39 protein-coding genes (2 of these 39 running past the window's edge) are annotated in these 57,671 nt (G+C 71.3%); 21 read left to right on the plus strand and 18 right to left on the minus strand.

What is annotated here, in order from left to right; genetic code table 11:
- On the plus strand, positions 1 to 1,001 hold the end of the coding sequence (gene lanKC, locus ACLJPL_RS13945) for a class III lanthionine synthetase LanKC (RefSeq protein WP_411081119.1). 1,696 nt of this gene lie to the left of the window's left edge; 1,001 of the gene's 2,697 nt are visible here — the last part of the coding sequence; the start codon falls outside the window, past its left edge; the stop codon is at positions 999 to 1,001.
- Positions 998 to 2,614 (plus strand): ATP-binding cassette domain-containing protein, encoded by a 1,617-nt coding sequence (locus ACLJPL_RS13950; RefSeq protein WP_411081120.1) that lies wholly within the window; start codon positions 998 to 1,000, stop codon positions 2,612 to 2,614. The genes lanKC and ACLJPL_RS13950 overlap by 4 nt, the downstream gene beginning before the upstream one ends.
- 146 nt (positions 2,615 to 2,760) lie before the next feature.
- Here the strand turns inward: ACLJPL_RS13950 and ACLJPL_RS13955 are convergent, their stop codons facing one another.
- From ACLJPL_RS13955 to ACLJPL_RS13965, 3 genes are all read right to left on the minus strand, one after another.
- The gene (locus ACLJPL_RS13955; protein ID WP_411081121.1) at positions 2,761 to 6,006 is read right to left on the minus strand and encodes an AAA family ATPase; all 3,246 of its coding nucleotides are present in this window, start codon (positions 6,004 to 6,006) and stop codon (positions 2,761 to 2,763) included.
- Between the two features lie 477 nt (positions 6,007 to 6,483).
- Positions 6,484 to 7,137, minus strand: a complete 654-nt coding sequence (locus ACLJPL_RS13960; RefSeq protein ID WP_411081122.1) for a response regulator — start codon at positions 7,135 to 7,137, stop codon at positions 6,484 to 6,486.
- Positions 7,125 to 8,240 (minus strand): sensor histidine kinase, encoded by a 1,116-nt coding sequence (locus tag ACLJPL_RS13965; RefSeq protein ID WP_411081123.1) that lies wholly within the window; start codon positions 8,238 to 8,240, stop codon positions 7,125 to 7,127. Before ACLJPL_RS13965 ends, ACLJPL_RS13960 begins: the two co-directional genes overlap by 13 nt.
- 342 nt (positions 8,241 to 8,582) lie before the next feature.
- Between ACLJPL_RS13965 and ACLJPL_RS13970 the strand changes: the two genes are divergently transcribed.
- On the plus strand, positions 8,583 to 9,320 hold the full coding sequence (locus tag ACLJPL_RS13970; RefSeq protein WP_411081124.1) for a TetR/AcrR family transcriptional regulator: 738 nt from the start codon (positions 8,583 to 8,585) through the stop codon (positions 9,318 to 9,320).
- A gap of 220 nt (positions 9,321 to 9,540) precedes the next feature.
- Here ACLJPL_RS13970 and ACLJPL_RS13975 read toward each other — a convergent pair whose 3' ends face one another.
- From ACLJPL_RS13975 to ACLJPL_RS13985, 3 genes are all read right to left on the minus strand, one after another.
- On the minus strand, positions 9,541 to 11,070 hold the full coding sequence (locus tag ACLJPL_RS13975; RefSeq protein ID WP_411081125.1) for a helix-turn-helix domain-containing protein: 1,530 nt from the start codon (positions 11,068 to 11,070) through the stop codon (positions 9,541 to 9,543).
- A gap of 196 nt (positions 11,071 to 11,266) precedes the next feature.
- Positions 11,267 to 11,464, minus strand: coding sequence for a DUF4236 domain-containing protein (locus tag ACLJPL_RS13980; RefSeq protein ID WP_411081126.1), 198 nt, complete (start codon positions 11,462 to 11,464; stop codon positions 11,267 to 11,269).
- 241 nt (positions 11,465 to 11,705) lie between these two features.
- The gene (locus tag ACLJPL_RS13985) at positions 11,706 to 12,560 is read right to left on the minus strand and encodes an alpha/beta fold hydrolase (protein ID WP_411081127.1); all 855 of its coding nucleotides are present in this window, start codon (positions 12,558 to 12,560) and stop codon (positions 11,706 to 11,708) included.
- 79 nt (positions 12,561 to 12,639) lie between these two features.
- Here ACLJPL_RS13985 and ACLJPL_RS13990 point away from each other — a divergent pair, with 79 nt between their 5' ends.
- Positions 12,640 to 13,713 (plus strand): protein kinase family protein, encoded by a 1,074-nt coding sequence (locus ACLJPL_RS13990; RefSeq protein ID WP_411081128.1) that lies wholly within the window; start codon positions 12,640 to 12,642, stop codon positions 13,711 to 13,713.
- A 226-nt stretch (positions 13,714 to 13,939) separates the two neighbouring features.
- Positions 13,940 to 16,726, plus strand: a complete 2,787-nt coding sequence (locus ACLJPL_RS13995) for a hypothetical protein (protein ID WP_411081129.1) — start codon at positions 13,940 to 13,942, stop codon at positions 16,724 to 16,726.
- A 235-nt stretch (positions 16,727 to 16,961) separates the two neighbouring features.
- On the opposite strand, the gene ACLJPL_RS14000 is transcribed toward ACLJPL_RS13995, so the two are convergent.
- On the minus strand, positions 16,962 to 17,549 hold the full coding sequence (locus tag ACLJPL_RS14000) for a hypothetical protein (protein ID WP_411081130.1): 588 nt from the start codon (positions 17,547 to 17,549) through the stop codon (positions 16,962 to 16,964).
- 133 nt (positions 17,550 to 17,682) lie between these two features.
- Between ACLJPL_RS14000 and ACLJPL_RS14005 the strand changes: the two genes are divergently transcribed.
- Together ACLJPL_RS14005 and acnA are read left to right on the plus strand one after the other, a co-directional pair.
- The gene (locus ACLJPL_RS14005) at positions 17,683 to 18,366 is read left to right on the plus strand and encodes a hypothetical protein (protein ID WP_411081131.1); all 684 of its coding nucleotides are present in this window, start codon (positions 17,683 to 17,685) and stop codon (positions 18,364 to 18,366) included.
- Positions 18,367 to 18,742: 376 nt separating this feature from the next.
- Positions 18,743 to 21,460 (plus strand): aconitate hydratase AcnA, encoded by a 2,718-nt coding sequence (acnA, locus tag ACLJPL_RS14010; RefSeq protein ID WP_411081132.1) that lies wholly within the window; start codon positions 18,743 to 18,745, stop codon positions 21,458 to 21,460.
- 82 nt (positions 21,461 to 21,542) lie between these two features.
- Here the strand turns inward: acnA and ACLJPL_RS14015 are convergent, their stop codons facing one another.
- Positions 21,543 to 22,139, minus strand: coding sequence for a hypothetical protein (locus ACLJPL_RS14015; RefSeq protein WP_411081133.1), 597 nt, complete (start codon positions 22,137 to 22,139; stop codon positions 21,543 to 21,545).
- A 127-nt stretch (positions 22,140 to 22,266) separates the two neighbouring features.
- Here ACLJPL_RS14015 and ACLJPL_RS14020 point away from each other — a divergent pair, with 127 nt between their 5' ends.
- Complete coding sequence (locus ACLJPL_RS14020) at positions 22,267 to 22,884, plus strand: histidine phosphatase family protein (RefSeq protein ID WP_411081134.1); 618 nt, start codon at positions 22,267 to 22,269, stop codon at positions 22,882 to 22,884.
- A 62-nt stretch (positions 22,885 to 22,946) separates the two neighbouring features.
- Here ACLJPL_RS14020 and ACLJPL_RS14025 read toward each other — a convergent pair whose 3' ends face one another.
- From ACLJPL_RS14025 to ACLJPL_RS14035, 3 genes are all read right to left on the minus strand, one after another.
- Positions 22,947 to 23,717, minus strand: coding sequence for a class F sortase (locus tag ACLJPL_RS14025; RefSeq protein ID WP_411081135.1), 771 nt, complete (start codon positions 23,715 to 23,717; stop codon positions 22,947 to 22,949).
- Positions 23,704 to 24,297 (minus strand): hypothetical protein, encoded by a 594-nt coding sequence (locus ACLJPL_RS14030; protein WP_411081136.1) that lies wholly within the window; start codon positions 24,295 to 24,297, stop codon positions 23,704 to 23,706. Before ACLJPL_RS14030 ends, ACLJPL_RS14025 begins: the two co-directional genes overlap by 14 nt.
- A 246-nt stretch (positions 24,298 to 24,543) precedes the next feature.
- A complete protein-coding gene (locus ACLJPL_RS14035) occupies positions 24,544 to 28,416 on the minus strand; it encodes a GH92 family glycosyl hydrolase (RefSeq protein WP_411081137.1) in 3,873 nt (1,290 codons plus the stop codon).
- Positions 28,417 to 28,932: 516 nt separating this feature from the next.
- On the opposite strand from ACLJPL_RS14035, the gene ngcE reads away from it, so the two are divergent.
- From ngcE to ACLJPL_RS14080, 9 genes are all read left to right on the plus strand, one after another.
- Positions 28,933 to 30,375, plus strand: a complete 1,443-nt coding sequence (gene ngcE, locus ACLJPL_RS14040; RefSeq protein WP_411081138.1) for an N-acetylglucosamine/diacetylchitobiose ABC transporter substrate-binding protein — start codon at positions 28,933 to 28,935, stop codon at positions 30,373 to 30,375.
- Positions 30,376 to 30,423: 48 nt separating this feature from the next.
- Positions 30,424 to 31,344 (plus strand): carbohydrate ABC transporter permease, encoded by a 921-nt coding sequence (locus ACLJPL_RS14045; protein ID WP_411081139.1) that lies wholly within the window; start codon positions 30,424 to 30,426, stop codon positions 31,342 to 31,344.
- Positions 31,344 to 32,282 carry a carbohydrate ABC transporter permease gene (locus ACLJPL_RS14050; RefSeq protein WP_411081140.1) on the plus strand — a complete coding sequence of 313 codons (939 nt, stop codon included), beginning with the start codon at positions 31,344 to 31,346 and terminating at the stop codon, positions 32,280 to 32,282. The genes ACLJPL_RS14045 and ACLJPL_RS14050 overlap by 1 nt, the downstream gene beginning before the upstream one ends.
- Before the next feature lie 320 nt (positions 32,283 to 32,602).
- Positions 32,603 to 33,802, plus strand: coding sequence for an ROK family protein (locus ACLJPL_RS14055; RefSeq protein ID WP_411081141.1), 1,200 nt, complete (start codon positions 32,603 to 32,605; stop codon positions 33,800 to 33,802).
- A gap of 120 nt (positions 33,803 to 33,922) precedes the next feature.
- Positions 33,923 to 35,035, plus strand: coding sequence for a sugar ABC transporter substrate-binding protein (locus tag ACLJPL_RS14060; protein WP_411081142.1), 1,113 nt, complete (start codon positions 33,923 to 33,925; stop codon positions 35,033 to 35,035).
- A gap of 285 nt (positions 35,036 to 35,320) precedes the next feature.
- A complete protein-coding gene (locus ACLJPL_RS14065; protein ID WP_355868765.1) occupies positions 35,321 to 36,109 on the plus strand; it encodes an ATP-binding cassette domain-containing protein in 789 nt (262 codons plus the stop codon).
- Complete coding sequence (locus tag ACLJPL_RS14070) at positions 36,106 to 37,419, plus strand: sugar ABC transporter permease (protein WP_411081143.1); 1,314 nt, start codon at positions 36,106 to 36,108, stop codon at positions 37,417 to 37,419. The genes ACLJPL_RS14065 and ACLJPL_RS14070 overlap by 4 nt, the downstream gene beginning before the upstream one ends.
- Before the next feature lie 210 nt (positions 37,420 to 37,629).
- Positions 37,630 to 39,543, plus strand: a complete 1,914-nt coding sequence (dxs, locus tag ACLJPL_RS14075) for a 1-deoxy-D-xylulose-5-phosphate synthase (protein ID WP_411081144.1) — start codon at positions 37,630 to 37,632, stop codon at positions 39,541 to 39,543.
- 189 nt (positions 39,544 to 39,732) lie between these two features.
- Positions 39,733 to 41,199, plus strand: coding sequence for an amino acid permease (locus ACLJPL_RS14080; RefSeq protein WP_411081145.1), 1,467 nt, complete (start codon positions 39,733 to 39,735; stop codon positions 41,197 to 41,199).
- A gap of 39 nt (positions 41,200 to 41,238) precedes the next feature.
- On the opposite strand, the gene ACLJPL_RS14085 is transcribed toward ACLJPL_RS14080, so the two are convergent.
- Both ACLJPL_RS14085 and ACLJPL_RS14090 read right to left on the minus strand, forming a co-directional pair.
- A complete protein-coding gene (locus tag ACLJPL_RS14085; RefSeq protein ID WP_411081146.1) occupies positions 41,239 to 41,655 on the minus strand; it encodes an NTP pyrophosphohydrolase in 417 nt (138 codons plus the stop codon).
- An 80-nt stretch (positions 41,656 to 41,735) separates the two neighbouring features.
- The gene (locus ACLJPL_RS14090; protein ID WP_411081147.1) at positions 41,736 to 42,815 is read right to left on the minus strand and encodes an LCP family protein; all 1,080 of its coding nucleotides are present in this window, start codon (positions 42,813 to 42,815) and stop codon (positions 41,736 to 41,738) included.
- A 323-nt stretch (positions 42,816 to 43,138) separates the two neighbouring features.
- Here ACLJPL_RS14090 and ACLJPL_RS14095 point away from each other — a divergent pair, with 323 nt between their 5' ends.
- The 4 genes from ACLJPL_RS14095 to ACLJPL_RS14110 all read left to right on the plus strand — a co-directional run bounded on the left by ACLJPL_RS14095 (position 43,139) and on the right by ACLJPL_RS14110 (position 51,461).
- Positions 43,139 to 44,221, plus strand: coding sequence for a hypothetical protein (locus tag ACLJPL_RS14095; RefSeq protein WP_411081148.1), 1,083 nt, complete (start codon positions 43,139 to 43,141; stop codon positions 44,219 to 44,221).
- Between the two features lie 343 nt (positions 44,222 to 44,564).
- Entirely contained in the window at positions 44,565 to 48,377 is a 3,813-nt protein-coding gene (locus tag ACLJPL_RS14100) for a CDP-glycerol glycerophosphotransferase family protein (protein WP_411081149.1), read from the plus strand.
- Positions 48,370 to 49,845 carry a hypothetical protein gene (locus ACLJPL_RS14105; protein WP_411081150.1) on the plus strand — a complete coding sequence of 492 codons (1,476 nt, stop codon included), beginning with the start codon at positions 48,370 to 48,372 and terminating at the stop codon, positions 49,843 to 49,845. The genes ACLJPL_RS14100 and ACLJPL_RS14105 overlap by 8 nt, the downstream gene beginning before the upstream one ends.
- A gap of 134 nt (positions 49,846 to 49,979) precedes the next feature.
- On the plus strand, positions 49,980 to 51,461 hold the full coding sequence (locus ACLJPL_RS14110) for a hypothetical protein (protein ID WP_411081151.1): 1,482 nt from the start codon (positions 49,980 to 49,982) through the stop codon (positions 51,459 to 51,461).
- Positions 51,462 to 51,465: 4 nt separating this feature from the next.
- Here the strand turns inward: ACLJPL_RS14110 and ACLJPL_RS14115 are convergent, their stop codons facing one another.
- The 5 genes from ACLJPL_RS14115 to ACLJPL_RS14135 all read right to left on the minus strand — a co-directional run.
- Complete coding sequence (locus ACLJPL_RS14115; protein ID WP_411081152.1) at positions 51,466 to 52,332, minus strand: endonuclease/exonuclease/phosphatase family protein; 867 nt, start codon at positions 52,330 to 52,332, stop codon at positions 51,466 to 51,468.
- Between the two features lie 59 nt (positions 52,333 to 52,391).
- Complete coding sequence (locus tag ACLJPL_RS14120) at positions 52,392 to 53,960, minus strand: glycosyltransferase (RefSeq protein ID WP_411081153.1); 1,569 nt, start codon at positions 53,958 to 53,960, stop codon at positions 52,392 to 52,394.
- Positions 53,961 to 53,964: 4 nt separating this feature from the next.
- Positions 53,965 to 54,777, minus strand: a complete 813-nt coding sequence (locus ACLJPL_RS14125; protein ID WP_411081154.1) for an Ig-like domain-containing protein — start codon at positions 54,775 to 54,777, stop codon at positions 53,965 to 53,967.
- The gene (locus ACLJPL_RS14130) at positions 54,774 to 55,589 is read right to left on the minus strand and encodes a rhamnogalacturonan acetylesterase (protein ID WP_411081155.1); all 816 of its coding nucleotides are present in this window, start codon (positions 55,587 to 55,589) and stop codon (positions 54,774 to 54,776) included. The genes ACLJPL_RS14125 and ACLJPL_RS14130 overlap by 4 nt, the downstream gene beginning before the upstream one ends.
- 66 nt (positions 55,590 to 55,655) lie before the next feature.
- On the minus strand, positions 55,656 to 57,671 hold the 3' portion of the coding sequence (locus tag ACLJPL_RS14135) for a hypothetical protein (protein ID WP_411081156.1). 15 nt of this gene lie beyond the right edge of the window; the window shows 2,016 of its 2,031 coding nt (coding positions 16-2,031); the start codon falls outside the window, past its right edge — the gene reads right to left on this strand; the stop codon is at positions 55,656 to 55,658.

The raw sequence follows: 57,671 nt of genomic DNA on the forward strand, positions 1-57,671 counted from the left end.
GAGTGCTCTGGGCGCTGCACGCCTCGGGTGTGCCGGTACGGCCGCGGTGGCGCGACTGGCTGGCCGAGCGGATCGCCGACCTGGACGTACGCGACTACCCGGACGGGCTGATGGCCGGTCTCGCGGGCATCGCCTGGACGGCCGACGAACTCGGACTGGGAGCGCGGGCACGGGAGTTGCTCGGCCACGCAAACCGGCGGGCGCTCGCGGTCGGCGACCACACCTTCTACTACGGCCTCAGCGGCCTGGGCGTGACCAACCTCCGGTTCTTCCACCACGGCCGGGACCCGGGCGACCTGGCCGCCGCCCGGGAGTGCGCGCGGGCGTTGCGCGAGCGCGCGGTGCGCTCGGACGGACTGGCCCACTGGCGCAACGAGTTCACCGGGGAGGAGCCGCTGACCGGGCTGGGCTTCGGCCAGGCCGGGGTGGCGCTCTTCCTGCTGCGGATGCACCAGGTGACCGGCGAGGAGGAGTGGCTGCGGCTCGGACGGGAGGCGCTGGCCTGGGAGATGAGCCGGCTCAAGGAGCTGGACGACGAGGGCCGGAAGATGTTCGAGCACGAGGGCACGATGGAGCCGTACGTGGAGGTGGGGTCGGCGGGCGTGGCGCAGGTGCTGCTGCGCTACGGCGACCTGGACGCCGCCCGGGAGGTGCTGCGCGGTCTGGAGGTGCGCTTCTCGGTGCTGCCGGCGTACTGCTTCGGGCTCACCGGGGTGGCCGACGCGCTGCTGGACGCGGCCGAGTTCACCGGCGACCGCGCCTACCGGGACACCGCACTGCGCCAACTCGACTACGTGCGCTCGGTCTTCCTCTTCGAGCCGGCCGAGCGCTTCGGGGTGCCGCGCGGGAACGACGGGCCGGTGCCGCTGGGCGTCCCCGGCGAAGGACTGCTGCGTTGCTCCACCGACTACCTGACCGGCTCGGCCGGGGTGCTGCGGGTGCTGCACCGGGTCAACCACGGCGGCCGGCCCGACTTCCTGCTGGACGAGGTGGCGCCGTGAAGGAGCTGTGGGAGACCCTGCGCGGGCACCGCCCCCGGTTCGTGGCGATCCTGATCGCCGAGGCGAGCACCGGCGGGATCGAGGCGCTGCTGCACCCGCTGTTGCTCAAGGCGCTGTTCGACCAGGCGATCATGACCGCCGACCTGCACCGCTTCGTCTTCCTCGGCGGCTGCTACCTGGTGCTCGGCATCAGCCTCAACCTGGCGGCGTTCTGGATCTCCTCGTGGCGCAGGCGCTTCGAGAACGCGTTCATGCTGACGCTGGAGACCGAGCTGCTGGACCGTACGCTCGGCCTGGACAGCCGCAAGCTGACCGGGCCCGGGAACGCCTCGTACGTCAGCCGGATCCACAACGACGTCAGCGAGGGCGTACTGCCCGCGATGGACGTCTGCATCCGGATCGGCCGGACGCTGGTCTCCTCGGTGGTCTTCGTCGGTGTGCTGCTCTACTTGTCCTGGCAGGCCAGCCTGATCCTGCTGGTGATCGTGCCGCCGCTGGTGGTCGTGAGCAACCGGCTGGCCAAGCGGATCGAGGACAACACCGAGCCCGAGCGGGAGGCCGAGGCCGGCTACGTCAGCCGGCTCACCCGCACCCTGGAGTCCTTCCACGCGCTGCGCGGCCTGCCCGCGCTGCTGCCGGGCACCCGGGCGGTCAACCGGCGGGCGCTGGGCGGTTTCCTGGACCTCACCTACGTCAACTACCGGCTGTCGCTGAAGCAACGGACCCTCAGCGACCTGGTGATGAACCTGTCGGACACCGCGTCGATGGTGGTCGGGGCGTTCTTCGTGTTCACCGGCCGGATGTCCTTCGGCAGCTTCCTCGCCTTCGTGAACTCGCTGTGGCGGGCGGTCTCCGGGATCTTCGACCTGATCAACATGATTCCGCAGGCCCGGCGGAGCAACGCGGTGCTGCGGCGGATCCGGTCGCTGCGCGACTCCCCCCGGTCCCGCTACGCCGACGAGGGCCCCGCCGTACGGCTGCGCGAGGTACGGGTCCGCTACGACGACACCGCGGAGGCGCCGGACACCAAGGAAGTGCCGGTCGCCGACTTCGACCTGGGCACCGGAGAGCGCGTCCTGCTCCGCGGCCCCAACGGCTGCGGGAAGACCACCCTGCTGCACGTCGTCGCCGGGACCCTCGCCCCGGACGCCGGTACGGTCGTCCTCCCTCCGAGGGTGGCGAGCCTGACCGCGCCGGTGAACCTCCCGCCGCTGCCGGTGGGTGAGTTGGTGCCGGACGAGGAGCTGCGCGCCGCGCTCGGCCTGGACGGGCTGACCGACCAGCTCCCCTCGCACCTCTCCTCCGGACAGCGGCAACGGGTCGGGGTGGGCGCGCTGTTGAGCGAGGACGCGGACGTCTACCTCGCCGACGAGCCGTTCGCCAACCTCGACGAGCTCGGCCGGGACGTGGTGTTCCGGGAGCTGAGCGGGCGGACCGAGGGGCGGGCCCTGCTGGTGGTGCACCACGGCGACGAGGTCCTGGACAGCCGTTTCGACCGCGTGGTCACCCTGACCCCACCGCCGAAGCCGGGCCCGGCGCCGGGCCCGGGGGCGGCGGAGCGGCCCACCCCGCGCCGGCTGACCTCCGCCCACCCACCGGTCTCCTCCCCGTGAACCGGCCGGCACCACAGCACCCCGAAACCTCCGGCCGCCGGCAGGACCGGCGGAGAGGGCCGGACGGGCGGGGTGAGCGAGCCCGTACCAGCGCCCGCGGAGCCGGTGTCCGGGCTCCCCGGGGGCCTGGGGCCGGGCGTGGGGTGTCAACAGCCGTCGGCGGTGCCGACCGCCGGGAGGGCGGGCGGGGTGAGCCGGGCCGTACCGGTCCCCGTACCCGTACCGCTACCGGTCCTGATATCGATGCCCATACCCGTCGCCGTGAAGAGGGTGGTGCTGGTGGCGGCGGCGAAGGCAGTGCGGTCGGGGTGGCCGGTCTTCTGGAGCAGGCTCGCCACGTGCTTCTCCACGGTGCGCGGGGAGATGTGCAGCAGAGCGGCGATGTCCTTGTTGGCGACCCGCTCGGCGAGCAGCCGGGCGACCTCGAACTCCCGGGCGGTGATCCCGCACCGGCGCAGCGCCGGCGGCACCTGCTCGGTGCCGGTGCGCCGCTGCCGGACCGTGGCGCCCATGCCGCGCAGCAGAGCGCGGCAGGCGCCGGCCGGGGCCCGCAGCTCGGCGCCGTGGAAGTACTCCTCGGCCTCGCGCAGCCACTCCACCGGGTAGCCCCAGCCGTCCCGATGCGCGGCCGGGGCGACCAGGCGCACCGCCAGGTGGCGGGCGACGGGGTGAGCGGCGGCGGCCTCCAGCGCGGCCGCCGCCGCGGCGGTCGCCTCTCCGGCGCGGCCGTCGCGGCCCAGCAGTACGGCGTGCGCCAGCCCGGCGAACTGGCGGTTCCAGCGGGTGCCGCCGGCGCTGGCGGTGCCAGGCAGGTGTTGCATGCCCAACCGCCCGGCCAACACGCCCAGCAGCACCGCCAGTCCGTGGCGGCCGAAGTCGGCGGTCGCGGGGTTCTCCGCGTCGAGGGCGAGCGCCTGGGCGAGTTCCCGCTCGGCGTCGCGCGGCCGTTCCTCCAGCAGCGAGCAGAAGGCGCGCGCCAGTCCGTACGCCACCGGGCGCAGGCCGGGGGCGGCGTCGGGGGCCAACTCCAGCCGCCCCAGGGCGTCGTCCAGCTCCGCGCGGCGGCCCTGGTGGGCCAGACGCACCGCCTCGGCCACCCGCAGCTCGGCCAATGCCCCCTCCAAGCCCAGCCGTTCGGCCTCGGCGGTCGCCGCGCGGATCCTCTCCCCGGCGGCCGTGAACTCGCCGCGCCGGATCTGCTCCAGGGCCAGCGCCACACCGAGGCGCTGTGCCAACGGGGGTACGCCCCGGCGGACCGCCTCCCGGTGGGCGTGTTCGAGCGGGGACAGGTGGCCGTCGCGGTCCGCGGCGAGCCGGGCCAACTCGGCCTCCGCGGCCAGCCGGAGCACCGGGAGGCGGTGGACTCTGGCCAGCGTACGGGCTTCCTCCAGCCGCGCCCGGGCTGCCGACTCCGCTTGTTCCTCGGCGAGTCGGGCGAGGAGGAGCAGCGCCCGGCAGGCGAGGGCGGGCAGTTCGGCGCGCCGGGCGGCGGCCCGGGCGCGTTCGGCGAGTTCGGCGGCGGTGCGCAGTCGCCCGGGCGTCAGCCGGTGGAGCTGCGTGTGCGCGGCGGCAAGGTCTACCACGGCGCTGTCGGCGTCGGCCGGTTCGCCGCCGAGCAGCCAGTGGGCGGTGTCGATGTGCCGGGCGGCGGCCGCGAACCGGCCGGTGAGCAGGGAGAGTTCGGCCAGGCGTGCATGGAGTCCGGCCCGGGACGCGGCGGGGAGGTCCTCGGCCGGCGACTCCTCGCCGGTGAGCAGCGCGGCCACCGGCTGGAAGCGGGCCGAGCAGGCCGCGGCGTCCAGCAGCCGGGCCAGTACGGTGGCCCGCAGCTCGGGCGGGGTGTCCGGACCGGCCAGCCGGTGCGCCCGGTTCAGCAGGACGACCGCGTCCCCGACCCCCGTCGTACCCTCGCCCGCTGTACTGCCCCCGACCCCGACCCCGACCCCCGTACCCTCACCCTCCGTGCCGCCCTCCGCCTCCGTGCCGCCCTCCGCCTCCGTGCCGCCCTCCGCCCCCGTGCCGCACTCCACCCCTGCGCCGCCCTCCGCCGCGGCGCAGTACAGCCGGACGGCCTGCGCGGTGTCGCCGGCTTGGGCGTGGAGGTCGGCGGCGAGTGCGGCCCAGCCGCCGGGGAGTTCCGGGTGCAGTGCGACCAGGGCGGCGGCGACCCGGCGGGCGTATTCGGCGCGGCTGCCCGGTCCGAGATCGGCCAGCAGCGCGTGGCCCACCAGTGGGTGCCGGAAGGCGTACCACCGCGGGTCGTCGGCGTCCGGCACGATCAGGTGGGCGGCGGTCGCCGCCCGTACCACCGCGGTGAGTTCGGCGTCCGTACAGCCGAGCGCGCGGTGCAGCACCGGCAGCGGGAAGCGCGGGCCGCAGAGCGCCGCCGCGCTCAGGAACTCCGTACCGAGCGGGGTGAGCCGGGCGGTGCGACATCGGATGCTGTCGGCGACCGCGGCGGGCGCCGCCGGTCTCCGGTGGTGGTGATGGTGATGGTGGGGCCGGCGGAGTCGGTGGTCGTCGTCGCCACCGGGCTGCTGGAGCAGTTCGACGGCGACGAACGGGATGCCGCCGCTGTACTCCCTTACCCGGTGGGCCACTTCGGCGTCGACCTCGGCCGGGGGGATCCGGCGTACGGCGGCGACCAGCCGGCGCACCTCGCCGGGGTCGAGCGGGGCCAGGTCCAGGACGACCGCGGTGCCGCACTGCCGCGCCCGGGCGGCGAGTTCGGTCGCCACGCAGGGCTCGCGCCGGGCGGTGAGCAGCAGGACGGCGGGCAGCTGCGCGAGGTGGTCCAGCAAGTACTCGACCACCGCCAGGGTGCCGGGGTCGGCGTCGTGCAGGTCGTCGAGGACCAGCAGCAGCGCCCCGTGCCGCCGTCCGACGACGGCGACCAGGCGCAGTACGGCCTCGGCGACCGCCAACGGGGAGCCGCCGGCGCCGGCTCCCCGGGCACCGGTCAGCAGCCGGGTCAGCACCCGTCCGTAACCGCCGAGTTCGGCCTGCTCCGGCAGGAGCCCGGCGCGGGCCAGCGACAGCAGCGCCTCGACCAGCGGGCGGTACGGGACGACCGAGCCGACCGTACTGGCCCGGCCGCTCGCGGTGGCCAGGTCGGGCCCGGCCGCGGCGAGCGCCTCGGCGGCGAGCCGGGTCCGCCCCGCACCGGGCTCGCCGGTGACGAAGAGCGCCCCGCCCCGGCCGGCCCGCGCGGCGACCAGGGCGGCGGCGATCCGCGCCCGTTCGGCCTCCCGGCCGACGAACTCCGGCTGCCCGGAAGCCGGTTCACCACCGTCGTCGACGGCCCGGACGCGGGCGGGGCGGGGACCGGGGACTGCGGGGAGGGAACCGGGGACGGCAGGGACAGCGGCGGGGCGGACGTGGAGCTGCGTCATCTGTCTCTCCTGGGGGTGGGAAAGAGAGGGCTCGGCCCGATCGACCGTGGGGGCCCGCGGACGCGCGGGCGCGGTGCCGGGCACCGGGCGGAGCGAAGCGGAGGAAGCAGGCGGTACGGACGGAACAGAGCAGCGGGACGTACGGGCGGCAGGGGCGCCGCGGGCGGGCGCCTCCCGTACCGCCGGCGCGAGGTGGGACACCGGCTCGCCCTCCCGTCGACCCGGTGCACCGAACAGCCGGGACCGAGGATAGGAGCGATGCACAGGTTCTCTGTAGCCATCAGTTTGGGGGGCTTGCACGCCCCCGCACACGTAGCCCGGAACGAAACCGGAACGGGAACCGGAACCGGAACCGACGCCAACGCCGGAACCGACGCCAACGCCGGAACCGACGCCAACGCCGGAACCGGCCCCACCGCCGGAACCGACGCCAACGCCGGAACCGGCCCCACCGCCGGCACCGGCACCCCCGCCCGCTCACTGCCCGTCCAGGCTGTCCTCCCGCACCAGCCGGGCCAGGTCGATCTTCGTGTACGCCGGCCGGCCCGCCTGCCGGTACTTGGCCTTGACCCGGTCCAAGTAGTCCTTGGCCGTGTGCACCGTGATGCCGGCGCGCCGGGCGGCGGACTTCAGCGTCATCCCGGACGCGTAGTCGAGCAGGATCTGCCGCTCCCGCGGCGAGAGCCGGGGGCGGGTGGGGCTGTCGTCGTGCGCGCAGGCGAAGGCGAGTTCCGGGGAGTGGGCGCCGCGCCCGGCGGCGACGTCCTCGATCGCGGCGACCAGGGTCGGCAGGTCGTTGTCCTTGGTCAGATAGCCGTCCGCGCCGGCCCGTACCGACTCGATGATCCGGGCCCGGTCCGGGACGGTGCTGATCACCAGCACCCGGCTCCCGGAGCTCAGCAGCAGCCGGATGTTGTCGACCGGATCGGATCCGTCGCCCAGCCGGAGGTCGAGCAGCACCACGTCGGGCGGGACGTACGGCAGCTCCGGGTCCGGCGGGCGGAGCAGCTCCGCGGGGGTGGTCGCGGTGGCCACCAGCCGCAGCCCCGGCACCCCGTCCAGCCAGGCCCGCATGCCGTCGGTGAGCATCCGGTCGTCGTCCACCAGCGCGACGGTGATCACCCGGGCCATCTCAGCTCCACCCGTACGCCCTCGCCGGGTTCGGTGTCCAGCTCGGCCCGGCCGCCCACCGCGGTCATCCGCTTGCAGACCGAGCGGCGCAGCCCGAGGCCGGGTTCGTACCGCTCCGGATCGAATCCGCATCCTCGGTCGACGACGGTGACCACGACGGCCCCGGGCCGTTCGGGGTCGCCGGTGGCGGTGAGGTAGGCGTGGTCGGTGCCCGCGTGCCGGCGCACATTGTTCAACGCCTCCCGCACGGCGTCCGCGAGGGCGACGGAGACCTCCGGCGGCACCTCGGGCAGGGCGTGGTAGCGGGCGGTGACCCGCAGCCGCAGGCTCTCCGCGCCGCCGACCACCTCCTCCAGGGCATCGCCGATCCCCCGGTGGTGGACCTCGTCGGCGGTCTGCTCGATCAGCCGGCGCAGATACGCCGCCTCGCGGGCGCAACGCTCTTGCACCTGGGGGGCGTTGGCGTCCACCCCGCCGGCGGCGAGGGTGGTCAGGGTGGCGAGGACGGTGTCGTGCAGCAGCCGGTGGTGTTCCAGCCGCTCGACGTATCGGGCCCTGGTCGCCTCGGCGGCCAGCGCGCGGGCGTTGGCGTCGTCCAGCAGCCGGCCCTGGCGGCGCAGGTACCACCAGAAGACCCAGGCCATCGCGGCGGAGGAGAGCAGCGAGTTGGTGTGACCGAGGACGACCGCGGTGCTGGCGTCCACCAGCCGGTAGCCCAGCAGATGGGTGGCGGCGAGGAGGACGACCACGCCGACGACCTGGAGCCGGTCCAGGACGAGTGCGGCGGTGGCGCACGCCGAGCCGCCGAGCAGCATCGCCCAGCCGAGCTCGGCGGAGTCCTCGGCGCCGCCCCAGGCGTACAGGGCCAGCGGCAGCGCGACCCCGTTGACCAGGACGTCCGCCCAGATGTGCCGCCGCTCGAACCACCCGCGCCGCAGCGCCGTGCCGTGGACGAGCGCGCTCAGCCCCAGCGCGAGCGCGAGCAGCGCGTACGGCGCCGGCTGGTCGCGTTGGTGCTGGAGGACCGCGACCAGGCCCACCGCCAGATGGCTGACCCGGTAGAGCAGGGTGGCCAGCACCATGAAGGACCTGGCGCGCTGCAACCCCGAACCCACCGCGGTCTGTTCACGCGGCCGTCCGGGTCGCCGTAACCATAAGGGCACCGCCGACAAAGCCACGCCACGCCTCCCTGTCCGTGGCGCCGCGCGGCCCGGTGCGGGACGGGATGGGGACCGCGGCGCCGGTACGTGTCTACGACGCCACGTATTCTGCCCCAGCATGTCCATGCCGAGCATATTTCCGTCAGGGATCGACCATGTCCGGAAGATCCGCATCCGCAACGCCGCCGTACGCACACCCCACAACGGGACATACAGTCGTGGATGTATGTTGAACGATTCCGGCCGGCGGGGCCGGTGCGCCCGCGGACCAGGAGGTGGCAGCCGATGACGGCAGCAACGCCGGCGGGAGCGGCGACGGGAGCGGCCGGCGCGGCGGCGATGGCGGGCACCGCGACAGGCGTCGCGGCGGGACGGCGGACGCAGGCCGAGCGCCGGGCGCGCAGCCGGGACGCGCTGCTGGCGGCCGCGGCGCGCGGCCTGGCGCACCACGGGTACGCCGAACTCTCCCTGACCCGGGTCGCCGCGGAGGCCGGCTACACCCGCGGCGCGCTCTACCACCAGTTCGCCGGCAAGGAGGAGGTGGCGCTGGCGGTCGTGGGCTGGGTGCGGCAGACCTGGTGGGACGAGGTCGGCCGGGTGCTCGACTCCTCCGACGGCCCGGGCGGCCCCGGCGATCCCGGCGACCCCGCCGAGGTGCTCCTCGCGCTCGCCCGCGCGCACGCCGTCTACTGCCGGCGGGACGTGGCCGCGGTGCTGCGCAATCTGCGGGTCGAACTCGCCGGTCGGGACCACCCGGTGGGCCGGGCGATCGACGAGGCCGTCGCCCCGCTGCTCACCGCCTGCGAACGCCTGGTCCGCGGCGGCCGCCGCCGGGGCTCGATCCCGCCGGGCCCACCGGTCCGCGACACGGCCGCGGCGCTGGTCGCCGCCCTGGAGGCGGTGCCCATCGCGGTCGCCGGACGCGCCCCGCACGACGTCACCCTCACCGAACGCGCCGTACGAGGCATCCTCGGGCTCCCCCCGGCCGCACCCCCCTCGGCCGCACCGCGCTCCGGGGCGTGACCGCGCCCCGCCCCGGGGCAGGGCGCACGAGGCAGCACCGCCATCGACGCGATCTTCGCTCAGCCGCAGCCCGCAGCCGTGGCCAGTAGGTAGAGCCCGTGGGGCGCGGTTCGTAGCCCGCAGTGGGCCTGAAGTCCCAGAGGAGTCCCAGAGACGCCGCCGCACCCCTACCCGACCCGCTAAGTCACAGGTCGGACGGGGGTGCGGCGGCATCCGCGTATCAGATGTCCCGGAAGATCTCGATCTGCGCGCCCACCGAGTTGAGCCGCTCCGCCAGCTCCTCGTAACCCCGGTTGATCACATAGACGTTGCGCAGTACGGAGGTGCCTTCCGCCGCCATCATCGCGAGCAGCACCACCACGGCGGGCCGCAGGGCGGGCGGGCACATCATCTCGGCGGCGCGCCAGCGGGTCGGGCCCTCGACCAGGACGCGGTGGGGGTCCAGGAGTTGGAGGCGGCCGCCGAGGCGGTTGAGGTCGGTGAGGTAGATCGCGCGGTTGTCGTAGACCCAGTCGTGGATCAGGGTCTGGCCGTGCGCGGAGGCCGCGATGGCCGCGAAGAACGGCACGTTGTCGATGTTGAGCCCGGGGAACGGCATCGGGTGGATCTTGTCGATGGGCGCCTCCAGCTTGGAGGGCCGCACCGTCAGGTCCACCAGCCGGGTGCGGGCGTTGTCGGCCGCGTACTCCGGGGTGCGGTCGCAGTCGACGCCCATCTCCTCCAGCACCGCGAGCTCGATCTCCAGGAACTCGATCGGCACCCGGCGGATGGTGAGTTCGGACTCGGTCACCACGGCGGCGGCCAGCAGGCTCATCGCCTCGACCGGGTCCTCGGAGGGGGAGTAGTCCACGTCCACGTCGATCTGCGGGACGCCGTGCACGGTGAGCGTCGTCGTACCGATGCCGTCGACCCGTACACCCAGCGCCTCCAGGAAGAAGCACAGGTCCTGGACCATGTAGTTGGAGGAGGCGTTGCGGATGACCGTCGTGCCGTCGTGGCGGGCGGCGGCCAGGAGGGCGTTCTCGGTCACGGTGTCGCCGCGCTCGGTCAGCACGATGGGGCGGCCGGGGGAGACCGAGCGGTCGACCTGCGCGTGGTAGAGACCCTCCGTGGCGGCGATCTCCAGGCCGAACCGGCGCAGCGCGATCATGTGCGGCTCGATCGTGCGCGTGCCGAGATCGCAGCCGCCCGCGTACGGCAGGGTGAACTGCTCCATCCGGTGCAGCAGCGGGCCCAGGAACATGATGATGGAACGGGTGCGGCGCGCGGCGTCGGCGTCGATCGCCTCCATCTCCAGCTGCGCCGGCGGCAGGATCTCCAGGTCCACGCCGTCGTTGACCCAGCGGGTGCGCACTCCGATGGAGTTGAGCACCTCCAGGAGCCGGAAGACCTCCTCGATCCTGGCGACCCGGCGCAGGACGGTGCGGCCTTTGTTGAGCAGCGAGGCGCACAGCAGCGCGACACAGGCGTTCTTGCTGGTCTTGACGTCGATGGCCCCCGAGAGCCGCCGCCCGCCCACGACCCGCAGATGCATGGGCCCGGAGTAACCGAGCGACACGATCTCACTGTCGAGGGCTTCACCGATGCGGGCGATCATCTCAAGGCTGATGTTCTGGTTGCCGCGCTCGATGCGGTTGACGGCGCTCTGGCTGGTGGCGAGCGCCTCGGCCAGCTGCGTCTGTGTCCAGCCACGATGCTGCCGGGCGTCACGGATGAGCTTGCCGATGCGTGCGAGGTAGTCGTCTGACATAGCGGCAGGTTATCTCAGATATGAGATGAGGCTGAAGTCGGGTTGTGGTGTTCGGGTGACGGGAGTGCACCCGTTCCGGTGAGGGCGACGCACTGTTCCGCCCGGGGAACACCTGAGCGCGCCCCACGCCGCCATCGTCCCCCGGGAGGGGCGACGGGGCGCGGGGCGCGCGGCCGTACGGGGGGTGGCTTCCGGCTCAGCCGTTGCGCCGCCGGGTCGTCCTGCGCCAGCCGAACGGGCCCGGCAGGTCCATGGACGTGGTGCGCCGGCCGGTGCTGCTGACCGTGCGCCGCGGACCGCGTCCGCCGCCGGTGGTGACCGACCAGGAACGGCGGTTGATGTTCAGCCGTACCCCGGGCAGGATCCGGAAGCTCTTGCGGAAGGTGATCGCCATCTGGGCCTCCTCGTGTCAAGACTCCGGGTATCCCGTCGCGGCGGGGGTATGCCTGGCCCGTGTACGCAGCAGGCATGCCAGGCCGCGTACGGAGGGGTATGCCTGGCGCGCGTACGGAGCGGCTATGCCAGGCCGCGTACGGAGCACCGGCCATCGACGGCACGTCAGGCCGTACACCATCGGCAGTCGGCAGTCGGCAGTCGGCAGGCGGCTGCTGCCCCCGGCCCAGGCGCCCCGAGGCTCAGCCGCGCCGGGCCGCCAGCCACTTCAGGGCGTCCGCGCCCGCGTCGAGCACGGAGAGGTGGCCGTCCGCCGGGCGCAGGCGCAGTTCCGCCGCCGGGCAGCGCCGCGCGAGCCACCGGCTGTGCGCGGCCGGCGCGATCCGGTCCCGCTCGCCGTGGAGCAGGAGCAGGGGCGCGGTGATCCGCGCGGGATCGAAGCCCCACGGAGCGACGTAGGCCAGGTCGTCGGTGATCAGGCCGTCCGGTCCGCCCTCCAGGGCCGGCCCCACCACCTCGTCGAACCAGGACCACGCACCGGCCAGCGCCGCGTGGTCGGCGTCGGTGAACATCTCCGGGTCGTAGCCGGCGCCCGCCTCGTACGCCTCCTTCACCGCGCGCCCTCCGGCGGCCGCCCGCAGGGAGGCCGCCGAGGACCGGGCCATGCCCGCGTACCAGTCGAGCCCCTCGGCGTCGTACGGGGCGAGTCCCGCCACGGCCGCCACGCCGAGGACCCGGTCGGGCAGCAGGGCGCCGCAGGCCAGTGCGTGCGGGCCGCCGCCGGAATGGCCCAGGACGGCGAAGCGGCCGATGCCCAGCGCGTCGGCGATCGCCCGCACGTCGGCGGCGGCCGACGCCACGTCCCGGCCGGGGAGCGGGGACGAACCGCCGTAGCCGGGGCGGTCGTACGACACCCAGCGGACGCCCAGCTCCGCGGCGGCGGGAAAGAGGGGCGCGGGCGGTGAACCGGTGTTCGGCGTGCCGTGGTGCCAGAGGACGACGAGTTCGCCGCCGGATGCGTCGTCGCCGTCGCCGGTGTCGTACACATGGAGTCTGCGGCCGTCGTCCAGCCGCAGATCGCTCTCCTCGACCTTCACTCCGCCTCCGCCACCCCTCCGCCACGCAGAACGTCCCAACCGCACGACCCTACCGGCCACCTACGACAGAGGTCCCGCCATGTCACCCGAGCCCAGCTCACGCCCGACCACCCACAGCGCAGTTTCCGAGGCCCTGGCCCGGTACGACGATCGGGCCCTGCTCGAACTCGTCGGCCGGGCCGAACCGCTCGGCTCCGGGATCGGCGGGACGTCGGCCCTGCTGGAGGTCGCCGGAACCCCGGTCTTCGTGAAGCGGGTGCCCCTCAGCGACCTGGAGAGACGCCCGGAGAACGTCCGGTCCACGGCGAACGTGTTCGGGTTGCCGCTCTTCTGCCAGTACGGCGTCGGCGCCATCGGCAACCCGGGCTTCGGGGCCTGGCGGGAGCTGGCCGTCCACGCCCTGACGACGGACTGGGTGCTCACCGGCGCGTACGACGGCTTCCCGCTGATGTACCACTGGCGCGTACTGCCGGACTCGACGCCGCTGCCCGGCGAACTGGCCGACGTGGAAAGGGCCGTCGCCTACTGGGGCGGCGGAGCAGGGATACGCGGCCGGATCGACGGGCTCCGGCGGGCCTCGGCGAGCGTCGTGCTGTTCCTGGAGTACCTGCCGCACAACCTCCACCAGTGGCTGGGCCGGCAGTTGGACGCCGGCGGCGGGAGCGCCGACCGGGCCTGCGCGATGGTGGAGAGGGAGCTGGAGGCGGGGACCACGTTCATGAACAGCCGCGGTCTGCTGCACTTCGACGCGCACTTCGAGAACATCCTCACCGATGGCCGGCGGCTGTTCTTCACGGACTTCGGCCTCGCGCTCTCCTCCCGGTTCGAACTGTCCCCGGACGAGACCGCCTTCTTCGACCGGCACCGGACGTACGACCGTGACTACACCGTCAGCTACCTGGTGAACTGGCTGGTCACCGCCCTGCACGGATACGGGAGGGACGACCGCGAGGCGCAGGTGCGCGCGTACGCCGGGGGCGAGCGCCCCACGGGCGCGCCGGCCGCGGCCGCGTCGATCCTCACCCGTCACGCGCCCCTCACCGCGGTGCTGGCGGACTTCTTCCGCGACTTCGCGCACGGGAGCAGGGAGACCCCGTACCCGGTGGAGGCGATCCGGCGTCTGCACGCCCGCTCCGCGACAGTCGGGCCATAGAGAGCCTCGCGCCGCCCCGAGCCGTGCGGCACCCCAGGCACGCGCCACCCCGAGGCACGCACCGCCCCGAGCCGCGCGCCGCCCACCATTCCTCCACCCCCTCCGATCACTCCGCCCGCAGAGGCAACCCACAGGTTCACCTCCCCGTCTCGATGTCCGAGAGCGCGTTCGACCCGGAACAGACCACCTGAACGGACGCGCGGGTGACCAGGGTTGAGGAGGAGCTTTGATACGTGGCCGGAAAGCATGGGCCACCGCGATAGCGGTGCTGACGGTGGCGGGGGTGGCGCAGACAGGGGCGTACGCCGCTCCGACACCGCCGGAGATACCCGCCGCCACCGCGACACCCGGGGCCGGGGACGCGTTGCCGCCCGGCTGGCGCATCGCCGGTGAGAAGGGGCACAACCACCTGGAGTGGCGCGCGCCCCAGCCGGTCCCGATGGGCGACGCCCGCGTGGAGTTCCGCGCGAACGGCAAGCTCGTGGGCGTACCCGAGGCGCAGGACGACGGCCGGACCTTCCGGCTCCCCCTCGCCGAGGTCAGCACCTCCGACCTCGGAGACCTGGCGGTCGAGGCGGCCGGGCGGCGGCTCGACGAGGCCCCGGACGCGGGCGCGCGCAAGGCGAAGCCGCCGGCTCCCAAGCTCCCGCCCAAGCTGCCGGCGGGGACCGTCGACCCGGGCAGGGCCGGCAAGTACGCCACCACCACCGGCGAGTACAACCTCCCCTCCGTCAAGCTCCCGGACTTCCCCGCGCCGGTCGAGATGCGCGGTGTCGTCGTCGCCCCGAAGAAGGCCCCCGGCAAGCGTCCCGTGGTCCTCTTCCTGCACGGCCGCCACTCCACCTGCTACGCCCCCGGCAAGGACGGGGAGGTCTTCGGCGACTGGCCCTGCGTCAAGGGCACCAAGCCGATTCCCAGCCACCGGGGCTATCTCCGCGACCAGAAGCTGTTGGCCTCCCAGGGGTACGTGACCGTCTCGATCTCCGCCAACGGGATCAACGGCCAGGACTGGGACGCCGACGACGCCGGCGCGCAGGCCCGCTCCTCGCTGATCCGCAACCACCTCGGCCGCTGGGCCGACTGGGCCGCCAAGCCCGCCTCCGCGCCCGCAGCCGTCCGCAAGGGCCCGAAGACCGACCTGTCCCGGGTGCTCCTCGTCGGGCACTCGCGCGGCGGCGAGGGCGTCAACCGGGCGGTCATGGACAGCCTGTACAAGCCGCCGGCCGCCCAGGACGGCTACCGCTCCAAGGCCCGCTGGAACATTCGCGGCACGGTCCACATCGGCCCCACCATCTTCGGCCAGAACCCGGTGCCGGACGTCCCCTCGCTCACGATCCTGCCCGGCTGCGACGGTGACGTCGCCGACCTCCAGGGCCAGGTGTTCACGGACGGCACCCGGGGCGTCAGCCGGGGCAAGGCCCTGCACAGCTCGGTCTACATGATCGGCGCCAACCACAACTACTTCAACAGCGAGTGGACGCCCGGACAGGCCCAGGCCCCGGCCCACGACGATTTCCTGCACGACCCGGAGGCGCGCGACCCGCTGTGCTCGCCCGGCGCGGCGGGACGGCTCACCGCCAACCAGCAGCACAAGGCGGGCGCGACCTACATCGCCGCCGCCGCGCGGCTGTTCGTCGGCGGTGACGACCGCGTACGCCCGCTCGTCGACGGCACCGGCCGCCGCGCCCCCTCCGCCGACCCCGCCCGGGTCCTGACCCACGCGGTCGGCGGCAACCGGGGTGCGGCCTTCCTCCCCGACGACCCGCAGGGAGCCGTGAAGGTCAGCGGCGCCCGACTGTGCGACGCCGTCGCCCCCGGCCGCACCGCCTGCCTGGGCGGGAAGAACCCGGGCTTCTCGCCGCACTTCGCGCAGTGGCGCCCGGAGCACGAGGCCGGCCGCCGTGCCATCGCCCTGGACTGGAAGAAGCCGGGCACGGTCGCCCGCGTCACGCCGAAGAAGCCGGTCTCGGTCAAGGGCGCCAAGAGCCTCGCGCTGCGCGTCGCCGTACCGCCGAACACCAGCGGCGCCCGCTTCGACGTCCACGTCAAGGACGCCAAGGGCAAGCGGGCCAAGCTGGGCGGCGTCCGCGTCGACGGCCTGCCCGGCACCGAGCGCACCGCCTCGGTCTGGGCCCAAGAGGTCCGCGTACCGCTGACCGCCGCGACCCGCGCCAAGCTGAACCTCGGCAAGATCGCCTCCCTGGAGCTGACCCCGACATCCCGTTCCGGCAAGGCGTGGCTGATGGACGCCTGGTCGTGGAAGCCGGGCGCGCCCGCGGTGAAGGCCGCGCCGCTCGTGCGCGTCGACATCGGCCGCCTCATGGTCAAGGAGGGCGACGCGGGCTTCCGTACGTACCAGGTGCCCGTCCGCACCACCGGCAAGAACGCCGGAGCGGTCCGCCTGTACGTCGTCGACCCGGACACCGGCGACTCGGTCGGCCGCCTGGTGAAGGTCGGCCCCGGCACCGCTGGGATCAAGGTCAAGGTGAAGGTCGAGGGCGACAAGCGCTACGGCTGGGACAAGCCCCACGACATCCAGGTCAAGGCGGTCCGGGGAGCGGTCGTCGGCGCGGACGCCGGCGGTGTCACCGCCCAGAACGACGACCCGATGCCGAAGGTGACGTTCCAGCCGGTGGCCGCCGACGTCACCGAGGGCGAGTCCCTGAAGTGGCGCATCACCCTCTCGGAGAGCGCGGACATCGAGATCTGGGCCCTGGCCCGGTTGATCCCCGTCACCGGCGGCCGTCCGGAGCTCTCCACGGCCGACGTCGACCAGGCGTGGTTGTCCGAGCTCGTGGAGAAGGTCCCGAACCCGGCGATCCCGCTCTCGAAGGTCGAGTACGGGACGCTGTGGACGTCGGTCCCGGCGGGCCGGAAGTCCGCCGATCTGATCGTCCCGACCATCCGCGACCAGGTGAAGGAGCCGGCCGAACACGTCCGCTTCCAGCCCACGGACGACGAGGGCGTGCCGCTGGGCCCGCCCTTCGAGGGCACGGTCCGCGACACGCCGTAGCCGACGCGCAGCAACGGGTCCGGCCTCCCCACGATCCTGTGGGGAGGCCGGACCTCCCTCCTCCGCCTCCCGCGCGGGAGCTGACGATGCCTCCCGCGCGGGAGCTGACGATGCCTCCCGCGCGGGGACTGACGACGCCTCCCGCGCGGGAGCTGACGGCCACCGGGTCCCGCCCGGAGCGGCCAGTCAGGGCCAGTCAGGGGCGTCCCCGAACAAGCAGGAGCGGCCCCGAACATCAGCCCAGGGCGTCCCCGAACAAGGGGTCGAGCGGCTCGTCCCCGTATCCGATGACCAGGCAGGCCGCGGCGACCGGTCCCTGGGAGAGCTCCACGAGCCGGGCCAGGACCGCCGCCTCGCACGGCAGCCCGGCCGGGTCGAGACCCAGAGCGCGGGCCGCGCGGTCGCGTCGCCGGTCGAGGTCCGGGACGTCCTCCCGGTACTGGTCGGCGACCGCCTGCAGTTCTCGGGCCGTTCGTCCGGGAGCATCCCGCCACCACGGCGCCACCAGACACAGCCGCACCAACTCCGGCAGCCCGAGCGCGAGCGGTCCGGCCTCGCCGTCGAGGCTGACGTACACCACCGGGCGTTCCTCGCCGCCCTCGCCGACGAAGCAGAACGCGTCCCCCGAGCCCGCCCGCGCGAACTGCTCCAGCTTGGCCTCGGAGGCGAGCCGGATCCCGTCCTCCAGCAGGTGATCGGCCGGGTCCGTCGCGTCGAGGTCCGCGACTCCGGCGAAGAAGGCCACGACCTCCTCGTCGGCGCCCAGGAGAGGCGACAACGCGCGGTGGGCGGCTACGCCGGCCGGTGCGGCGGATTCGTTCACCCGGCCACCGCAGTTCGTCCTCCCGGCCCGGCCACCGCAGTTCGTCCCCCCGGCCCGGCAGGCGGAGCCTCGGACGGCGGCTGGTGGTCGCCGCCCAGTGCCGGCGGGTGGCGCCTGGCTAGAGTGTGGCCGCATGCGCATAGGCAGGGCTCTTCTCGGCATGGCCATGGTCACTCTCGTCGCCGCGGGCTGCGGAGGTCCGGGATCGCGGGACAACGCCTCCCCTCCCGTGGACAGCGCGCCGCCGAAGAGCGGCAGGGAGCTCTCCGTCGCGATCACCTCGGCCGAGCCCGGACTCCTGACGGTGGAGACGCTGCTCGGCGCTCTGCCCCCGGAGCCCGCCGCCGACGCCGCGTTCACCGAGCACGTGCTCTGGAAGATGCGCAAGAAGACCGTGGCCCTGGCGGGGATACCGGGAAGGACCAGCGCCGCGTGCGAGGGCGGCCGGGTGAGCGAGGAGCCGGGCGTGACCACCCGGTGCACCGTCACCTACGAAGGCGTGGAAGTCCCCTGGTCCATCCGTTTCGACGAGCCGGCGGGTGACTTGAGACCGTACGAGATCACCGACGCGGGCCGGGCCGTGCTGACCGCGAAGTCGGTCCACGGCGAGTTCTGGAAGAGGTACCACCGGGTCAGCGGGCACCTGCGCTGCGCGAGGATGCCGGACGTCGAACTCGTCCCGTACGGCCGAGACAGCGGTCACCGCTGCCAGTACGCCGAGTCCGTCGACGGCCGGGCCCAGTGGGTCGAGGTCCCGGTGAGCGTGGGGAAGGGCGGGGTCGCCTTCGACGGTGGCCGCTCGCCGGAGTCTCCTTGAGGGTCGTCGACAGGCCGGGCCAGGAGCGGAGCCCCGGCCTGGGCGGCCACCCGGAACGGCCACTCGGCCCCCGGCGCGTCACCTCGTGCGGCCGGGTTCGCCGGCAAGGGGGCCGAAACGACGGGGTTCGCTGTCAAACGCTTCGGTCCGATGAGGGCGGTCACAGGGCACCTGGGCATGACCGAGCGGCGGCTATGTACTAGAGTTATCTCGACATCGAGATATCTGCCGAGGCGCACCGCAGCCGCCGCCCGGTAAGGGTTACCTAACTAATCCTTACCTTAGCGGATGGTCGGGGCCGTAGGCGGCACAACGCGGCGCCCGCTGCCAATGAGGCGCGGCGCGGTAGACGCGCACTTTGAAGAAGGAGACTGTCGTGTCGGCGAACAGCTTCGACGCCCGCAGCACGCTGCGCGTGGGCGACGAGTCGTACGAGATCTTCAAGCTGGACAAGGTAGAGGGCTCCGCGCGCCTCCCGTACAGCCTGAAGGTCCTGCTGGAGAACCTGCTCCGTACCGAGGACGGCGCGAACATCACCGCCGACCACATCCGGGCCATCGGGGGCTGGGACTCCCAGGCGCAGCCCAGCCAGGAGATCCAGTTCACGCCGGCCCGCGTGATCATGCAGGACTTCACCGGCGTGCCGTGTGTCGTGGACCTCGCCACCATGCGTGAGGCCGTGAAGGAGCTCGGCGGCGACCCGGCGAAGATCAACCCGCTGGCCCCGGCCGAGCTGGTCATCGATCACTCCGTCATCGCCGACAAGTTCGGCACCAACGAGGCGTTCGCCCAGAACGTGGAGTTGGAGTACGGCCGCAACAAGGAGCGCTACCAGTTCCTGCGCTGGGGCCAGACCGCCTTCGACGAGTTCAAGGTCGTCCCCCCGGGCACCGGCATCGTCCACCAGGTGAACATCGAGCACCTGGCCCGTACGGTCATGGTGCGCAACGGCCAGGCGTACCCCGACACCCTCGTCGGCACCGACTCGCACACCACCATGGTCAACGGCCTCGGCGTGCTGGGCTGGGGCGTCGGCGGCATCGAGGCCGAGGCCGCGATGCTCGGCCAGCCGGTCTCCATGCTCATCCCGCGCGTCGTCGGCTTCAAGCTGACCGGCGAGCTCCCGGCCGGCACCACCGCCACCGACCTGGTGCTGACCATCACCGAGATGCTCCGCAAGCACGGCGTCGTCGGCAAGTTCGTCGAGTTCTACGGTGAGGGCGTCGCCGCCACCTCGCTCGCCAACCGCGCCACCATCGGCAACATGTCGCCGGAGTTCGGCTCCACCGCCGCGATCTTCCCGATCGATGACGAGACGCTGAAGTACCTGCGCCTGACCGGCCGCGACGCGCAGCAGGTCGCCCTGGTGGAGGCGTACGCCAAGGAGCAGGGCCTGTGGCTCGACCCGGCCGCCGAGCCGGACTTCTCGGAAAAGCTGGAGCTCGACCTCTCCACGGTCGTCCCCTCCATCGCCGGCCCCAAGCGCCCGCAGGACCGCATCGTCCTGGCGAACGCCTCCCAGCAGTTCGCCCAGGACGTGCGCAACTACGTCGCGGACGAGATGGAGGCGAGCAAGGAGTCCTTCCCGGCCTCCGACGCCCCGTCCAGCACGCCGAACGGCGTCCCGTCCAAGCCGGTCACCGTGACGGCCCCCGACGGTTCGACGTACGAGATCGACCACGGCGCCGTCACCGTCGCCGCGATCACCTCCTGCACCAACACCTCGAACCCGTACGTCATGGTCGCCGCGGCCCTCGTGGCGAAGAAGGCGGTCGAGAAGGGCCTGACCCGCAAGCCGTGGGTCAAGACCACCCTCGCCCCGGGCTCGAAGGTCGTCACCGACTACTTCGACAAGGCGGGCCTGACCCCGTACCTCGACAAGGTCGGCTTCAACCTCGTCGGCTACGGCTGCACCACCTGCATCGGCAACTCCGGCCCGCTGCCGGAGGAGGTCTCCAAGGCGGTCAACGACAACGACCTCGCCGTCACCTCGGTGCTCTCCGGCAACCGCAACTTCGAGGGCCGGATCAACCCCGACGTCAAGATGAACTACCTGGCGTCCCCGCCGCTGGTCGTCGCGTACGCCATCGCCGGTTCGATGAAGGTCGACATCACCAAGGACGCCCTCGGCACCGACCAGGACGGCAAGCCGGTCTTCCTGACCGACATCTGGCCCTCCGAGGCCGAGGTCAACGACGTCGTGGCGAACGCCATCGGCGAGGACATGTTCAACAAGTCCTACCAGGACGTCTTCGCGGGCGACGCCCAGTGGCAGGCGCTGCCGATCCCGACCGGCAACACCTTCGAGTGGGACTCCGAGTCCACCTACGTGCGCAAGCCCCCGTACTTCGAGGGCATGACGATGGAGACGACCCCGGTCGAGGACATCACCGGCGCCCGGGTGCTCGCCAAGCTCGGCGACTCGGTCACCACCGACCACATCTCCCCGGCCGGCGCCATCAAGGCCGACACCCCGGCCGGCAAGTACCTCACGGAGCACGGCATCGAGCGCCGTGACTTCAACTCCTACGGCTCGCGCCGGGGCAACCACGAGGTCATGATCCGCGGCACGTTCGCCAACATCCGCCTGCGCAACCAGATCGCGCCGGGCACCGAGGGCGGCTACACCCGCGACTTCACCCAGGCCGACGGCCCGGTGTCGTTCATCTACGACGCCTCGCAGAACTACCAGGCCGCCGGCACCCCCCTCGCGATCCTCGCGGGCAAGGAGTACGGCTCCGGCTCGTCCCGCGACTGGGCCGCCAAGGGCACCGCGCTCCTGGGCGTCAAGGCCGTCATCGCCGAGTCCTACGAGCGCATCCACCGCTCGAACCTCATCGGCATGGGCGTCCTGCCGCTCCAGTTCCCCGAGGGCGAGACCGCCGAGACCCTCGGCCTCACCGGCGAGGAAGCCTTCTCCTTCACCGGCGTGACCGAGCTGAACAACGGCACCACCCCGCGCACGGTCAAGGTCACCACCGACACCGGTGTGGAGTTCGACGGCGTCGTCCGCATCGACACCCCCGGCGAGGCGGACTACTACCGCAACGGCGGCATCCTCCAGTACGTGCTCCGCAGCCTGATCCGCAAGTAGGCACAGGCGGTAGCCGGCAGAGCAGAAAGGGCCGCACTCCGGGTCTCCCCGGGGGGCGGCCCTTCCGCGTTCCCGCCCGCTCTCAGCCCGTGGACGGCGTGCGCGAGAGGTCGTTGATCCGGCAGGTCGTGCCGTGCGGCACCTCGCCCAGGCCCTGGACCTTCTTCGCGACGGCCTTGCCGGGCGCCAGACCCACCACTCCGGTCACCCCTTCCGCGACCGTGGTGCCGTCCCGGTCCAGGAACTCGACGCTGATGACGTAGTCGGCGGCACTGGCCGACCCGTTGACGACCTTCACGTCGGCGGACTGCCATCCGATCACGGAGTCCCTCGTGCACGCCGTGATCGTGACGTCCCCCTCCACCGCCGGCCCGCCCGGTTCCGCCTCGGCATCCGCCCCCGCCCCGGGGGCGGCGGACGCCGTGCTGTGAGGGGCCGGCGACCGTTCGGGAGGCAGCGCTATGGAATCCGATGCCGTCTGCAACAACGCGTAGACGAGTGTCGCCATCGCCCCCACCGCGACGAGCCCGCCGCCCACGGCGAGCGTCACGATCAGCCCCGTACGCTGCTTGCGCGGCGGTGCGGCGGGGGCCGCCCAGGGCTGATGCGCCCAGGGCGAGGGCTCCGGCGCCCGGGGCTGCGGCTGTTCGGGCGACGGAGGCGGAAAGCCGTTGGACATGAGGTTCCCCCACGGGAAGTCGATCAGGCAGGGGCCTTACGGTACGTGGCCACGGCCCGCACCACTCTTCCCCCCCGCCACCCGCACCACCCTCCCCGCCACCCGCACAGAGAGCGAACGGACCACCATGGGCGAGCTGATCCTCATCCGGCACGGCGAGACCGAGTGGTCCCGCTCCGGGCAGCACACCAGCTACACCGATCTCCCCCTGACCGACGTCGGTGAGCGCCAGGCCCGCGCCCTCGTCCCCCTGCTCGCCGACCGGAACATCGGGCTCACCCTCGTCAGCCCCTCGGTCCGGGCCCGCCGCACCGCCGAGCTGGCCGGGCTCCACGCCCCCCGGGTCACCCCCGAGCTGCGGGAGTGGGACTACGGCGGATACGAGGGCGTCACCACCCGGGCGATCCGCCGCACCCGCCCCTTCTGGAACCTCTGGACCGACGGCGTCGACCCCGGCTCCGACGAGCACCCCGGCGAGAGCCCCGCCCAGGTCGGGCAGCGCGCCGACCAGGTGCTCGCGGGCGTCCGGTCGGCCGCCGAAGGGATCGGGAGCGCGGACATCGCGCTCGTCGCGCACTCGCACTTCCTGCGGGTGCTCACCGCCCGCTACCTGGGGCTGACCCCGGCCGAGGGGCGGCTCTTCCAGCTCGCCACCGGCGCGGTCTCCCGGCTCGGGACGGAACACGGCCGGCCGGTCGTCGCCGCACTCAACCTGGCCCTGCCGGACGGGCTCCTACCGCGGTAGGACGCCCGCCGGGGGCGTACGGACGGTCGTCCGTACGCCCCCGGCGGAAGGCCGCTGCCGCCTCACGCCTTCTGCACGCCGGTCAGATGGGCGAAGACGATCACGTTGGCCGCGTACCCGGTCTTCTTGTCGAAGCGGCCGCCGCAGGTCATCAGCCGCAGCTCCGGGCGGCCCCGGTCGCCGTACACCTCCTTGTCGGGGAACGACGTCTTCTGGTACGTGCGCACCGCGTCGACGGTGAACACCGCCGTACGCCGGTCGGCGCGGGTGACCCTGACGGTGTTGCCGGGGCGCAGCATGCTGATGTTGAGGAAGACGGCCGGCCCGGTCAGGGTGTCGCGGTGGCCGACCGCCAGTGCCGTCCCCTGCTCGCCCGGGGTCGGTCCGTCCCCGTGCCAGCCCACCAGTTTCGGCTTGCTGATGGGCGGGGTCCCCGGGTGCCCCGCCCGGTCGAGGGGGAGCCCGACGACCGGGGCCTCCAGGGACAGCGCCGGGATCGAGAGCCTCGTCGCCGGTGAGCGGGGCAGCGGGGCGGGGGGCGGAGCCGGCCGGGCCTTCGGCGTGGCCGGGGCGGACGGACGGGCGGGTGTGCCGGCCGCGGGGCCGGAGGAGGGGGGCGGCGACGGCGAACCGCCCGCCTCCGGGTGCCGGTGCACCTTGCCGTCCGCGACCGCCGACGCGGTGGTCGCGCCGGGGTCCGGGGAGTCGTTGGAGCATCCCTGGACCACGGCGGTCACGAGCGTGAAGGTGACGCCCAGGGTGATGGAGAGACGGCAGGCGCGGCTCGGGCCGCGTCGCCGTCGCCGCCGGCGGCCGGTGTTACGCGGCGCCATCGGCACGGCGGCGGGCGGCGCGGCGGGCGAGGATCAGGCCGGCCGCTCCGATGCCGCCGGCGGCCAGCGCGGAGGCGGCTCCGACCGACATCCCGTCGCTCGACGCGGTGCTGCTCTCGACGGTCGGCACCCCGCCGCCGCCCGCCGGCACGCCGCCGGAGGGGCGGCAGTCCACGGTGAAGAGCTTCTGCTTGGGCACACCGCCCGGGAACGTCCAGGTCACCCGGTACTGGCCGTTGGGGAGCGAGTAGTCCTGCGAGTGGCCGATCCCGGCCGCCAGGGTGACCGCGGCGGTGAGGGTGGGGCGGGTCGGCGCGGGCGGCTGCGGCGCGACGGTGACGTTGATCAGCGGGACCGTCTCGAAGTTGACGGCGGAGAGGTTGAACCGGCACACCTTGGACTCGTCGCGGGAGTCGCCGTACGGCGTGCCCGCCCGGTGGACCTTCAGTTCGCCGCTGTCTCCGGGGGCGGCGAAGGCGGCGGACGCGCCGGCGAGGGACACGCCGGTGAGCGCGGCGGCGGCCACGGCGGCCGCGCCGATGCGGAGGGCGGTCGGACGCAGGGGGAGGGACGAGGACATGACTACTCCTGGGAGCCGAAGTGATAGTCGTACAAATCGGTGCAGCACGCCCAGAAGAAACACAGCGCCACGGTCATATGCCGACAGCAGCGCCGACACGGCGTCAGTTTTGCCCCGACTGGCGGACAAGTCACCGCCCCGGAGCCGTACGCGGGACACCGGCCGCACACGGAGGCGGACCGCCCACGACGCAGGCGGCCGGCGCCCCGTCCTCGGGATGCCGGCCGCCTCCGTACGCCGTACGGGTCAGTCGAACAGCTCCACCTCCGCCAGCGTCGCCGAACCCGTCAGCACCAGCCGGTACTTCGCGTACGCGCCCGGCCGGTCCACCGAGAACACCCGGGTCTGCCGGTCCCAGGCGAACGACTGGCCGGAGCGGCGGTCCAGGTCCGTCCACTTCTCGCCGTCCGACGAGCCCTGGAGGGTCCAGCCCGCCGGAGCCTTGTCCGCCGCCGACGACGTCAGCGTGTACTGGAGCGCCTTGGTGGCCGGGGCCGCCGGCAGCTCCACCGACTTCACTGCCGCCGAGGTGGCCGAGGTGTCGTCGAACAGCGCGCCGCCGCCCTTCAGCACATCGCCCCTGGGCGTCGGGGCCTTGCCGTCCCGCTGGATGGAGACCGGGGCCGCGTCCTCGCCGGAGCCCCAGGCGGACGGCTTCGGGCCCATGTCGAACTCCAGCGTGCCGCCCCTGGCCAGCACGGAGTGGGGGAGCGCGGTGGAGGTCCACTTCTTGCCGTTGACCTTCAGGCCCTGCACATAGATGTTCTTCGCGCTGTTCTTCGGGGCCTTGACCACCAGCTTGCGGCCGTCGTCCATGCGGACGGTCGCCTTCGTGAAGAGCGGCGAGCCGACCGCGTACTCCCCGCTGCCCATCACCAGCGGGTAGAAGCCGAGCGCCGAGAACAGGAACCAGGCGGACTGCTCGCCGTTGTCCTCGTCGCCGTGGATGCCCTGCCCGATCTCGCTGCCAATGTACAGGCGGCCCAGCACCTCGCGGACCTTCTCCTGCGTCTTGTACGGCTGCGAGGCGGCGTTGTACATGTACGTGGCGTGGTGGGCGACCTGGTTGCTGTGCCCGTACTGGCCCATCCGCACGTCACGCGCCTCGGTCATCTCGTGGATGACCCCGCCGTAGCTGCCGACGAACTCCGGGCCCGCCGTCTCCGGCGTGGAGAAGTACGTGTCCAGCTTCGCGCCGAGCCCCGCGCGCCCGCCGTACAGGTTGGCCAGGCCCCGGCTGTCCTGCGGGGCGGTGAAGGCGTAGCCCCAGCCGTTGGTCTCGGTGTAGTCGTAGCCCCACACGCGCGGGTCGTAACTGCCGGAGGGCAGCCGCCAGTCGCCGTTCGGCTTCCTGCCCTGGAAGAAGCCCGCCTTCTCGTCGAAGAGCTTCACGTACTTCTGCGCCCGGTTCAGGAAGTAGGCCGACTCCTCCTTGTAGCGGGGCTTCTTGGTCTTCTTGTAGAGCTCCTGGCCCATCCGCGCGATGCCGTAGTCGTTGAGGTAGCCCTCCAGCGACCAGGACAGCCCCTCGTGCGTGGCCGTGTTCGCGTAACCGGTGAAGACCGAGGTCTCCATGCCCTTGCGGCCGACGCCCGAGGACGGCGGGGCCACCGTGGCGTTCTTGACCGCCGCGTCGTACGCCGCCTCCGCGTCGAACTTCACGCCCTTGACGTACGCGTCCGCGAACGCCACGTCCGAACTGGTCCCGGTCATCAGGTCCGCGTAGCCGGGGGAGGACCAACGGGACGTCCAGCCGCCGTCCTTGTAGTGCTGGACGAAGCCGTCCACCAACTCCCCGGCCTTCTTCGGGGAGAAGAAGGAGTAGGCGGGCCACGTCGTGCGGTAGGTGTCCCAGAAGCCGTTGTTGACGTACACCTTGCCGTCGACGATCTTCGCCCCGGTCCGTGTCGGGGTGTCCGTGCCGGTCGGCTTGGAGAAGGGGCTCGCGTACTTGTTCCTGCCGTCGACCTTCTCGTGGCCGGCGTTCGGGTAGAGGTAGAGGCGGTACAGGCTGGAGTAGAGCGTGGTCAGCTGGTCCGCGTTCGCGCCCTCGACCTCGATCGTCCCCAGGACGTCGTCCCAGGCCGCCTGCGCCGTGCGCCGCACCTTCTCGAAGGAGGCGGACTCCGGGATCTCCGTCGCCAGGTTCTTCTTCGCCTGGTCGACGCCGATCAGCGAGGTGGCCAGCCGCAGGCCGACCGTGCGGTCCTTGCCCGCGTCGAAGCGGAAGAAGCCGGTGACGTCGTCGCCCCCGCCCCCCTTCAGCTTTCCGCTGTCCGTCACCGGCGCGTCGAAGACGCCGTACACGAACATGCGGGTCGCCCCGGTGGACAGGCCGCTCTTGACGTCCGTGTAGCCGGAGAAGGAGCGGGTCTTCGGGTCCAGGGTGAGGCCGCCGGCGTTCGACACGTTGTCGAAGACCAGGCTGGCGTCCTTGCCCGGGTAGGTGAACCGCATCCGGGCCGCGTGGTCGGCCGGCGCGATCTCGGTCCTGAGGCCGTTCTCGAACGTGACGCCGTAGTAGTGCGGCCTCGCGATCTCGTTCTCGTGCCGGAAGGGCAGCGCGCGGGCGGTGCGGGCGGCGTCCGGGGTGCCGGAAGCAGCCGATGGCATCACCTGGAAGGTCTGCCGGTCGCCCATCCACGGGCTCGGCTCATGGCTCGCGCTGAACGCCTGGAGCGTGGGGAGGTTGTCCGCGTTGTTGCCCCGGTGGTAGTCGTACAGCCAGCTCAGCGAACCGGCGTTGGTCACCGGCGTCCAGAAGTTGAAGCCGTGCGGGACGGCGGTGGCCGGAATGTTGTTGCCGCGCGAGAAGCCGCCGCTGGAGTTGGTGCCTCGGGTGGTCAGCGCGTAGTCCGACAGATGCGCCTTGCGCTTCTCGGGGGCCTTCGGGGCGATCGCGATGTCGTCGACCCAGCCCTGGAACTTCGCCGCGCCCTTGGGGGAGTCGTACGCGACCAGGATCCGGTCGACCGTCCTGCCCGCCGCCACCGTGCCGATGCGGGAGGCGACCTTGTTCCACTGGTTGACGTAGAGGCGCTTGGCGTCCGCCTGGCCCTGCGGGGTCAGCAGCCCGCCGTGGCTGTCGGTGGCCTTGAGCTCGCTCAGATACGTGCCGTCGGTGAAGGCGAGGTCCACCGCGATGTGGGTCGCGGGGTAGTCGAGATCCGTCTCGCCCATCTGCGGGTAGACGAGATAGGAGAGCTCGGTGTCCTTGGTGACCGCCGTGTTCACATCGAAGACCTTGTTGTACGAGTACGCGCGGCCGTCCGGCTGGTGCGTACCCGCGTATCGCAGTGCCTTCTTTCCGGTGAATCCCGCGCCCGCCTTCGCGGTGGGCGAGCCGGAGGGGCCCCGGTCGGGCTGGCTGCGCATCTCGGCGGGGGCGGGCGCGGAGGTGTCACCGTTCGAGAACTGAACGTCGGCGAGCTGGAGGATGTCCGGTGCGCCGTTGTTGGCGGTGATCTCCAGCCGGAAGTGCCGGTAGGCGGTGTCGGTGGCGAAATCGTACGACTTGGTCTCGTGCCGCTTGGTGAAGGTCTCGCCGGTGCGCTGGTCGAGGTCGGTCCACTTCTCGCCGTCCGCCGAACCCTTGAGCGTCCAGTCCTTCGGGTCGCGCGGGGCGTGGTCGTTGGCGGAGGTGAGCGCGTACGTCACCGCCCTCACCGGCTCGTCGAGGTCGAACTCGACCCAGCCGCTGGTCGCGAACGCCAGCCACTTGGAGCCCGGTTCGCCGTCGACCAGGTTCTCCTTGACCTCGCCGCCCGCCGTGTTCTCGGCGCTGGCGCGGACGTCGGTCACCCGGTCGGTGACATTGCCCGGTATTCCGGCGGAGAAGCCGCCGTCGACACCTGAGGAGCGCTTCGTGCCGTCCGGTCCTTCTTCTACCGTGTTGCGCCAGTCCGGCTGCTTCTCGTCCGCCTCGAAGGAGGAGCGGAACGTCCGTTCGCCGGAAGGCTTCTGGGGCGCCTGGGACGGGCCGGCGACGGCGGCCGTGGGGGCCGCGAGGGCCAGGGCGAGTGATGCCGCGAGGACGGCGGCCGTGCGGCTCCGTCTCGTGCGGGCGGCGCTGCTGAAGACCTTCCCAGCGCCATGGTGGAGACCACGTGGTGGCTGCATACCGAGCCATTCCTCCCCGGAGCGTGCTTGGACAACGTTGTCATAGCGGGATGCAAGGTCCAGTAGGGAGCCAAGTGGCAGGACGTGTCAAGGGTGTTGCTCAGAGCTTCGGCCGTCGCCCGCGGCGAATCGGTCGTAAGGGGAAATAGCCGCCCCGGGGTGAGGACGCACGGTGCCGAGGTTCCGGTGAGGTCTCAACTCGGGAAAGACTGCCGCCCAAACCTGCTTTCGATCTTGCTCAGTTGGCGGCAAGTGGACTATACCTGTCGCCATCCGCACAGCCGTATCGCACGGATGCGCACACGGGGAAACAAGGGGACGGTTGCGGGGCGTCGACAGGCGTCCTCGCTGTACGGTTCTCCGACACTCCACTCCGCCGGATTTCCTCCGGTACACCTGCATATCTGCATGACCCAAGCGCAACTGACCGCGGTGGCGGGGCCCTTCGCCTGAGGCGAGTTTTCGATGGGTGACCGGTACACCGCCTGAGTCCTGTAAGAAGGCGAGGACTTGAGCATGGGATCCACCTCCGCTCACACCAGTGAGGGCCTCGGCCGTCGCGATCTGATCAAGCGTTCCGCCGCACTCGGCCTGATCGCTGTTCCGACGATGAGCTTCCTGTCCGCCTGCGCGAGCGGCAGCAGCAGCGACGACGACAAGGTCGAAAAGGGCGAGAAGACCGACAAGAACCCGCTGGCCGTCAACGGCAGCGCACCGCTCGAGATCGTCATCTTCGACGGCGGGTTCGGCACCAAGTACGCCGAGGACGCCCGGGACGTCTACAAGAAGACCTACCCCGGCGCGACGGTCAAGTTCTCGGCGACGCAGAAGATCCAGTCGGTCCTCCAGCCGCGCTTCAACGGCGGCACCCCGCCGGACCTGATCGACAACTCCGGCGCCCAGCAGATGGACATGGGCGTCCTGGTCGGCAAGAAGCAGCTCACCGACCTCACCCCGCTGCTCGACGCCCCCTCCATCGACGACCCCGCCAAGACGGTCCGCGACACCCTGCGGCCGGGCATCGTCGAGATGGGCCAGTTCGACGGCGACCCGGTCTGGATCATGTACTACGCGTACACGGTCTACGGCGTCTGGTACTCGCAGACCGCGCTGGACAAGCTCGACGCCACGTACCCGGAGAACTGGGACGACATGCTCGCGCTCTGCGCGAAGGCGAAGAAGCAGGGCATCGCCGGCTGGACCTACCCCGGCAAGCACCCGTACTACATCCCGTTCTCGCTCTACCCGTTCATCGGGAAGATCGGCGGCGTCGAGGTCCTCGACGCGATCGACAACCTGGAGCCGAAAGCCTGGGAGCACCCCGCGGTCAAGGCGGCCTTCGAGGCGTACTACGAGCTCTACGCCAAGGGCTACATCCTCAAGGGCACCCCGGGCCTGGACCACCGGGGCTCGCAGGGCGCGTGGGCCCGCGGCAAGGCGCTGTTCATCCCGAACGGCTCCTGGGTCGAGAACGAGGAAGCGGAGATCATCCCCAAGGACTTCAAGCTGTCCGTGGGCGCGCCCTCCAGCCTCGACTCCTCCGACAAGCTGCCCTTCGGCACCATCTGGGCGTCCGGCGGCGAGCCGTTCATCGTCCCGAGCAAGGCGAAGAACCCGCTGGGCGGCATGGAGCAGCTGCGCATCATGCTCAGCGAGGCATCCTCCAAGTCCTTCACCAGCAACACCAAGTCGCTCTCCGCCTTCAACGGCGGCACCGACGGCCTCGAACTGTCGGACGGCCTGAAGTCCGGTGTCGCGGCGCTGGAGAAGGCGGGCGCCAATGTGGTCAACCCCCGCCTCCAGGACTGGTACGTGAAGCTCCAGAAGGAGCAGATCGGCGTCGCCGCGCTCGGCGAGATGATGGCCGGCCGCGCCACCCCGGCCGAGACCATCAAGAAGATCCAGGCATTCGCCGACGCGACCGCCAAGGACCAGTCCATCAAGCACTTCCAGCACTAGTGACGGGGCGTCACCAGCGGCGGCACGGGAAGGTCGGAGTCGGTAACGATGCAACACGGTAAATACCGGTTCATAGTCGGGTTCTTGGTGGTCCCGATGGCGTTGTACGTCATCTTCGTCATCTGGCCCTTCATCCAGTCCATCTACTATTCGTTCACGGACTGGACCGGGCTCAGCCCCGACTTCAAGATGGTCGGGTTCGACAACTACACCAAGATGCTCGACGACGACATCTTCTGGAAATCGTTGCAGCACAGTGTGCTGCTGGCGGTTCTGCTGCCGCTGGTGACGCTGGGCCTCGCGCTCTTCTTCGCCTTCATGCTCAACGTGGGCGGGCGGCGCCGCAAGGGCGCCGCCATCGCGGGCGTACGGGGCTCCGGCTTCTACAAGATCGCCTACTTCTTCCCGCAGGTGCTCTCGATCGCGATCGTGGCCATCCTGTTCCAGTTCGCCTTCGACCCGGCCCAGGGCATGATCAACGGCACGCTCAAGGCCGTGGGCTTCGACGACGTACCGGACTGGCTGGGCGACCCGCAGCTGGCCCTGTGGGTCATCATGGGGGTCCTCGTCTGGTGCACGACCGGCTTCTTCGTCGTGCTGTTCTCCGCGGGCATGGCCTCCATCCCCAAGGACTTCTACGAAGCCGCCCTGCTGGACGGGGCGAGCCGCTTCACGACCTTCTTCCGGATCACGCTGCCCCTGCTGTGGGACACGGTCCAGTCCGGCTGGGTCTACATGGGCATCCTGGCGCTCGGCGCCGAGGGCTTCGCCATCGTCCACATCATGAGCGTCGGCCCCGGCGGACCCGACTACTCGACGACCGTCCTGCCGCTGTACGTCTACCAGGCGGCGTTCCGTGACGGACAGGCGGGCTACGCGACCACGATCGGTGTCGCCCTGCTCCTCGTGACGCTGGCGTTCGCCGCCGTCGTCATGCGAGTGGGCCGGCGCGAGCGGCTGGAGTTCTGATGAAGACCACTGACACCCCTCCTTCCGGCCCCTCCGGCACCGAGGCGTCCAAGGTTCCGGCGCAGCGCACCGGCACGCCCGCCGAGAGCCCCGCGGCCCCCGCCCGGCGCAGCGAGGGCCACGTCCTCAACGTCTTCTCGCACGGGATGCTCATCCTGTGGGCGTTCATGGTGGTCCTGCCGCTGTTCTGGGCGGTGATGTCCTCGTTCAAGACCGACTCGGACATCTTCAACACCCCCTGGTCGCTGCCCAGCTCGCTGAACTTCGACAGCTGGGGCCGGGCCTGGAGCCAGGCCCATATGAGCGAGTACTTTCTCAACACCGTCCTGGTGGTGGGCGGGTCGCTCGTCGGCACCCTGGTCCTCGGCTCGATGGCCGCGTATGTGCTCGCGCGCTTCGAGTTCCCGGGCAACCGCTTCATTTACTTCTTGTTCGTCGGCGGTATGAGCTTCCCGATCATGCTGGCGCTGGTCCCGTTGTTCTACGTCATGGACAACATGGGGCTGCTGAACACGATCCACGGCCTGATCCTGGTGTACATCGCGTACTCGCTGCCGTTCACCGTGTTCTTCCTGACCTCGTTCTTCCGTACGCTGCCGACCTCGGTGGCGGAGGCGTCGATCATCGACGGGGCCTCGCACACCCGCACCTTCTTCCAGGTGATGCTGCCGATGGCCAAGCCCGGCCTGATCAGCGTCGGCATCTTCAACTTCCTGGGGCAGTGGAACCAGTACATGCTGCCCACGGTGCTGAACACCGACCCGGAGAAGCGGGTGCTGGCCCAGGGGCTGGTGGAACTGGCCTCCAGCCAGGGGTACAAGGGCGACTACTCGGGGCTCTTCGCCGGTCTGGTGATCGCGATGCTCCCGGTGCTGGCCGCGTACATCGTCTTCCAGCGCCAGGTGGTCTCCGGTCTGACGGCGGGCGCGCTCAAGTAGGCCGCGCGTACGCACAGGAAGGCCGCGCGTACGCACAAGCAAGGTCACGCGTACGCATAAGAAGGCCACGCGCGCAGGGAAGAGGTCACGCGCACGTAGAAGAAGGTCACGTATTCACAACGGCCCGGTGCCCCGGCGGAGGACTCTCCGCCGGGGCACCGGGCCGTTGCGGGGTGCGCGGTCGCTCAGGTCTTGACGGGAGGCACCCCCGAACGGTCAGCTTAGAGTTCACATGTTGGAGGAAGCCGGGGTGTCATCGCTGCTGCCCCGGCCGGGGTGGTCCTCAGGACCGCCCGCCAAGGGCAGGAGTGGATGAGTCGATGGAGACTCCCGGGTCGCAGACATCGCTGCACAGGGCCAATCTGGAGCGGGTCGTACGCGCCGTACGGATGGCGGGGTCGCTCACCCAGGCGGAGATCGCCCGGAGCACCGGGCTCTCCGCAGCCACGGTCTCCAATATCGTCCGGGAGCTGAAGGACGGCGGCACGGTCGAGGTGACGCCCACCTCGGCGGGCGGCCGCCGGGCCCGCAGCGTCTCGCTCAGCGGCGACGCGGGCATCGTCATCGGCGTCGACTTCGGCCATACGCACCTGCGGGTCGCCGTGGGCAACCTGGCCCACCAGGTGCTGGCCGAGGAGTCCGAGCCGCTGGACGTCGACGCCTCATCGGCGGAGGGCTTCGACCGGGCCGAAGTGCTGGTCAAGCGGCTGATCGAGGCCACCGGGATCGGCCCGGACAAGGTGATCGGCGTCGGTCTCGGCGTCCCGGGACCCATCGACGTCGAGTCCGGGACGCTGGGCTCCACCTCGATCCTGCCGGGCTGGACGGGCATCAACCCCAGCGAGGAGCTCTCCGGCCGCCTCGGCGTCCCGGTGTACGTCGACAACGACGCCAACCTCGGGGCGCTGGGCGAGCTGGTCTGGGGCAGCGGGCGGGGCGTCAAGGACCTCGCGTACATCAAGGTCGCCAGCGGCGTCGGCGCGGGCCTGGTGATCGACGGGACCATCTACCGGGGCCCCGGCGGCACGGCCGGCGAGATCGGGCACATCACGCTCGACGAGTCCGGCCCGGTCTGCCGCTGCGGCAACCGCGGCTGCCTGGAGACCTTCACCGCCGCGCGCTACGTCCTGCCCCTGCTCCAGCCCAGCCACGGCCCCGGGCTCACCATGGAGCGGGTGGTCCAGCTGGCCCGCGAGGGCGATCCGGGGTGCCGCCGGGTGATCGGGGACGTCGGCCGCCACATAGGCAGCGGCGTCGCCAACCTGTGCAATCTGCTCAACCCCAGCCGGGTCGTGCTCGGCGGCTCGCTGGCGGAGGCCGGGGAGCTGGTCCTGGGGCCCATACGGGACTCCGTGTCGCGTTACGCGATCCCCAGCGCCGCCCGGCAGCTCTCGGTGCTCCCCGGGGCGCTCGGCGGGCGCGCCGAGGTGCTCGGCGCGCTGGCCCTCGTACTGAGCGAGATGGGGGATTCAACCCTTTTGGAGGGCACCCTCCCCGCAGCGACTCCTGCCTTCACTTAGATAACGAATGGCACCGTTGTCATCTCGTTAAGGATTTACTCCTTGACGCTGACGCCGCGGCCGAGTTGACTTCCAGCCACCTCGGCCGCAACGTCGCGGCCTCGTCAGGGAGGTTCGAGAATGAACACGCGTATGCGTCGTGCCGCCGTTGCCGTTGCCGCCACCACGATGGCGATCTCGCTGGCCGCTTGCGGGAGCGCCAAGGAGTCGGGCGACAAGGCCGAACAGGGCTCGGAGAAGAAGGGCGACGACCTGAAGATAGGTCTGCTCCTCCCCGAGAACCAGACGGCCCGTTACGAGAAGTTCGACCGTCCGATCATCGAGAAGAAGATCGGCGAGCTCACGGACGGCAAGGCGAAGGTCATCTACGCCAACGCCAAGCAGGACGCGCCCACCCAGGCGCAGCAGATCGACACCATGATCACCAACAAGGTCGACGCGCTCATCGTCGGCGCGGTGGACGCCAAGGCGATCGAGAACAGCATCAAGAAGGCCAAGGCCGAGGGCATCCCGGTCGTCGCCTTCGACCGCCTCGCCGAGGGCCCCATCGACGCGTACACCTCCTTCGACAACGAAGAGGTCGGCCGCGCACAGGGCACCGCACTGCTGGAGGCCCTGGGCGACAAGGCCGACGGCGGCACGATCGTGATGATGAACGGCGCGATCACCGACCCGAACGCCGCGCTCTTCAAGAAGGGCGCCAAGTCCGTCCTCGACGGCAAGGTGAAGTACGGCAAGGAGTACGACACCAAGGAGTGGAAGCCGGAGAACGCCAACGCCAACATGGAAGCGGCGATCACCGCGCTCGGCAAGGACAAGATCGACGGCGTCTACTCCGCCAACGACGGCATGGCGGGCGGCATCATCACCGCCCTGAAGGCCGCCGGTCTGCCGAAGCTCCCCCCGGTCACCGGCCAGGACGCCGAGCTGGCGGGCGTGCAGCGCATCGTCACCGGTGAGCAGTTCATGAGCGTCTACAAGTCCTACCCGGCGGAGGGCGTCGTCGCCGCCGAGATGGCCGTCGCGCTCGCCAAGGGCGAGAAGCTCGACTCGATCGCCACCTCGAAGGTCGACAACGCCAGCCAGAAGGGCATCCCGACGGTCCTCGTCCCGGTCGTCTCGCTGACCAAGGACAACATCAAGGACACCGTCATCAAGGACGGCATCTACACGCTCGACGAGATCTGCACGGGCAAGTACAAGACCGCCTGCGACAAGATCGGCCTGAAGTAGGCCCCGGGGCCCCGGGACCGGCCGCCCCGAGCGGCCGGTCCCGCCCCGCCCGCCGCCGTACGCCCGCCGCGTCCTCGCGAAGGCGCCACGGCGGTCACCGCCCGCGCACGCGCCCGCCGCACAGCGGTCCGCGTACGCCATGAAGCCTGTCCGGCGCCCCGCCCACCAACCGTCCCGCTACCGGGCGGGGCGCCGGACGGAACGCTTCCCCTATTTCTGTTCTTCTGCTCGACCGCCGCGCCTTCCCCCGGGCGCGGCATCCCCGCCGGTCAGGCGGCGAAGGAGATGGTTCACGTGACCGCTACGCCCGTGTTGGCGTTGCGAGGGGTCTCCAAGCGATTCGGTGCCGTCCAGGTACTCACCGATGTAGAGCTTGAGGTCCACGCCGGCGAGGTGGTCGCCCTGGTGGGCGACAACGGCGCCGGCAAATCAACGCTGGTCAAGACGATCGCCGGAGTGCACCCCATCGATGAGGGAGTCATCGAGTGGGAGGGCCGGGCCGTGCAGATCGACAAGCCGCACGACGCCCAGAACCTCGGTGTCGCGACCGTCTATCAGGACCTCGCGCTGTGCGACAACATCGACGTCGTCGGCAACCTCTACCTGGGCCGGGAGCTGCGCAGGTTCGGCATCCTGGACGAGGTGGAGATGGAGCGCCGCTCCCGCGAGCTGCTCTCCACGCTCTCCATCCGCATCCCGAGCGTCCGCATCCCGATCGCCTCGCTCTCCGGCGGCCAGCGCCAGACCGTGGCCATCGCGCGGTCCATGCTCGGCGAGCCCAAGCTCGTCATCCTCGACGAGCCGACCGCGGCCCTCGGCGTCGAGCAGACCGCCCAGGTCCTCGACCTCGTCGAGCGGCTGCGCGAGCGCGGCCACGCGGTCATCCTCATCAGCCACAACATGGCCGATGTGAAGGCCGTCGCCGACAAGGTCGCCGTGCTCCGGCTGGGCCGGAACAACGGGGTCTTCGACGTGAAGACCACCTCCCAGGAAGAGATCATCTCCGCCATCACGGGCGCCACGGACAACGCCGTGACCCGACGTGCGGCGCGCAACGCGGAGGTTTCCAAGTGACCACCGACAAGTCCGCGACCTCGCTGGACAAGGCCGACGCCCCGGCGGACGCCCCGCAGGTAGGCAACCCGGAGGCGGCCGAGGGCGCCGCCACGGTCGTCGACCCCCGTCTGCTCATCCGTGAGCAGGGCTTCGCCGGCTACCTCACCGAGTTCAAGCGCAAGATCAGCGGCGGCGACCTGGGCTCGATCCCGGTGGTCGTCGGCCTGGCGATCATCGCCATCGTCTTCCAGAGCATGAACTCCGAGTTCCTCTCCGCGAAGAACATCAGCGACATCGCCACCAGCATGGTGGCCACCGGCATGATGGCCGTGGGCATCATCTTCGTCCTGCTGCTCGGTGAGATCGACCTCTCGGTCGGCTCCGTCTCCGGTGTCTCCGGCGCCCTCGTCGCGGTGCTCAGCGTCACCCAGGGCATGAACGAGTGGCTGGCGATCCTCGTCGCCATCGTCAGCGGCGCGGTGATGGGCGCGATCCACGGCTTCTTCTTCGCCCGGATCGGCGCACCGGCCTTCGCCGTCACCCTGGCCGGCCTGCTGTTCTGGCTCGGCTTCATGCTCCAGCTGCTCGGCGACTCCGGCACCATCAACCTGGACGGCGACGGGGTGGTCGGCCAGCTGACCACGTACTACTTCACCGACGTCGCCGCCGCCTACGGGCTCGCCGCGATCGCGGTCGTCGGCTACTTCGCCGCCGCCTTCCTGGACACCCGCCGCCGCGAGGCGGCCGGCATCCCGGCCCGCCCCATCGCGGACATCGCCGTGCGCACCGCCGTCCTCGCGGTGTTCGCGTTCGCCGCCGCGTACATGTTCAACCAGTACCGCGGCCTGCCGCTCGCCCTGGTCCTCTTCCTGATCGTCCTGGTCGGAACGGACTTCCTGCTGCGCCGCACGGCGTACGGACGGAAGATCTTCGCCCTCGGCGGCAGCGTCGAAGCCTCCCGGCGCGCCGGCATCAACGTCACCGCGATCCGGATCTCCGTCTTCTCCATCGCGGGCACCTTCGCGGCGATCGGCGGCCTGTTCTGGGCCTCCAAGATCGCGGCGGCCAACCAGGGCTCCGGCACCGGCGACCTGCTGATGAACGTCATCGCGGCGGCCGTCATCGGCGGCACCAGCCTGTTCGGCGGCCGCGGCCGCACCTGGAACGCGCTGCTCGGCGTCATGGTGATCGTCTCCATCCAGTACGGCCTGTCGCTGGAGGGGATCGCCACCCCGATCCAGTACATGATCACCGGTGGTGTGCTTCTCGCCACGGTCGTCATCGACTCCGTCACCCGTAAGACCCAGAAGACCGCGGGCCGCGCCTGACCGCACATCCGCGCAGGTGCCCGGTGCCCCCAGGGGTGCCGGGCACCTGCGCGTGCCCGCCCCGCACGGCCCGCCGCGGGCACGCGGGAGCACCGGCGGCGGCCCGGTCGTTCAGCTGTTCAACCGCCCGCCCGCTGCCCGTGGCCGCGAACGGAACATTAGACTCATCGGATCGGCACGCTCGATCAGCTCAAACGCAAGGAGGCACGGGTGGATCTGCTGACCCGCATCAAGGGACCGCGCGACCTGGACCGGCTCTCCGTCGACGAGCTGGGGCAGCTCGCGGAGGAGATCCGTACCTTCCTCGTCGACGCGGTGTCCAAGACCGGCGGACACCTCGGCCCCAACCTGGGCGTGGTGGAGCTGACGATCGCCCTGCACCGGGTCTTCGAGTCGCCCCGCGACAAGGTGCTCTGGGACACCGGCCATCAGAGCTACGTCCACAAGCTGCTCACCGGCCGCCAGGACTTCTCCCGTCTCAAGATGAAGGGCGGCCTGTCCGGCTACCCCTCCCGCGCCGAGTCCGAGCACGACGTCATCGAGAACAGCCATGCCTCCGGAGTCCTCGGCTGGGCCGACGGCATGGCCAAGGCGAACGAGGTCCTGAAGAAGGACGACCACGTCGTCGCGGTCATCGGCGACGGCGCGCTCACCGGCGGCATGGCCTGGGAGGCGCTGAACAACATCGCCGCCGCCAAGGACCGCCCGCTCGTCATCGTGGTCAACGACAACGAGCGCTCGTACGCGCCCACCATCGGCGGCCTCGCCAACCACCTCGCCACCCTCCGCACGACGGACGGGTACGAGCGGTTCCTCGCCCGCGGCAAGGACATCCTGGAGCGCACGCCCGTCGTCGGCCGTCCGCTGTACGAGACCCTGCACGGCGCCAAGAAGGGCCTCAAGGACTTCATCGCCCCGCAGGGCATGTTCGAGGACCTGGGCCTGAAGTACGTCGGCCCCATCGACGGCCATGACATCGAGGCCCTGGAGTCCGCGCTCCAGCGCGCCAAGCGCTTCGGCGGCCCGGTCATCGTGCACTGCCTCACCGAGAAGGGCCGCGGCTACACCCCGGCCCTCCAGGACGAGGCCGACCGCTTCCACGCGGTCGGCAAGATCCACCCGGACACCGGCCTGCCGATCTCCACCTCCGGCCTCGACTGGACCTCGGTCTTCGGCGAGGAGATGGTCAAGCTCGGCCAGGAGCGCGAGGACATCGTCGCGATCACCGCGGCCATGCTCCAGCCGGTCGGCCTCGGCAAGTTCGAGGAGGCGTTCCCCGACCGGATCTACGACGTCGGCATCGCCGAGCAGCACGGCGCGGTCTCCGCGGCGGGCCTCGCCACCGGCGGCCTCCACCCGGTCTTCGCGGTCTACGCCACCTTCCTCAACCGCGCCTTCGACCAGGTCCTGATGGACGTGGCCCTGCACAAGTGCGGCGTCACCTTCGTGCTGGACCGGGCCGGCGTCACCGGCACGGACGGCGCGTCGCACAACGGAATGTGGGACATGTCGATCCTCCAGTGCGTGCCCACCCTCCGCATCGCCGCCCCGCGCGACGCCGACCAGGTCCGCGCCCAGCTCCGCGAGGCCGTCGCCGTCGACGACGCGCCCACCGTGGTCCGCTTCTCCAAGGGCGCGGTCGGCCCGGCGGTCAAGGCGGTCGGCAGGGTGGGCGGCATGGACGTCCTGCGCGAGCCGAAGGCGGCCCGCCCCGACGTCCTGCTGGTCTCCGTGGGCGCGCTCGCCCCGATGTGCCTGGAGATCGCCGACCTGCTGGACGCCCAGGGCATCTCCAGCACCGTCGTCGACCCGCGCTGGGTCAAACCCGTCGACGAGGCGCTCGCCCCGCTCGCCGAGCGCCACCGCGTCGTCGTCACGGTCGAGGACAACAGCCGTGCCGGAGGCGTCGGTTCCGCCGTCGCCCAGGCGCTGCGCGACGCCGGGGTCGACGTACCGCTGCGCGACTTCGGCATTCCGCCCGTCTTCCTCGACCACGCCTCCCGGGGCGAGGTCATGGCCGAGATCGGCCTCACCGCACCGGACATCGCCCGCCAGGTCACCGGCCTGGTCGCCAAGCTCGACGGCCGCTTCGAGAGCCGCGCCGTGGAGCCCGCCCGCGACTGACCCGACCTGCCTCCGTACGGCCGATGGGCCGGGAGAACCGCCCCTGTACGGGTGGTTCTCCCGGCCCATTCGCATGAAACGGGCCAGATGGCGCGATCACGCGCCCTCGGGTCCCCATCATGGCGTTCACAACGAGTGCGTGGAGGTACGCAGGTGAGCGCGCAGGTCACACCACCCCGCGGAAACGGGATGTTCCGCACCAAGTCCGTCGAACAGTCGATCCGTGACACCGAGGAGCCGGAGCACGCGCTCAAGAAGTCCCTCTCCGCCCTGGACCTGACGGTCTTCGGCGTGGGCGTCATCATCGGAACCGGCATCTTCGTCCTCACCGGCAAGGTGGCCAAGGAGACGGCGGGACCGGCGACCGCCTTCGCCTTCGTGGCGGCGGGCATCGTCTGTGCGCTGGCCGCGCTCTGTTACGCGGAGTTCGCCTCCACCGTCCCGGTGGCCGGATCCGCGTACACGTTCTCGTACGCCTCACTGGGCGAACTGGTGGCCTGGATCATCGGCTGGGACCTGGTGCTGGAGTTCGCCCTGGGCACGGCGGTGGTCGCGGTCGGCTGGTCCGGCTACGTCCGCTCCCTGATGGACAACGTCAACTGGACGATGCCCGAAGTCCTCTCCGGGCCGGACGTGGCGGAAGGGTTCGGCTTCGACATCCTGGCCTTCGTCCTGGTGCTGATCCTGACCGCCATCCTGGTCGTCGGCATGAAGCTCTCCGCCCGGGTCACCGCGGTCGTCGTGGCGATCAAGCTCGGCGTGGTCTTCATCGTGATCATCGCGGGGCTCTTCTTCGTCAAGGCCGAGAACTACAAGCCCTTCATCCCCCCGGCCGAGAAGCAGCCCGCCGGTTCCGGCTGGGACGCCCCGCTGGTGCAGCTGATCTTCGGTTACGAGCCCACCAACTTCGGCATCATGGGCATCTTCACCGCCGCCTCCATCGTCTTCTTCGCCTTCATCGGCTTCGACGTGGTGGCCACGGCGGCCGAGGAGACCAAGCTGCCGCAGCGCGACATGCCGCGCGGCATCCTCGGTTCGCTCATCATCTGCACGGTGCTCTACGTGGCGGTCTCGATCGTCGTCACCGGCATGCAGCACTACAGCGAACTCTCCGTCAGCGCCCCGCTCGCGGACGCCTTCAAAGCCACCGGCCATCCGTTCTACGCGGGCGTGATCAGCTTCGGAGCGGCGGTCGGCCTCACCACGGTCTGCATGATCCTGCTGCTCGGCCAGACCCGCGTCTTCTTCGCGATGAGCCGCGACGGCCTGCTGCCGCGCTTCTTCTCCAAGACGCACCCGCGCTTCCGCACCCCGTACCGCCCGACCATCCTGCTCGGCGTCCTGATCGCGATCATCGCCGGGTTCACCAGCATCGACGAGCTGGCCACCCTGGTGAACATCGGCACGCTCTTCGCGTTCGTCGTCGTCGCCCTCGGCGTACTGGTCCTGCGCCGCACCCGCCCCGACCTGCCCCGCGCCTTCCGCACCCCGTGGGTGCCGGTGCTGCCGATCGCCTCGGTGGCCGCCTCGATCTGGCTGATGCTCAACCTGCCGGTGGAGACGTGGTTCCGGTTCGCCGTCTGGATGGCGCTCGGCGTCGTCATCTACTTCGTGTACGGGCGCTCCCACAGCCTGCTGGGCAAGAAGGGGCAGTAGGGCCTGTCGTAGGAGGTGTCCGGCGGATCATGAGCGGGGTCACGCCCCCGGTCCGCCGGACCTTTCGTCAGGAGAGGGCCGTACCGTACGGGGTCCGACGCACCGGGCCCCGTACGCCTCGACCCGCTGCCGCAGTCCGCGGTCGGCGGTGACCACGACGCAGCCGCGCTCCGGGGGCGCGGCCGCCGCCAGTTCGGCGATCAGGTCGTCGCCGCTGCCGGGGGCCGGGGCGACCCTCACGCCCGCGACGGAGCCGACGCCCCGGGCCGCGCCCTCGACGACGAGCACGATCTCGAGGGGGCCGGGCAGACCCGGCAGCCCGTCGAAGGCGTACGGGACCAGCGAGTCCCGCAGCCGCTCGGCCGCCCCGCGCCGGTCCCGCCACCATCCGTCGGGCACGGAACCGACCACGTTGGCGGCGTCCACGATCACCAGTACCGCTGTGTCGTCGCTCATCCCGGCAGGGTGTCACGCGGGGCGGTGTCCCCGGGGCTTCGACGGGCCGGCGTCATGTCCGCGGCCGGCCCGCGACGCCGTCAGCCGCCGGTGGCGGGGGACTTCTTCGCTTCCTCGGGGATGGCGGAGTCCTCGCGGATCGCCTTCCACAGCCGGCCGGCCTGCGGCTCGGCCGCGATCACCCGGGCCGGGTCGATCTTGTCGTACGCCACCGGAAGCATGATCGTCTCCATGGTGGCCGGGTCGACGCCGTTCATCGAGCGGGCGAACTCCGCCAGCGAGGTGAGCGAGGCGAGCTCCGAGTCGGTGGTGAGCGACTTGGTGGCCGAGTTGGCGATCTTGTACGAGCTCGCCGGGCTGCTCAGCAGGTCCTGCGACTTGACCTCGCTGAGCAGGGCCATCAGGAACTGCTGCTGGAGGCCGATGCGGCCGAGGTCGCTGCCGTCGCCGATGCCGTGCCGGGTCCGGACGTACGCCAGGGACTCGGTGCCGTTCAGCTTCTGCGGGCCCGCGGTGAGGTTCAGGCCCGACGCCTTGTCGTTGATGTCCTGCGGGACGTCGACGGTGACGCCGCCGATCGCGTCGACCAGGTCCTTGAACCCGGCGAAGTCGATCTCCAGGTAGTGGTCGATGCGGACGCCCGACATCTTCTCCACCGTCTTCACCACACAGGCCGGACCGACCAGCGCGTAGACGCCGTTGAACATCTCGCGTTCCTTGGCCGGCACCGTCGTCCCGTCGGCCTTGGCGCACTCGGGCCGGGTCACCAGGGTGTCGCGGGGGATGGAGACGGCGACGGCCTTGGACCGGCCCTCGGGTATGTGCACCACCATCGCGGTGTCGGAGCGTGCGCCGCCGACGTCCTTGCCGCCGCCCAGCTCCTTGTTCTCCGCCCCGGCCCGCGAGTCCGAGCCCAGGACCAGCAGGTTCTGGCCGCTGGTGGGGAGCTTCTCCGGGCGGTCGTCCCCGAGCGCCTTGTCGATGTCGACGCCCTTGATGTTGCCGTCGAGCTGGCTGTAGAGCCAGTAGACGGTGCCGCCGCCGGCCAGCAGGAGGACGAGCAGGACGCCCAGGGTGATCTTGAGCCCGCGGCGGCGCTTGCGGGGTTTGGCCGCACGTCGGGAGGCACGGGGGCCCGGAGGCATGACGTCGTTGCTCATCCTGTTTCGAGTCCTTGGTCTCGCGGCCCCGTGGGGCTCGGGCGGGTGGACTCGGGTGGGGGGAGAGGCCGGTCCGACATGCGTGGTGCGTAGAACTATAGACAACCGGTCGAGCATCCGTGCGAGTCCGCCAGGACGTCGCCCGGTCGCGCAGCCGTCATGGCGGCGTTGAACGGCTGGGGTCTTCCGCCTGATCCGAGCGAGAGGTGCCGGGGATCTTCATCTCCTGAGCGCCATCTGTTCGATCGCTGTGAGGGTCTAGGATGAGCCGCATTCGAAATCATGTGCACAAGGTCGAACGTCTGGAAGGGTGACGCGGAACGATGCTCGGACGGACTGCCCGCCCGGCCGCCACGGTCGCTCCCACGGCCGGCGCGCTGCGGGGAATCTGGCTCGCCAAGGGCAGGGACGGCCGCCTCGCCGTCTACGCCCCGGCGGAGGGCGGACTCCGGCGCTGGACCGAGACGCGGCCGGGGACCCAGGACTGGGGGCAGCCGGTTCTCGTTCCGGCTTCCGGCCTCACCCACCTGTCGGTCACTCAGGACGCCAACGCCTATGTGCATTTCGTCGGCCGCCGCGAACGGCGCGGGGCCGATGGTCGCGCCGTCGTCGACATCGTGTACGCGATCCAGTACCAGACGGGCCGCCCCGTCTCCGGGTGGCGTTCGCTCGGCAACCCGCACAAGGGCACGGAGGCGGCCGGCCGGCTCGGGGAGCCCGTGGTCGTGGTGACCCCCTCGGAGATGGTCCACATCTTCGTCCGGAACGCGGACGGGGGCCTGACGCTGCGGCGTGAGCAGAGCGACGGCAAGTGGCGGGCCTGGGACGACCGCGGGGGCAGCGGCATCGAGTCGGCCCTCGCCGCGATCGCCCTCGAATCGGGCCGCATCGAACTGTTCGCCACCACGGCGGACGGCATTCTGCACTGGGCCCAGCAGGCCGCGGGCGGGGCGCTCGGCAAGGGGCATCCGGCCCGTCTGGCGGTGGCCCCGGGGACGGTGACGGCTCTGGAGACGGGGCCCGACCGGCCCACGTTCTACTGGACCGACCCCGGGGGCCGGGGCGTGGTGGCCTATCGGGCGGGGGCCTGGCCGACCGCCCTGGGCGGGGTGCCGGGCGAGGGCCCGCACGCCGTGCTCCGTACGCTCCTGGACGGTTACGACTGCACGGTCCTGGCCCATCGCGGGGCCGATGGCAGTGCCGTGGTGGGCGTGGGCGTCACCGAGGACGAGGGGAACGGGGTCTGGTGGTCCGACACGGGAGTGCGATGTATCACCCCGCCGGCCATGGCCCTCGACGCCTTCGGCCGCGTCGTGCTGGCGGTCATCGATGAGGACGGCGTTCCCAGGATGGCCCGGCAGACCGATGAGCCCGGCCTGACGCTCTCCCCGTGGCGAAGACTCTGACCCTTCCGACCCGCGGGCCCTCGCACCCGTACGGGGCTTCCCGCGCACAGACACCCGGTGAGGCGGATCGCCGAAACCCCCAAAGGTTGTGCGCGGCGCAGTATGGCGGATGTCACGCCTATACGTCGAGCACATCGTCGAGTTATGTGCAGAATCTACACATTGACATCCTTTAATGTTCACTTAAGATTTGCGTCTGACGCAACAGTTCGAGAGCTGAGCCGCAGGCGCTCGACGGGGGCGTGCCCGACTTCGAATCGACGGGGATTCGTCGGGCGCGGTGCGCGGTGGCAAGTCGTAGGGGTGCAGGTGATCACTCCTGCCTCGAATTGGAGTGTGAAGCATGGGTGCTGGGCCCCGTCTGAGTGTCATCGTCCCGTTCCAGGACGTCGATGCCTACCTCGCGGAATGCCTGGAGTCCATCGCGCGCCAGACCTTCCGCGACTTCGAAGTGATCATGGTGGACGACGGCTCCACCGACACCTCCACGGAGATCGCCCGCCGCTTCTGCGCGGAGGACCCGCGCTTCCGGCTGATCCGCCAGGAGTCGCACGGCCCCGGGCACGCGCGCAACACCGGGCTCCGCGCCATGCATCCCGCCGGAGAGTTCCTGGTGTTCGCGGACGGCGACGACGTCATTCCCGAGTACGCCTACGAGTTGCTCGTGCGCACCCTGACCGAATCCGGATCGGATTTCGTCTCCGGCAACGTCCAGATGATGAACTCCACCAAGAAGTGGCAGTCGCCGCTCCACAAGGGCCCCATGCAGCGGGACCGCAAGGGCACGCACATAACGCGCTTCGAGGCCCTGATCTACGACCGCACCGTGTGGAACAAGGTATTCCGCCGGTCCTTCTGGGACCACCACTTCATAGAGTTCCCCGAAGGCGTCCTCTACGAGGATTCCTGGGTGAACATGTTCGCCCACTTCCGGGCGAGCAAGGTCGACGTCATCACCGACATCGTCTACTTCTGGCGTCGCCGCGACGGTGGCGCCGCCCCCTCCATCACCCAGCGCCACAACGAGCTGTCCAACCTGCGGGACCGGGTCGCCGCCGTGCAGTCGGTGAGCCGCTTCCTCGGGCAGCACCGCTCGCGCCAGTTCCGGGACCACAAGCGCAAGTACGACCTCGCCTGCCTCAAGTCCGACCTGATGCTGCACCTCAAGGTCCTGCCCGACGCGGACGACGACTACCGCGACGCGTTCATGCACTGGGCCCAGGAGTTCCTGGCCGAGGCGGACTACGACATCATCGAGGAGCTCCCCGCCGACGCCCGGGTCAAGTGGCTGCTCGTCCACCAGGGGCGGCTGGGCGAACTCCTCGACGTCCTGGAGTTCGAGCGCAAGGGCGGACCGCTCCCGGTTCGCCGGCGGCTGCGCCGCTATCTCAACTACCCGCACCTGGAGAACCGGAAGACGGGCCTGTACAAGAGCGACTACCGGCTCGACAAGGAGCTCTCGCCCTTCAGCTCGCTCTCCGAGGCCGAGTGGGACGGCGACTCGCTGGTCCTCAGGGGGTCCGCCTACATCCGGTTCATCAATGTGCACAAACGGCACATGTCCACCAAGATGCTGGCGCTCCGCAACAAGAAGACCGGCAGCAAGCTCGTCAGCCTGGCCAGGACCACCTACTACCCGCAGGCGACCGAGCACTCCAACCAGAGCCGCTACTGCTACGACTGGGCCGGTTTCGAGAGCCGCTTCGACGTCACCCGGCTCCAGCGGAAGGGCCAGTGGGTCGAGGGGACCTGGGACGTCGCCGCCGGCGTGTTCAGCCGGGGCCTGTTCCGGTACAAGGGCATCAGCCGGGGCGGCGCCGGAACCGCCGCCAACCCGGCGTACCGCTATGTCGACAAGAACACCCGCATCCTCCCCCTCTTCATGCAGGGCAGCCTCAAGCTCCGCGTGGAGGTCGTCCGCAGCCGCGTCACGCGTCACCGGGTCGTCGGAGACCATCTGGAGATCGGCGGCGTCCTTCTCCTCCCCGCCGTTCCCGAGTGGGGCAAGTTCCGTGTGACCAGCATGAACGGAGCCGGCCGGCACGATTCCTGGATGACGTTCCAGCCCGGCGGCGAGGGCTGGTGCACCTTCGTCACCCGCGTCCCCCTCACCCACCTCGTTCCCGGCTCCCGGGCGACCGGCGACACCGTCCCCCAGGCATGGACGATGGGCAGCAACGGCTGGAAGATCACCCTGCACGTCGAGGGCCGCAAGGCGCCGCTCTACCCCGTGATGGCGCAGGACGTCGAGGACGGCCACTACCGCATGCCCGCGGCGCTCCAGACCGAGGAGCGGGACCGCGAGGTCGTCGTCCACCGCAACGGCTCCGGTTACGTCGTCCTCTTCGAGCGGGCCGCCCTGCCCCTGCTCAGCGACGGCGAGTGGCTCGCGGACGGCTCGCTGGAGCTGGTCTGCGACTACGCCGGCGCCGACCAGCTCTCTCCCGCCGAGCGGATCAGCTCCCACCTCGTCGTCCGCTCCCGCGCCCACGGCGCCGAGCGCGCGGTGCCCATCCAGTGGGAGGGCCGGCGGTTCCGCTGCGTCCTGGCCCCGGCCGGCATGCGCACCCTCGCCGGAGGCATCCCGCTCGCCGCCGGCCGCTGGGACTTCTTCCTGCGCCGCCAGGACCCCTCCGCGGTGGCCCCGGAGGACCGTTCCCCGGACCTCATGATCAAGATCGACCAGGGGATCATCCCCTCCATGCCCCAGAACCTGGAGGTGGGGGAGCGGCGCTACGAACTCCAGGCCGAGGCGTACGACCGGCTGTCGATGCTGGTGCACTCCGCGATGCCCGAGGACGCGCGGGGCCCGTACCGGCAGAAGCTGCTGCGGACCAAGGCATACCCGCAGGCCCGCCGTGAGCCCATCCGCCCCGCCGTGCTGTTCGACGCCTTCAAGGGCACGCAGTACTCCGACAGCCCCCGCGCGGTGCACGAGGAGATGGTCCGGCGCGGCGTGGACCTCGAACACCTCTGGGTCGTACGGGACGACCAGGTCGACGTACCGCCGACGGCGCGAGCGGTGCGCATGTGGTCGCCCGACTGGTACGAGGCCCTCGCCACGTCCCGCTACGTCGTCGCCAACAACCATCTCCCCGACTGGTTCGTCAAGCGCGCCGACCAGATCGTGGTGCAGACCTGGCACGGCACCCCGCTCAAGAAGATCGGCCACGACATCGAGTCGGTGCACTTCGCCGACCAGCGGTATCTGGAGCGGGTCGAGAAGGAGGTGCAGAACTGGGACATGCTCGTGTCGCCCAACAGCTTCTCCACCCCGATCCTCCAGCGGGCCTTCCGGTTCCCCGGCGAGATGGTCGAGTGCGGCTACCCGCGCAACGACATCCTGCGCCGCCCCGGAACGGAGCACCGGGCTGCTCAGATCCGGCAGCGCATCGGCCTTCCTCCCGGCAAGCGCGTCATCATGTACGCGCCCACCTGGCGCGACGACCAGTTCTACGCGCCGGGGAAGTACAAGTTCGACTTCCGGATCGACCTCGACGACGCCCGGGCCAGGCTGGGCGACGACCACGTCCTCATGGTCCGCCGCCACCCCAACGTCGTGGACCCGGTGCCCGGCGCGGGCGACGGCTTCGTCTTCGACGTGTCCGACTACCCGGACATGGCGGACCTCTCGCTGATCAGCGATGTGATGATCACCGACTACTCGTCGCTGATGTTCGACTTCGTGAACACCGGGCGCCCCATCCTCTTCTTCACCTACGACCTGGACCACTACCGGGACACCCTGCGCGGCTTCTACTTCGACTTCGAGCAGAGCGCCCCCGGCCCGCTGCTCTTCGAATCCGCCCGGCTGATCTCCGCCATCCGCGACATCGACCGGATCCAGGCGGAGTACGGCGAGCGCTACCGCTGGTTCCAGCGCGAGTTCTGCGACCTGGACGACGGATACGCCTCCGCCCGGCTGACGGACCGCGTCCTGGTGGCCGGAGGAGACCTCGACGCCGCGCAGGCGTCCGCCCCGCCGCCGCACGCGACGGCACAGCGGGCCGCGCCGCCGCTCCAGCCGCGTGAGCCCGCCGTGCGAGAGGTCATCGGCGACCACGGGCGGCGACCGACACCGGCCGTCCCCCAGCCGACCACCTACACCGTGACCGCAGCGCAGTACTCCGCGAGGACGGACTCCCTCCATGTCTAAAGCAGTTTCGGGCCGTACCACCGTCACCGGCATCGACGCGTCCGGCGCCTATCCGGTCCACTACCGGTTCAGCCACGCCAAGAGCGGCAACCGGCACCTGGTGGTCGTCTTCGCCAACTTCTCCGCACCGGACGACTACGGCTGGTCGAACGGTGTCCTCGACAACGTCCGCGCCAACATCCTCTGGGTGCGCGACATGTTCGACGGCAAGAACAGCTACTACCTCTGCAAGGACATGGACTTCGAGCTCGAACGGTCCGTCATCACGCTGATCTCCAACGTGATGAACTCCCTCGGCCTCACCCCCGACCAGTGCACGATGTGGGGCGGGTCCAAGGGCGGCAGCGCCGCGCTCCACTTCGGTCTGAAGTACGGATTCCGCAACATCGTCTCCATCGTGCCCATGTTCCGGATCGGCACGTCGGTGCAGAAGCGCCCGGCCATCGCCGACTTCATGATGGGCGGGCAGGTCACCGAGGAGAAGATCCGCGTCCTCGACAGCGTCCTGCCCGATCTCGTGCTCGCGGGAGCGAACCCCTCGGCCAACCTCTATCTGCTCTCCTCCCCGCAGGACGAGAACTACCAGGTCCAGGTGGAACCCTTCCTGCGGCTTTTCCAGAACTACGAGAACTTCAACTTCATCTACAGCGACTCGCCCTTCATCACCGACCACACGACGGTGACCCGGCGCAACGTGCCGGCCCTGATGGGGCTGCTCAACCTCCTCGTGGACGGCATCGCCCCCCGGATCGGGTTCGTCACCAACGGCCATGAGCAGCCCGACGTGGACACCTCCGGCATCAACGGATACCTGAAGGCGACGTCGCAGGTGCGCGCCTCCTTCGCCGCCCCCGTGGTCGACTCGCCGTCCTCCGGCGAGCATGTGCACACCGGGGTCGTGGAGTTCTCCGGGCGAGCGCCGGGAGCGGTGCGGCTGAGTTTCTGGGAGAAGGGGAAGTACGTCGGCTCCCCGGCGGTCCGCCCGGACGGGCGATGGGCCTGGACCCGGGACCAGGGCTGGTCCACGGGCGAGCACGTCATCCGCCTGTTCGCGGTGGACGCGGCCGGGTTCCACTCGCCGCGCACGGAGGTCCGGTTCGTCGTCCCGGCGGCCGGAACGGCCGCGCCGGGCCGGCCGGCCGCCGTGGCCGCTGCCGCCGCACCCGTGGTGACGGCGCCCCTGCCGGACCAGCACCTGCCGGGGCCGGGAGTCGTGATCGCCGGGCACGCCCCGGGCGCGCTCCAGGTGGCGTTCACCGAAGGGGGCGTCTCGCTGGGCGCGACCCCGGTGGCGGTGGACGGGAGCTGGACCTGGGAGGCGCGCTGGGTATGGCCCGAGGGGCCGCACCGCGTCGAGTGCTACGCGATCGACGGGCAGGGCGCGGAGTCCCGCCGCGGCCAGGTCGCCTTCCATGTGGCCGGCGCCTACGTCCCCTCGCCGGCCCCCCACAGCGCGCCCCGCTACTGACGCCTCCCCGGGCCGCTCCCGGCCGTGCCGGCGGGCCAGGTTCTCCCCCGTACCAGATTGGAACCCCAGTCGTGTCCAAACCAGCCCCGACCCGTCCCTTTGAAAACGGGATCGACGCCTCCGGGACGTATCCCGTGGAGTACCGGTTCTCGCACGCCACGAAGGGCAGCCAGCACCTGGTCGTGGTGTTCGCCAACTTCTCCGTGCCGGGCGACTACGGCTGGTCGAACGGCGTCTTCGACAAGCTGCGCGCGAACGTCCTGTGGATCCGCGACCGCTTCCACGGGAAGAACAGCTACTACCTGTGCAAGGGCATGGACTTCGGCCTGGAGCAGTCGGTGGCCGGCCTCATCTCGAACGTGCTGCGCTCCCTCGGGCTGACACCGGACCAGTGCACGATGTGGGGCGGGTCCAAGGGCGGCAGCGCCGCGCTCTACTTCGGTCTGAAGTACGGGTACCGCAACATCGTCTCCATCGTCCCGCAGTTCCGGATCGGCACCTACGTCCTCAAGTACCCGTCCGTGGCCGCGCACATCATGGGCGAGGTCACCGACCAGAACACCCGGGCCGTCGACGACGTCATCGCGAACCTCGTGCGCGCGGGAGCCAACCGCAACGCCAACATCTACGTTCTCTCCTCGCCCCAGGACGAGCAGTACCCGGAGCAGGTGGAGCCCTTCCTGCCGCTCTTCGCCGGCTACGAGAACTTCAACTTCATCTTCAGCGACTCCCCCCACATCTCCGACCACGCCCGTGTGACCAGCAGGAACGTGCCCATGCTCATGGGCCTTCTCAACTTCCTCATCGACGGCGTGGCTCCCCGGCTCGGCTTCGTGCGCAACGGCGGGGAGCGTCCCGACGTCGACCGGTCCGGCATCAAGACCTTCCTGCGGGCGACCGCCAAGGTGCAGCAGGGGTTCGCCCCTCCGGTGGTCTTCACGCCGGCGTCCGGCGAGACGGTGTACGAGCAGAGCGTCGTCCTTCGCGGCAGCGCACCCGGAGCGGTCCGGCTCAGCGTGTGGGAGCGGGGCAAGTTCCTGGCGTCGCCGGAGGTCGCCCCCGACGGTTCCTGGAGCTGGCAGCGCGAGCGCCCGTGGAGCGTGGGCGACCATCCCGTACGCATCCTGGCCGTGGACGCGGCCGGCTACCAGTCGCCGTGGACGGAGGCGAACTTCACCGTGTCCGGTCCCGGGAACGCGGCGGCCGTCCCGACGTACGGCGCCGCGTCGCCGACCGGGGGCACGATCCCGTCGCAGCCCCTGGCGGCCGCAGCCCCCGGACCCCTGGCGGCCCCGGCCCCGGAGGCCGTCATGGCCCCGGGACCCGTGGTGGTCCATCCCGCACCCGGCCAGCACGTCGCGGGCCCGGTCGTCGGCCTGATGGGGCACGCGGTCGGAGCGGTACGGGTGGAGTTCGTGGAGGACGGGCTGCGGCTGGGCATGGCTCCGGTCGGCCCGGACGGCACGTGGTCGTGGGAGTCGGGCTGGTCCTGGACCCAGGGGCCGCACACCGTGGAGTGCCACGCGGTCGACCCGCACGGCAACCTGTCCCCGGGGACCGTGGCCGCCTTCAGCGTCGTGCACGCCGACGCCGCGCCCGCCGGCCCCCGCTACTGACCGGTCAGCCGGTGGCGACCCGCATCAGCAGGGCCCAGTGGTCCGAGGCCGGTGAGCGGACCACCGAACACTCCTGACGGGGCAGCCCGGTGAAGAGGTAGTCGATCTTGTAGCCGCCGCGGTGGGTCTCCCGGGGCCTGCCGGACGACGCGGACTGGTCGCACTCGCGGTAGACGCCGTACGGGCCCTCCACCCCGGCCCACGCATCCGTCACGCCCCGGCCGGGCGGGCCGGTGTTCAGGTCGCCGCCGAACACGGTGCGCGGCCCCGACGCCGCCTCCACCAGCGCCCGCAACTGGTCCGCGCGCAGCTCGGCCGTCACCGAACCCGCCCCGCTCTGCGGCGGGTTGAGGTGGGCGGTGCAGATCCGGACGTCCTCAGCCCCGGCCGTGGCGCACAGGACCGCCCGGCGCAGACCGGTGGCCGGCTGCGGCAGGGAGGCTTCGGCGACCCGGCTCAGGGGAAGGGCGGAGAGGATCCCGTACCCCGCGGTCCCCCGCCCGTCGCCCGTGCAGTTCACGGTGGCGCCGCGCCCGTCCCGGCCCGCCGTGTACGGGCGGAACAGGCTGTGCCACTCACCGCCCAGCGACGCCCGTACGGAGTCGAGGTCGCCGGAGCACATCTCCTGGAGCAGGATGACGCGCGCCCCCGACTCCCGCGCCAGGGCCTCGATCCGCGCCCGCTTCTCCCCGGCCGGGCCGGTGTCCTCGCAGTTCCACTGGCGTACGCCGCAGACGTTCCAGGTCGCGACCGTCAGGGCGCCCCGCGCGTCGGTGACGCCCGTGGCGACGGCGGCCTCCTGCGCACCGCCGAACAGACGCAGGCCGACGCCCAGTCCCGCCAGCGCCGCGAGGAGGCCCGCCGCCGCCACGAGCAGCACTCCGCCGCCGCGGCGACGTGTCCTCCCCGCCGGCGCGGCGCGTTCCGTCGTCAGGACGGCCCGGGAGCCGTCAGCGCCCGCTCGGCCATGTCGATGGCGAGGTACCCCTCCTCGGTCCAGAACAGCGTGGCGACCAGCTCGTGGTCCGCCGACCGGGGGGACGGGGCGATCGTCACCGGCGCGCGCCCGGTGACGTCGACGTCGGCGGAGCGCCGGCGGCCCAGGCGGACCTCCTGGGTCACCCCCTCGAAGCTCACCGCCAGATGGACGTCCCAGACGCCCGGGGTGACCGGCCAGCCGCTGGAGGTCTGGCGGAGGTTGACCCGGGCGGAGAACCGGCCCATCGCCCGGGCCTTCCCCTTGGCGTTGACCAGCTTCTCGTCGCGCCGGGCCGTCACGGAGAACCGCTCCTCCGCACCGCTGCGGCGCTCACGCAGAACCACCTTGGTGTCCCGGTCCCGGGTCGACAGCTGCTCGAAGAAGGCGTGCCCCTCCAACAGCAGGATCGATCCGTTCCAGCGGAGCGTGCCCAGCTCCTGAGTGACCGTCATGCGATCGGTGATGTCGAAGAGTTCGTCGGGAAGCGCGGTGTCCGCATCCCGGAAGAACGGCAGCCTGGTGAAGACCCGGCCGCCCTCGACGGTCTTGCGCGGTTCGGGCTTCTCCCCGTCCAGCTGGTGGGCCGCCAGCTGCCCCGCCTCGGCGAACCGGCCGGCGGACACCAGCGCGAAACGCACGGCCACCGGCCGGGGGAGCAGGGCCGCGGCCCCGGGAGTCAGATGGGCGCTCAGCACCTCCCCGGCCGCCCGCCACACCCGCTCCTGCTCGGCCCCGTCCTGGAGTGACAGCAGGGCCGCCCCCGTCCCCTCGGCGAGCTCGCGCTCCAGGTGCCGGGAGAGCAGGTGGTCCCGCCGGGGCCCCTCGGGCGCCAGGGAGCTTGCGTGCCGCATCAGACGGTCCGCCAGCTCCACCCGCTCACCGGCCGTGGCGGCGGGGCCCGGCCGGCCTCCGTGGATCAGGCAGGGCGGACCGGCCACCACACCGACGCCGTCCGCCGCCACCAGCGCGCTCGCGGTGAAGGCCATCTCGTCGCCCAGGTCCCCGGCGCACGGGAACTCCAGCGCACGGCGACGCAGCAGCTCGGTCCTGAAGAGCTTGTCGGCGGTGAGGATCCAGTAGACGCGCGAGCCGTACAGATCCGCGTACGGCCGCTCCGTGCGGAAGAGACCGGCCGGGGCGGTGTCCGCGCCCGGCCCCTCCGACGCGCCCAGGACGACGTCGGACTCATGGGCGTCGGCCGCCGCCACCAGGCGCTCCAGGGCGTCCTCGGCGAGCCGGTCGGAGCCGTCGAGGAACAGGACATAGCGCCCGGCGGCCCGCGACACGGACCACTCGCGGACCGGGGCGGGACGGCGGGCGCCGCGGTACCGGCCGGTGAGGCGGTTCACCAGCGAGGGTTCCTCGCCGAGCGCGACCACCTCCATGCGGTCCTGGCCGATGGACTGCGCCTGGAGGGAGCCGAAGCAGGCGTCGAGGTCGGCGGACGGACGCCGGTGCAGACGGACGACGACCGTGACATCGCGGAGGTCCGCGGGACGGACGGGGGGCGTGGTGTGCATGGGCCTATCGGTCCTTCGCCGGCATGTGCGGCCGCTGGGGCCAGGGCATGTCCCCGGTGAGCTCGGGCCACTCCCAGGACTGGAAACCGGTGGTGGAGGAGTGCTCGGGGAAGGCTCCGGGCGTGGATGCGAGGTCGCCGACGAAGATGTTCACCGCCGCGGTGATCTTCGCCGATTCCCTGGTGCCCACCGTGTACTCGATCCGGTCGTAGCCGGTGAATCCGGGGGCGGGCGCATAGCTCAGCGTGCCGCCGGCGGTGAGCTCGGCGCTGCCGTGGAGCGCCGGGGTCAGCGAGATCGCGGAGCTGCCGGACGGGGCCTCGGCCAGCAGGTCCACCACGGCCGGCGTGCCGGGGGCCGTCACGACGCGCAGCCCGGGCAGGGTCTGCTTGCGTACGAGGACGGCGTACCCGGTGAGACGGCCGGTGCGGACCAGCGGACCCCCCGGCCGCTCCGGCGTACCGGCCATGATCCGGGGCCGCAGCCGCGGGGCCTTCTTGGGCTCCTTGATCCGCAGCGTCAGCACTCCCGTGCCCACGTCGCCGGCGTCGGCGCGCACCCGGTACCAGCGCTGCCGGGGAAAGTACTCCAGGCCCTGCGTGGAGAGGATCTCCGCCGCTTCGGTGAGCGAGTTCTCCAGCACATAGGCGCAGCCGTACGACCCGCCCGCGTCGGGTGCGACGGTGAGGCTCAGCTCGACGACGTCGCCGGGCGCGGCGCCCGTGTCGGGGGCCACCGAACTGTGCAGGGACGCGACGACCGCGCCCCGGTACGGCTCGGCGTTCACGGCTCGGCCTTCGCACAACAGATGGTTCATACGCCGGACTCCTGGACGGGCGGGCGGGAGACCCGCTCCTTGGTGAGACGGGCGTAGGCGGCGTCGTCCAGCCAGCCCAGCTCGTCGTACGAGAAGCTGCGGCGCTCCAGGCCGGTGACCCAGCCGGCCGGCACCACTTGCTGGGCCAGCAGGCTGCGGGCCACGTAACGGGCGCACTCGATCGCGCCCTCGGGCCGCAGATGGACGTTGTCCGCGTCCTGCACGATCTCCTGGAGCGGCTCGCCGGGCCGCAGGTAGGTGAAGGCACGGGTGGAGTCCTCGGGGCCCAGCTCCCGCCACCACGCGAGGCTCTGCCCGTACAGGTCCACGACCGGCAGGTGCTCCTCGCGCGCGAGCTGCCGCATGGCGGTCGGGTAGTCGCCCAGGAACCGCGACACGTTGCCGTGCCGGTCCACCCGGCGGCGCTCGAACGGAAGCAGCACCACCGGATGCCCGCCGGCCTCCCGGGCCCCGGTGGCGAACGCCCGCATCTGGTCCAGGAACGACCCGAAGGGCTCGGTGTGCAGGCCCTCGCCGGGCTTCCAGTCGATCTGCCCGAAGCCGAAGAGCAGATAGTCCCCGGGCGTCATGTTCTCCAGGATCCACTGGAGCCGCCCGCGTTCCCGGAAGCTCTTGGAACTCGCCCTCGCGCGGGCGCAGTTGACCACCTCCACGTCCTCGGTGAGGAACAGCGGCAGTGCCTGCGCCCAGCCGGCCATCGGCAGATGGCTGACCGGTCTGGTGACCGCGGTGGAGTCTCCGGCGATGAAGATCCGGTGCGGACGCCGGGCGGGCTCGGTCGAGTCGTTCATGGTTCTCCCTGGCCGGTCAGACCGGCGGCACGGGGGCGGGACGGTTCCTGGCGCACGGGCCGGCGCTCACACCGGCTGCGCCCCTTCCTGCTCCCGCAGCTGCTGCGCGGGGAAGTCCGACAGCTCCGGGACCTCGATGGGGAAGTCCTGGATACCGCGGCGGTACAGGTCGTTCGCGGCGTCCTTGAAGCGGACCGTCGACGGCGGGGTGTCCGTGCCGAGCAGGTACTCCTTGAGCTCGGTCCGCTGCTCCGCCATCACGTCCTTCGCCGGGTCGAGCGTCGCCGCGAGGGCCGCCTCCAGGCCCTGGCACTCGGCGTCCAGGAGGTAGGAGGCGGAGGCGGTGCGCTGCTCGTTGCGGAACTCCTCGTCCGGGAGCCCCTCCAGGTTGAAGATGGCGTACGGCTTCCTGGTCACCACGAAGTCCGAGACCACGCTCGACATGTCGCCGATGAGCAGGTCGGACTGGTTGAAGCAGTCGTAGAGCGTCGGGATCTTGCCGGTCACCACGTGGTGGGCCTCGAGCGGCAGGGACTCCCAGTAGAGGGCGCCGGCGCGCTTTTGCAGCTCACGGATCCGCGTGGTCCGCTCGGCCTCGGTGAGGTCGGGGAACGGGGCGCGCTCGCCGCGCTTGCGCAGGTCGGCCAGTTGCTGCTTGATCGCGGCCATCTCCTCGACGGCGCTGTTCGCGTCCAGGACCTTCTGGTCGAAGCGGCGGGCGTTGTCCTCCTCCAGCAGCGCGATGACTCGCCGGTGGGCCTCGGCGGCGCGGGGGGAGCGGGTGCCCGTCAGCGGGTGCGGCTTGTAGATGATCCGCAGCTGCCGCTGGTGGGAGAGCAGGGTCTGGATGAGGCGTTCGCCCGAGGGGATGACCGAGGTGTAGCAGGCGTCGTCCGACCAGCCTTCCCAGGTGGGCGCGTACACGACGGTCGGGATGTCACCGTGGACGGAGCCCGTCCAGGGGGTCAGGGACGTCAGCTGGGGCCGGCCGACCTCGACGATCTGGTCGTCGGTCACCGCGTGCCGGATGCGCTCGTAGCGGTCGCGTCCGGCGCGTCCGGCCACCCATATCTCGTCGAAGACCTTGCTGACGCGGTTGCTGCTGGCCAGCTTGTCGCTGTCGCCGTGGCCGATGAAGACGTGCTTCACGTCGTGGCGCTGGAGCATGTGCACGTTCTTGCCGGCGTTTCCGGGGTAGAGCGCGACCCGCAGTTCGGGCATCTCGAGGCGTGCCAGGTACTCGGCCTTGGGGACGCAGACGATCGGTACGGAGGTGGCCTCCAGGTGGCGCAGGGTGGCCCGCTCGCGCAGCACGATGACGGGACGCAGATCGAGGGACTCCAGGGCCTCCAGCCACATGTTCACCTGGTATATGAAGTCGCGGGATATCGCGGCGAAGGTGAAGTAGAGCGCGACCTGCGGCCGGTACTGGGCGAGCCGCTGGTTCAGTTCGTCGATGGCCGTGTCGGGGGTGGGCAGGGCAAGCGCCCTCTTCGCGCCGGGCAGCAGCAGGAGGACGGCCAGTGCGGCGAGCCCCACGGACACGGCGGCACCGGCGGTGACGTAGGCCAAGTCGTCGGTGGCGATCGTGACGAGCACCCCGACGACCACCGGAAGGTCCAGGTGCAGCATCTTGCGGACGTGCTTGCTCGTCAGGAACCGGTGCGGCGGCCTGCCGATCTCCAGGGCGTCCAGCTCCAGCCCCCGCAGCGTGAACGGCAGGGCGGCGCGCCGGGAGCTGATCCGCTTCTGTATGCCGCTGTAGACGATCTGGAGCGCGAAGAGCGCCAGGAGCGAGACGGCGGCCGCCTGGGCGACGAACGTGTCGAGTCCGCCGATCGCCCCGCACAGGGCGATCAGCAGGAACTGCCTGATCAGGAAGCGGATGGTGAGTCCGAACCGGGAGTTGCGCAACCGGTTCAGGGCCGAGTACCTGGCGGAGTGCAGAAGCAGGTCGGCCGCGTAGCTGATGGCCACGGCGGCGGTGAAGAGGGGCAGGGAAGCCATCACGACTGCCGCGGTCATGACGACGTAGCTGAGGACCAGAGCGGCGGTGACCAGAATCCCCAGTGCGGCCTGACG

The organism is Streptomyces sp. cmx-18-6, from assembly GCF_046548915.1.
Taxonomy (GTDB): domain Bacteria; phylum Actinomycetota; class Actinomycetes; order Streptomycetales; family Streptomycetaceae; genus Streptomyces.

Excerpts from the sequence above, each read along its gene's own strand:
- ACLJPL_RS13955 (WP_411081121.1), bottom strand. The coding sequence starts at position 6,006 with ATGACGCAGCTCCACGTCCGCCCCGCCGCTGTCCCTGCCGTCCCCGGT.
- ACLJPL_RS13960 (WP_411081122.1), bottom strand. The coding sequence starts at position 7,137 with ATGGCCCGGGTGATCACCGTCGCGCTGGTGGACGACGACCGGATGCTC.
- ACLJPL_RS13970 (WP_411081124.1), top strand. The coding sequence starts at position 8,583 with ATGACGGCAGCAACGCCGGCGGGAGCGGCGACGGGAGCGGCCGGCGCG.
- ACLJPL_RS13975 (WP_411081125.1), bottom strand. The coding sequence starts at position 11,070 with ATGTCAGACGACTACCTCGCACGCATCGGCAAGCTCATCCGTGACGCC.
- ACLJPL_RS13980 (WP_411081126.1), bottom strand. The coding sequence starts at position 11,464 with ATGGCGATCACCTTCCGCAAGAGCTTCCGGATCCTGCCCGGGGTACGG.
- ACLJPL_RS13990 (WP_411081128.1), top strand. The coding sequence starts at position 12,640 with ATGTCACCCGAGCCCAGCTCACGCCCGACCACCCACAGCGCAGTTTCC.
- ACLJPL_RS14005 (WP_411081131.1), top strand. The coding sequence starts at position 17,683 with ATGCGCATAGGCAGGGCTCTTCTCGGCATGGCCATGGTCACTCTCGTC.
- ACLJPL_RS14015 (WP_411081133.1), bottom strand. The coding sequence starts at position 22,139 with ATGTCCAACGGCTTTCCGCCTCCGTCGCCCGAACAGCCGCAGCCCCGG.
- ACLJPL_RS14020 (WP_411081134.1), top strand. The coding sequence starts at position 22,267 with ATGGGCGAGCTGATCCTCATCCGGCACGGCGAGACCGAGTGGTCCCGC.
- ACLJPL_RS14025 (WP_411081135.1), bottom strand. The coding sequence starts at position 23,717 with ATGGCGCCGCGTAACACCGGCCGCCGGCGGCGACGGCGACGCGGCCCG.
- ACLJPL_RS14030 (WP_411081136.1), bottom strand. The coding sequence starts at position 24,297 with ATGTCCTCGTCCCTCCCCCTGCGTCCGACCGCCCTCCGCATCGGCGCG.
- ACLJPL_RS14035 (WP_411081137.1), bottom strand. The coding sequence starts at position 28,416 with ATGCAGCCACCACGTGGTCTCCACCATGGCGCTGGGAAGGTCTTCAGC.
- ngcE (WP_411081138.1), top strand. The coding sequence starts at position 28,933 with ATGGGATCCACCTCCGCTCACACCAGTGAGGGCCTCGGCCGTCGCGAT.
- ACLJPL_RS14045 (WP_411081139.1), top strand. The coding sequence starts at position 30,424 with ATGCAACACGGTAAATACCGGTTCATAGTCGGGTTCTTGGTGGTCCCG.
- ACLJPL_RS14050 (WP_411081140.1), top strand. The coding sequence starts at position 31,344 with ATGAAGACCACTGACACCCCTCCTTCCGGCCCCTCCGGCACCGAGGCG.
- ACLJPL_RS14055 (WP_411081141.1), top strand. The coding sequence starts at position 32,603 with ATGGAGACTCCCGGGTCGCAGACATCGCTGCACAGGGCCAATCTGGAG.
- ACLJPL_RS14060 (WP_411081142.1), top strand. The coding sequence starts at position 33,923 with ATGAACACGCGTATGCGTCGTGCCGCCGTTGCCGTTGCCGCCACCACG.
- ACLJPL_RS14065 (WP_355868765.1), top strand. The coding sequence starts at position 35,321 with ATGGTTCACGTGACCGCTACGCCCGTGTTGGCGTTGCGAGGGGTCTCC.
- ACLJPL_RS14080 (WP_411081145.1), top strand. The coding sequence starts at position 39,733 with ATGTTCCGCACCAAGTCCGTCGAACAGTCGATCCGTGACACCGAGGAG.
- ACLJPL_RS14085 (WP_411081146.1), bottom strand. The coding sequence starts at position 41,655 with ATGAGCGACGACACAGCGGTACTGGTGATCGTGGACGCCGCCAACGTG.
- ACLJPL_RS14090 (WP_411081147.1), bottom strand. The coding sequence starts at position 42,815 with ATGAGCAACGACGTCATGCCTCCGGGCCCCCGTGCCTCCCGACGTGCG.
- ACLJPL_RS14095 (WP_411081148.1), top strand. The coding sequence starts at position 43,139 with ATGCTCGGACGGACTGCCCGCCCGGCCGCCACGGTCGCTCCCACGGCC.
- ACLJPL_RS14100 (WP_411081149.1), top strand. The coding sequence starts at position 44,565 with ATGGGTGCTGGGCCCCGTCTGAGTGTCATCGTCCCGTTCCAGGACGTC.
- ACLJPL_RS14105 (WP_411081150.1), top strand. The coding sequence starts at position 48,370 with ATGTCTAAAGCAGTTTCGGGCCGTACCACCGTCACCGGCATCGACGCG.
- ACLJPL_RS14120 (WP_411081153.1), bottom strand. The coding sequence starts at position 53,960 with ATGCACACCACGCCCCCCGTCCGTCCCGCGGACCTCCGCGATGTCACG.
- ACLJPL_RS14125 (WP_411081154.1), bottom strand. The coding sequence starts at position 54,777 with ATGAACCATCTGTTGTGCGAAGGCCGAGCCGTGAACGCCGAGCCGTAC.
- ACLJPL_RS14130 (WP_411081155.1), bottom strand. The coding sequence starts at position 55,589 with ATGAACGACTCGACCGAGCCCGCCCGGCGTCCGCACCGGATCTTCATC.